This window comes from Micrococcales bacterium, assembly GCA_016703125.1.
GTDB lineage: Bacteria > Actinomycetota > Actinomycetes > S36-B12 > UBA10799 > JADKAV01.
Genome location: JADJCR010000014.1, coordinates 1 through 46,120, shown reverse-complemented (window position 1 = coordinate 46,120; position 46,120 = coordinate 1). Strand labels below are relative to the sequence as shown.

41 protein-coding genes and 4 pseudogenes are annotated in these 46,120 nt (G+C 68.5%); 25 read left to right on the top strand and 20 right to left on the bottom strand.

Annotation, left to right across the window (positions count from 1 at the left end; all coding sequences use genetic code 11):
* Positions 1-43: 43 nt before the first annotated feature.
* The 3 genes and pseudogenes from rplL (at position 44) to IPG68_15105 (ending at position 8,048) form a co-directional block, all read left to right on the top strand.
* Positions 44-443: pseudogene (rplL, locus tag IPG68_15115) on the top strand (50S ribosomal protein L7/L12).
* A 265-nt stretch (positions 444-708) separates the two neighbouring features.
* Positions 709-4,152, top strand: a pseudogene (rpoB, locus tag IPG68_15110) (DNA-directed RNA polymerase subunit beta).
* Positions 4,153-4,220: 68 nt separating this feature from the next.
* A complete protein-coding gene (locus IPG68_15105; GenBank protein MBK6764503.1) occupies positions 4,221-8,048 on the top strand; it encodes a DNA-directed RNA polymerase subunit beta' in 3,828 nt (1,275 codons plus the stop codon).
* Between the two features lie 290 nt (positions 8,049-8,338).
* Here the strand turns inward: IPG68_15105 and IPG68_15100 are convergent, their stop codons facing one another.
* The 6 genes from IPG68_15100 to IPG68_15075 form a co-directional block, all read right to left on the bottom strand.
* On the bottom strand, positions 8,339-8,839 hold the full coding sequence (locus IPG68_15100) for an MMPL family transporter (protein ID MBK6764502.1): 501 nt from the start codon (positions 8,837-8,839) through the stop codon (positions 8,339-8,341).
* Positions 8,836-10,620: an MMPL family transporter gene (locus IPG68_15095; protein ID MBK6764501.1), complete on the bottom strand. Its 1,785-nt coding sequence runs from the start codon at positions 10,618-10,620 to the stop codon at positions 8,836-8,838. The genes IPG68_15100 and IPG68_15095 overlap by 4 nt, the downstream gene beginning before the upstream one ends.
* Before the next feature lie 94 nt (positions 10,621-10,714).
* On the bottom strand, positions 10,715-11,614 hold the full coding sequence (locus IPG68_15090) for an aldose 1-epimerase (protein ID MBK6764500.1): 900 nt from the start codon (positions 11,612-11,614) through the stop codon (positions 10,715-10,717).
* Positions 11,611-12,138 carry a peptidase gene (locus IPG68_15085; protein ID MBK6764499.1) on the bottom strand — a complete coding sequence of 176 codons (528 nt, stop codon included), beginning with the start codon at positions 12,136-12,138 and terminating at the stop codon, positions 11,611-11,613. The genes IPG68_15090 and IPG68_15085 overlap by 4 nt, the downstream gene beginning before the upstream one ends.
* A 202-nt stretch (positions 12,139-12,340) precedes the next feature.
* Positions 12,341-13,120, bottom strand: a complete 780-nt coding sequence (locus IPG68_15080) for an SDR family oxidoreductase (GenBank protein MBK6764498.1) — start codon at positions 13,118-13,120, stop codon at positions 12,341-12,343.
* A 107-nt stretch (positions 13,121-13,227) separates the two neighbouring features.
* Positions 13,228-14,145 (bottom strand): peptidoglycan-binding protein, encoded by a 918-nt coding sequence (locus IPG68_15075; protein ID MBK6764497.1) that lies wholly within the window; start codon positions 14,143-14,145, stop codon positions 13,228-13,230.
* A 340-nt stretch (positions 14,146-14,485) separates the two neighbouring features.
* Between IPG68_15075 and IPG68_15070 the strand changes: the two genes are divergently transcribed.
* The 4 genes from IPG68_15070 (at position 14,486) to IPG68_15055 (ending at position 17,635) form a co-directional block, all read left to right on the top strand.
* Positions 14,486-15,178: a metal-dependent transcriptional regulator gene (locus tag IPG68_15070; GenBank protein ID MBK6764496.1), complete on the top strand. Its 693-nt coding sequence runs from the start codon at positions 14,486-14,488 to the stop codon at positions 15,176-15,178.
* The gene (locus IPG68_15065) at positions 15,178-16,404 is read left to right on the top strand and encodes a deoxyribodipyrimidine photo-lyase (GenBank protein ID MBK6764495.1); all 1,227 of its coding nucleotides are present in this window, start codon (positions 15,178-15,180) and stop codon (positions 16,402-16,404) included. Before IPG68_15070 ends, IPG68_15065 begins: the two co-directional genes overlap by 1 nt.
* Before the next feature lie 122 nt (positions 16,405-16,526).
* On the top strand, positions 16,527-17,333 hold the full coding sequence (locus IPG68_15060; GenBank protein ID MBK6764494.1) for a ParA family protein: 807 nt from the start codon (positions 16,527-16,529) through the stop codon (positions 17,331-17,333).
* Positions 17,330-17,635: a hypothetical protein gene (locus IPG68_15055; protein MBK6764493.1), complete on the top strand. Its 306-nt coding sequence runs from the start codon at positions 17,330-17,332 to the stop codon at positions 17,633-17,635. Before IPG68_15060 ends, IPG68_15055 begins: the two co-directional genes overlap by 4 nt.
* 6 nt (positions 17,636-17,641) lie before the next feature.
* Here the strand turns inward: IPG68_15055 and pdxH are convergent, their stop codons facing one another.
* Positions 17,642-18,292, bottom strand: coding sequence for a pyridoxamine 5'-phosphate oxidase (gene pdxH / locus IPG68_15050; protein ID MBK6764492.1), 651 nt, complete (start codon positions 18,290-18,292; stop codon positions 17,642-17,644).
* Positions 18,293-18,372: 80 nt separating this feature from the next.
* On the opposite strand from pdxH, the gene IPG68_15045 reads away from it, so the two are divergent.
* The 6 genes and pseudogenes from IPG68_15045 (at position 18,373) to IPG68_15020 (ending at position 23,022) form a co-directional block, all read left to right on the top strand.
* Entirely contained in the window at positions 18,373-19,515 is a 1,143-nt protein-coding gene (locus tag IPG68_15045) for a citrate synthase 2 (GenBank protein MBK6764491.1), read from the top strand.
* 60 nt (positions 19,516-19,575) lie between these two features.
* Positions 19,576-20,691: a phosphoserine transaminase gene (locus tag IPG68_15040; protein ID MBK6764490.1), complete on the top strand. Its 1,116-nt coding sequence runs from the start codon at positions 19,576-19,578 to the stop codon at positions 20,689-20,691.
* A 60-nt stretch (positions 20,692-20,751) separates the two neighbouring features.
* Positions 20,752-21,207 carry a hypothetical protein gene (locus IPG68_15035; protein ID MBK6764489.1) on the top strand — a complete coding sequence of 152 codons (456 nt, stop codon included), beginning with the start codon at positions 20,752-20,754 and terminating at the stop codon, positions 21,205-21,207.
* Between the two features lie 134 nt (positions 21,208-21,341).
* A complete protein-coding gene (locus IPG68_15030; protein ID MBK6764488.1) occupies positions 21,342-21,575 on the top strand; it encodes a DUF2530 domain-containing protein in 234 nt (77 codons plus the stop codon).
* Positions 21,568-22,585 (top strand): annotated as a pseudogene (locus tag IPG68_15025) (DUF3027 domain-containing protein). Before IPG68_15030 ends, IPG68_15025 begins: the two are co-directional and overlap by 8 nt.
* Positions 22,582-23,022 carry a hypothetical protein gene (locus IPG68_15020; protein MBK6764487.1) on the top strand — a complete coding sequence of 147 codons (441 nt, stop codon included), beginning with the start codon at positions 22,582-22,584 and terminating at the stop codon, positions 23,020-23,022. The pseudogene IPG68_15025 and the gene IPG68_15020 overlap by 4 nt, the downstream one beginning before the upstream one ends.
* A gap of 2 nt (positions 23,023-23,024) precedes the next feature.
* Here the strand turns inward: IPG68_15020 and IPG68_15015 are convergent, their stop codons facing one another.
* From IPG68_15015 to IPG68_14995, 5 genes are all read right to left on the bottom strand, one after another.
* Complete coding sequence (locus IPG68_15015; GenBank protein ID MBK6764486.1) at positions 23,025-23,402, bottom strand: cold-shock protein; 378 nt, start codon at positions 23,400-23,402, stop codon at positions 23,025-23,027.
* A 73-nt stretch (positions 23,403-23,475) separates the two neighbouring features.
* Positions 23,476-24,180 (bottom strand): deoxyribose-phosphate aldolase, encoded by a 705-nt coding sequence (locus IPG68_15010; GenBank protein ID MBK6764485.1) that lies wholly within the window; start codon positions 24,178-24,180, stop codon positions 23,476-23,478.
* Positions 24,177-25,799 carry a phospho-sugar mutase gene (locus IPG68_15005; GenBank protein MBK6764484.1) on the bottom strand — a complete coding sequence of 541 codons (1,623 nt, stop codon included), beginning with the start codon at positions 25,797-25,799 and terminating at the stop codon, positions 24,177-24,179. The genes IPG68_15010 and IPG68_15005 overlap by 4 nt, the downstream gene beginning before the upstream one ends.
* Positions 25,796-26,587, bottom strand: coding sequence for a purine-nucleoside phosphorylase (locus tag IPG68_15000; protein MBK6764483.1), 792 nt, complete (start codon positions 26,585-26,587; stop codon positions 25,796-25,798). Before IPG68_15000 ends, IPG68_15005 begins: the two co-directional genes overlap by 4 nt.
* Before the next feature lie 69 nt (positions 26,588-26,656).
* Entirely contained in the window at positions 26,657-27,109 is a 453-nt protein-coding gene (locus tag IPG68_14995) for a gamma-glutamylcyclotransferase (GenBank protein MBK6764482.1), read from the bottom strand.
* 78 nt (positions 27,110-27,187) lie between these two features.
* Between IPG68_14995 and IPG68_14990 the strand changes: the two genes are divergently transcribed.
* Positions 27,188-28,138: a pirin family protein gene (locus IPG68_14990; protein ID MBK6764481.1), complete on the top strand. Its 951-nt coding sequence runs from the start codon at positions 27,188-27,190 to the stop codon at positions 28,136-28,138.
* Between the two features lies 1 nt (position 28,139).
* Here IPG68_14990 and ligD read toward each other — a convergent pair whose 3' ends face one another.
* A complete protein-coding gene (gene ligD, locus IPG68_14985; protein MBK6764480.1) occupies positions 28,140-28,970 on the bottom strand; it encodes a non-homologous end-joining DNA ligase in 831 nt (276 codons plus the stop codon).
* A gap of 330 nt (positions 28,971-29,300) precedes the next feature.
* Between ligD and IPG68_14980 the strand changes: the two genes are divergently transcribed.
* Both IPG68_14980 and IPG68_14975 read left to right on the top strand, forming a co-directional pair.
* Positions 29,301-30,266, top strand: a complete 966-nt coding sequence (locus IPG68_14980) for a Ku protein (protein MBK6764479.1) — start codon at positions 29,301-29,303, stop codon at positions 30,264-30,266.
* Positions 30,263-31,646: pseudogene (locus tag IPG68_14975) on the top strand (NAD(P)H-quinone dehydrogenase). The gene IPG68_14980 and the pseudogene IPG68_14975 overlap by 4 nt, the downstream one beginning before the upstream one ends.
* 3 nt (positions 31,647-31,649) lie before the next feature.
* Here IPG68_14975 and IPG68_14970 read toward each other — a convergent pair.
* The 3 genes from IPG68_14970 to IPG68_14960 are packed head-to-tail and all read right to left on the bottom strand — an operon-like array spanning position 31,650 to position 34,715.
* Positions 31,650-32,936 (bottom strand): hypothetical protein, encoded by a 1,287-nt coding sequence (locus IPG68_14970; GenBank protein ID MBK6764478.1) that lies wholly within the window; start codon positions 32,934-32,936, stop codon positions 31,650-31,652.
* Positions 32,937-32,953: 17 nt separating this feature from the next.
* Positions 32,954-34,069, bottom strand: a complete 1,116-nt coding sequence (locus IPG68_14965; GenBank protein MBK6764477.1) for a hypothetical protein — start codon at positions 34,067-34,069, stop codon at positions 32,954-32,956.
* On the bottom strand, positions 34,035-34,715 hold the full coding sequence (locus tag IPG68_14960; GenBank protein MBK6764476.1) for a hypothetical protein: 681 nt from the start codon (positions 34,713-34,715) through the stop codon (positions 34,035-34,037). The genes IPG68_14965 and IPG68_14960 overlap by 35 nt, the downstream gene beginning before the upstream one ends.
* Positions 34,716-34,851: 136 nt before the next feature.
* On the opposite strand from IPG68_14960, the gene maf reads away from it, so the two are divergent.
* Positions 34,852-35,583 (top strand): septum formation inhibitor Maf, encoded by a 732-nt coding sequence (maf, locus tag IPG68_14955; GenBank protein ID MBK6764475.1) that lies wholly within the window; start codon positions 34,852-34,854, stop codon positions 35,581-35,583.
* On the opposite strand, the gene IPG68_14950 is transcribed toward maf, so the two are convergent.
* From IPG68_14950 to IPG68_14940, 3 genes are read right to left on the bottom strand one after another with little or no spacing between them, the layout of a single operon-like run.
* Positions 35,559-36,884, bottom strand: a complete 1,326-nt coding sequence (locus tag IPG68_14950; GenBank protein MBK6764474.1) for a glycosyltransferase family 2 protein — start codon at positions 36,882-36,884, stop codon at positions 35,559-35,561. The genes maf and IPG68_14950 overlap by 25 nt on opposite strands.
* On the bottom strand, positions 36,857-37,060 hold the full coding sequence (locus tag IPG68_14945; GenBank protein MBK6764473.1) for an acyl-CoA carboxylase subunit epsilon: 204 nt from the start codon (positions 37,058-37,060) through the stop codon (positions 36,857-36,859). The genes IPG68_14950 and IPG68_14945 overlap by 28 nt, the downstream gene beginning before the upstream one ends.
* The gene (locus IPG68_14940; protein MBK6764472.1) at positions 37,057-38,649 is read right to left on the bottom strand and encodes an acyl-CoA carboxylase subunit beta; all 1,593 of its coding nucleotides are present in this window, start codon (positions 38,647-38,649) and stop codon (positions 37,057-37,059) included. The genes IPG68_14945 and IPG68_14940 overlap by 4 nt, the downstream gene beginning before the upstream one ends.
* Before the next feature lie 18 nt (positions 38,650-38,667).
* Between IPG68_14940 and IPG68_14935 the strand changes: the two genes are divergently transcribed.
* From IPG68_14935 to IPG68_14920, 4 genes are read left to right on the top strand one after another with little or no spacing between them, the layout of a single operon-like run.
* Complete coding sequence (locus IPG68_14935; protein ID MBK6764471.1) at positions 38,668-39,426, top strand: biotin--[acetyl-CoA-carboxylase] ligase; 759 nt, start codon at positions 38,668-38,670, stop codon at positions 39,424-39,426.
* A gap of 31 nt (positions 39,427-39,457) precedes the next feature.
* A complete protein-coding gene (locus tag IPG68_14930) occupies positions 39,458-40,012 on the top strand; it encodes a PH domain-containing protein (protein MBK6764470.1) in 555 nt (184 codons plus the stop codon).
* Complete coding sequence (locus IPG68_14925; protein MBK6764469.1) at positions 40,009-41,025, top strand: adenylate/guanylate cyclase domain-containing protein; 1,017 nt, start codon at positions 40,009-40,011, stop codon at positions 41,023-41,025. Before IPG68_14930 ends, IPG68_14925 begins: the two co-directional genes overlap by 4 nt.
* Positions 41,026-41,063: 38 nt before the next feature.
* Positions 41,064-42,587: an acyl-CoA carboxylase subunit beta gene (locus tag IPG68_14920; protein ID MBK6764468.1), complete on the top strand. Its 1,524-nt coding sequence runs from the start codon at positions 41,064-41,066 to the stop codon at positions 42,585-42,587.
* Between the two features lie 7 nt (positions 42,588-42,594).
* Here IPG68_14920 and IPG68_14915 read toward each other — a convergent pair whose 3' ends face one another.
* Positions 42,595-43,023 (bottom strand): GtrA family protein, encoded by a 429-nt coding sequence (locus IPG68_14915; GenBank protein MBK6764467.1) that lies wholly within the window; start codon positions 43,021-43,023, stop codon positions 42,595-42,597.
* A gap of 132 nt (positions 43,024-43,155) precedes the next feature.
* On the opposite strand from IPG68_14915, the gene IPG68_14910 reads away from it, so the two are divergent.
* From IPG68_14910 to IPG68_14895, 4 genes are all read left to right on the top strand, one after another.
* Positions 43,156-44,316, top strand: a complete 1,161-nt coding sequence (locus IPG68_14910) for an acyl-CoA dehydrogenase family protein (GenBank protein ID MBK6764466.1) — start codon at positions 43,156-43,158, stop codon at positions 44,314-44,316.
* Positions 44,309-45,460 carry a 5-(carboxyamino)imidazole ribonucleotide synthase gene (locus IPG68_14905; GenBank protein MBK6764465.1) on the top strand — a complete coding sequence of 384 codons (1,152 nt, stop codon included), beginning with the start codon at positions 44,309-44,311 and terminating at the stop codon, positions 45,458-45,460. Before IPG68_14910 ends, IPG68_14905 begins: the two co-directional genes overlap by 8 nt.
* The gene (gene purE, locus IPG68_14900) at positions 45,453-45,953 is read left to right on the top strand and encodes a 5-(carboxyamino)imidazole ribonucleotide mutase (protein ID MBK6764464.1); all 501 of its coding nucleotides are present in this window, start codon (positions 45,453-45,455) and stop codon (positions 45,951-45,953) included. The genes IPG68_14905 and purE overlap by 8 nt, the downstream gene beginning before the upstream one ends.
* A partial coding sequence (locus IPG68_14895) for a hypothetical protein (protein ID MBK6764463.1) occupies positions 45,950-46,120 on the top strand: 171 nt, incomplete at its 3' end. The genes purE and IPG68_14895, both read left to right, overlap by 4 nt.

The following is a 46,120-nucleotide window of genomic DNA, read 5'->3' as shown; positions in this document are numbered from 1 at the left end:
CGATCTTCCGGCCCGAGCGGAGAAGTAGAAAGGAACGCCGACCATGGCGAAGCTGTCCACCGAAGAGATGCTGGACGCATTCAAGGAAAATGACCCACTGCTCGAGCTCAGCGAGTTCGTCAAGGAAGTTCGAGGAGACCTTCGGCGTGACGGCCGCTGCTCCGGTCGCCGTCGAAGCCGCTGCCCCGCTGCCGGCAGTCGCCAGTGCCGAAGCCGCCGCCCAAAATGGAGAAGGACGAGTTCGACGTCGTCTCGAGGCCGCCGGCAGCAAGAAGATCCCAGGTCATCAAGGAGGTCAGAGCGCTGACCAGCCTCGGGACAGAAGGAGGCCAAGGACACTCGTCGAGGTGCCCCGAAGAGCGGTCATCGAGAAGGTCAACAAGAGGCTGCAGACAAGGCCGAGGAAGCCCTCGAGGAGCGCCGGCGCCACCGTCTCGGTCAAATGCGCTGCGTCGCGCAGCCGCTTTGCCGAAGTACCCACGCGAGGCGGCGTACGCGCCGTTCGCTGACGTTTGCGGCTCAGGGTCATCATTGTGTGTTGGCCCGTGTTGTACTCAGGCCACCTCAGTTATTCTGGGTGTTCTGCAAGCATGCCATGGACAGTCCCGCTTCGACCCTGTCCGGAGACCCCATGTCTTCCGGGCCGCTTTCTCAGCATGTCCTGACCTGTGCGACCCACCACACCCGCGAACCTCGGAAGGATCTCACTTGGCTGCCCGCGTGCCTGTCCGTCCCACGCGCATTTCGTTCGGCAAGATCCGCGAACCCATCCCCGTCCCGGCAACATGCTCGACCTGCGGACCGGTCCTTCGACTGGCTGCTGGGCAACGAGGCATGGCAGCAGCGGTCAGGCAACTGTGGACGCCGGCCGCACCGACATCCCCACGACCAGTGGTCTCGGGGAGATCTTCGAGGAGATCAGCCCCATCGAGGACTTCAGCGGTTAAGTGTCGCTGTCGTTCCGCGAGCACCGCTTCGAGCAACCGTACGCGAGGCGCAGTGCCGAGGAGAGGACCCTGACCTACTCTCGGCCGCTGTTCGTCACCGCTGAGGTTCTTCAACTCCGGGACTGGCGAGATCAAGTCGCAGACGGTCTTCATGGGCGACTTCCCGCTCACTGAGACGACAAGGGAACACCGTCGTCGTCAACGGCACCGAGCGCGTCGTGGTCTCTCGCAGTTGGTGCGCTCGCCCGTCTACTTCGGAAGACCTCCGGCAAGGCGCTGGACAAGGACATCTTCTCGGCCAAGATCATCCCGAGCCGCGGGTCGTGGCTCGAGTTCGAAAGATCGACAAGAAGGACATCGTCAACGTCAAGATCGACCGCAAGCGCAAGCAGCCGGTCACGGTGCTGTTGAAGGCACTGGGTCTGACGACCGAGGAGATCGCCGAGCGCTTCGGACAGTACGAGTCGATGCAGTTGACGATGGAGAAGGACGCCATCGGCAGCCAGGACGAGGCCTTCGTCGACATCTACCGCAAACTGCGCCCGGGGGAGCCGGCATCCATCGAGGCTGGCCGCAACCTGCTGGAGAACTTCTACTTCAACCCCAAGCGCTACGACCTGGCCAAGGTCGGACGGTACAAGGTCAACAAGAAACTCGGCACCGGCGAGGAGCCGCGCAAGACGACGCTGTCCACTGAGGACATCGTGCGCACCGTGGAGTACCTGGTGCGCCTGCACAACGGCGAGACAGACGATGCCCGACAGCCCCGCGCGCGTCGAGGTCGATGACATCGACCACTTCGGCAACCGCCGCCTGCGGACGGTGGGGGAACCCATCCAGGGGCCAGATCCGCATGGGTCTGTCGCGCATGGAGCGCGTGGTCCGCGAGCGGATGACCACGCAGGACGTCGAGGCGATCACGCCGCAGACGCTGATCAACATTCGCCCGGTGGTCGCGGCCCTGAAGGAGTTCTTCGGCACCTCCCAGTTGTCGCAGTTCATGGACCAGACCAACCCGCTGGCCGGACTGACGCGCAAGCGGCGACTCTCCGCATTGGGCCCGGGCGGGCTGGAGCCGGAGCGGGCGGGCTTCGAGGTCCGCGACGTGCACGCCTCGCACTACGGCCGGATGTGTCCGATCGAGACCCCGGAAGGTCCCAACATCGGCCTGATCGGGTCGCTCGCGTCCTACGGGCGGATCAACGCCTTCGGGTTCGTCGAGACGCCCTACCGCAAGGTGGTCGACGGGCGGGTCACCGACGAGATCGAGTACCTCACGGCCGACGAGGAAGACCTCTTCGTCATCGCGCAGGCGAACGTGAAGATCGACGAGTCCGGGAACCTGGCGGAGGACCGCGTCCTCGTGCGCGTCGAGCCGGGAGAGGTCGACTACGTGCCGCCCACCGAGGTGGACTACATGGACGTGTCGCCCCGACAGATGGTGTCGGTGGCCACCGCCATGATCCCCTTCCTCGAGCACGACGACGCGAATCGCGCGCTCATGGGGGCTAACATGCAGCGTCAGGCCGTGCCGCTGCTGCGCAGCGAGGCTCCGCTGGTGGGTACGGGCACCGAGTACCGCGCCGCCAAGGACGCTGGGGACGTCGTCGTCGCGCACACCGGCGGCCAGGTCACCGCAGTCAGTGCCGACGCGATCGAGGTCACGCAGGACGATGGGCAGGTCTACACCTACCGGGTCCTGAAGTTCCGCCGTTCCAACCAGGGGACCTCGTACAACCAGGCCCCGATCGTCACTCTGGGACAGCGGGTCGAGGCCGGGCAGGTCATCGCAGACGGACCGTGCACCGACCTCGGTGAAATGGCCCTGGGGCGCAACCTGCTCGTTGCGTTCATGCCGTGGGAGGGCCACAACTACGAGGACGCGATCATCTTGTCGCAGCGCCTCGTGCAGGACGACGTGCTCACTTCGATCCACATCGAGGAGCACGAGGTTGACGCCCGTGACACCAAACTGGGCGCCGAGGAGATCACGCGGGACATCCCGAACGTGCCGGAGGAGGTCCTGGCCGACCTCGACGAGCGCGGGATCGTGCGCATCGGAGCCGAGGTGGGCCCCGGCGACATCCTGGTCGGCAAGGTCACGCCCAAGGGCGAGACCGAGCTCACCCCCGAGGAGCGCCTCCTGCGGGCCATCTTCGGTGAGAAGGCCCGCGAGGTGCGCGACACCTCGATGAAGGTGCCCCACGGCGAGAGCGGCGTGGTCATCGACGTACGGGTCTTCGACCGTGAAGAGGATGACGAACTGCCCGGCGGTGTGAACCAACTGGTCCGCGTGTACGTGGCGCAGAAGCGCAAGATCACCCAGGGCGACAAACTCGCCGGTCGCCACGGAAACAAGGGCGTGATCGCCAAGATCCTGCCCGTGGAGGACATGCCGTTCATGGAGGACGGCACTCCGGTCGACATCGTGCTCAACCCGCTCGGCGTGCCGGGCCGGATGAACGTCGGCCAGGTCATGGAGACCCACCTGGGCTGGGTGGCCAAGCAGGGCTGGGAGGTCGTCGACAACTCCGAGTGGGCCACGAACCTGCCCGCCGACGCCCGCTCGGCCCCGCCGAACACGCGGGTCGCCTCACCGGTCTTCGACGGGGTTCACGAAGATGAGATCAGGGGCCTGCTGGAGTCGACCCGGGTCGACGACGGCGAGCAGCGGCTTGTGAACGGCGAGGCCAAAGCGCGACTGTTCGACGGCCGTAGCGGCGAGCCGTTCCCGGACCCGATCTCGGTCGGATACGTGTACATCCTCAAGTTGCTGCACCTCGTGGATGACAAGATCCACGCCCGGTCCACCGGACCCTACTCGATGATCACCCAGCAGCCGCTGGGCGGCAAGGCGCAGTTCGGCGGCCAGCGCTTCGGCGAGATGGAGGTGTGGGCCCTCGAGGCCTACGGTGCCGCCTACGCGCTGCAGGAGTTGCTGACGATCAAGAGTGACGACGTCCTCGGACGCGTGAAGGTGTACGAGGCCATCGTCAAGGGCGAGAACATCCCGGAACCGGGGATCCCGGAGTCGTTCAAGGTCCTCGTCAAGGAGATGCAGTCGTTGTGCCTGAACGTGGAGGTGCTGGCCGGGGACGGCTCGGCCATCGACATGAAGGACACCGACGACGAGTACTTCCGGGCGGCAGAGGAACTGGGGATCGACCTGTCCCGGCGGGAGCCGAGCAGCGTCGAAGAGGTCTGAGGACCAGCGGCAGGTGACTGCCAGACAAGCCAACTAGTCCACCAAACGAGACAGCAAAGGACCACCACGTGCTGGACGTGAACTTCTTCGACGAACTGCGCATCGGCCTGGCCACCGGTGATGACATCCGCGCCTGGTCGCATGGCGAGGTGAAGAAGCCCGAGACCATCAACTACCGCACGCTCAAGCCCGAGCGCGACGGCCTGTTCTGCGAGAAGATCTTCGGGCCCACCCGCGACTGGGAATGCTACTGCGGGAAGTACAAGCGGGTGCGGTACAAGGGCATCATCTGTGAGCGCTGCGGCGTCGAGGTGACCCGCAGCAAGGTGCGCCGTGAGCGGATGGGCCACATCGAGCTCGCCGCCCCGGTCGCACACATCTGGTACTTCAAGGGTGTGCCCAGCCGGCTGAGCCTGCTGCTGGACATCGCTCCGAAGGACCTCGACAAGGTCGTCTACTTCGCGGCCTACATGGTCACGAGCGTCGACGAGGATGCGCGTCACCGCGACCTGCCGTCGCTGGAGACCAAGATCGGCATGTCGAAGAAGCAGCTCGAGAACCGCCGCGACGACGAGATCAACAAGCGCCAGCAGAAGCTGGAGGAGGATCTCGCGAAGCTCGAGGAGGCCGAGGCGAAGGCCGACGTCAAGAAGAAGACCCGGGATGCCGCCGAGCGGGAGATGACCCAGATCCGCCGGCGGTACGACAAAGAGATCGACCGCCTCGACGCGGTGTTCGACCGCTTCCGCACGCTGAAGGTCCAGGACCTCGAGGGTGACGAGCAGTTGTACCGCGAGATGCGCGACCGCTTCGGCAACTACTTCTCCGGCTACATGGGCGCACAGGCGATCCAGGAGCGGCTGCGGACGTTCGACCTCGAGGCTGAGGCTGAGAAGTTGCGTGAGATCGTGCGCACGGGAAAGAGCGCCAAGAAGGTGCGCGCGGTGAAGCGGCTGAAGGTCGTCAGCGCGTTCCTGAACACCAGCAACTCCCCGCTGGGCATGGTGCTCGACGCGGTGCCGGTCATCCCGCCGGACCTGCGCCCGATGGTGCAGCTCGACGGTGGCCGGTTCGCGACCTCCGACCTCAACGACCTCTACCGCCGGGTCATCAACCGCAACAACCGGTTGAAGCGACTACTGGATCTCGGGGCTCCCGAGATCATCGTGAACAACGAGAAGCGCATGCTGCAGGAGGCTGTGGACGCGCTGTTCGACAACGGCCGCCGTGGCCGCCCGGTCACCGGTCCGGGGAACCGCCCGTTGAAGTCATTGAGCGACATGCTCAAGGGCAAGCAGGGCCGGTTCCGCCAGAACCTGCTCGGCAAGCGCGTGGACTACTCGGGACGTTCGGTCATCGTGGTCGGCCCGCAGTTGCAGTTGCACCAGTGCGGTCTGCCCAAGCCGATGGCACTGGAACTGTTCAAGCCGTTCGTCATGAAGCGGCTGGTGGACCTCAACCACGCGCAGAACATCAAGAGCGCCAAGCGGATGGTGGAGCGCCAGCAACGTCACGAGGTGTGGGACGTCCTCGAAGAGGTCATCACCGAGCACCCCGTGCTGCTCAACCGCGCCCCCACGCTGCACCGGCTGGGCATCCAGGCCTTCGAGCCGCAGTTGATCGAGGGCAAGGCCATCCAGATCCACCCGCTGGTCTGCACCGCGTTCAACGCGGACTTCGACGGCGACCAGATGGCCGTGCACCTGCCGCTGAGCGCGGAGGCGCAGGCAGAGGCCCGGATCCTGATGCTGTCGAGCAACAACATCCTGTCGCCGGCCAACGGCAAGCCGATCACGACGCCGACGCAGGACATGGTGCTGGGCATCTACTTCCTGACCTCCGAGCTCGCGGGCGCCGCTGGCGAGGGCCGGGCCTTCGCGTCCATCGCCGAGGCACTCATGGCCCGCGACCACGGTGAGTTGCACCTGCAGGCACCGATCAAGTTGCGCATCGAAGGTCTCAACGAGGGCCGGGCGGTCGAGACGACGCTGGGCCGCGCGCTGTTCAACGAGGCGCTGCCGGAGGACTACCCCTTCGTCAGCGAGCAGGTGGACAAGGGCCGGCTCAGTGCCCTGGTCAACGATCTGTCGGAGCGCTACAGCAAGGCAGTCGTTGCCCAGACCCTGGACGAACTGAAGGGGATGGGTTTCCACTGGGCCACCCGCTCCGGTGTCACCGTGTCCATCTCCGACTTCCACATGCCGGAATCCAAGGCTGCGCTGCTCGCTGCGGCCGAGGCGAAGGCCGAGAAGGTGGAGACGCAATTCCACCGTGGCCAGCTCGACGACCTCGAGCGGCGCCGCGACCTGGAGAACATCTGGCGGGAGACCAAGGACGAGGTCGCGGTCGCTATGGCTGAGAACTTCCCCGAGCGCAACCCGGTGTGGATGATGGTGAAGTCCGGTGCGCGTGGAAACATGAACCAGATCAGCCAGATCGCCGGTATGCGCGGCCAGGTGGCCGACACCAGGGGTGAGACGATCGTCCGGCCGATCAAGAGCAACTTCCGCGAGGGTCTGAGCGTGCTGGAGTACTTCATCTCCACGCACGGTGCGCGCAAGGGTCTGGCCGACACCGCGCTGCGCACCGCAGACTCCGGGTACCTCACCCGGCGCCTGGTGGATGTGTCGCAGGACGTGATCATCCGTGAGCGCGACTGTGGCACCGAGCGCAGCATCGAGGTCGAGATGGCGCGGGACGGCATCGTCGGGGAGTACGTGGACACCTCGGTGGCCACGCGCACCCTGGCCCAGGACGTCGAGGTGGACGGTAAGGTCGTCGCCGAGGCCGGCCTGGACCTGGCCACTCCGATGATCACGGCGCTCGCCGAGCAGGGGGTCGAGAGGATCCGCGTGCGCAGCGTCATGACCTGCGAGAGCAAGGTCGGCGTGTGTGCGCTCTGCTACGGCCGGTCGCTGGCCACGGGCAAACTCGTGGACGTCGGCGAGGCCGTCGGCATCGTGGCGGCGCAGTCGATCGGTGAGCCGGGAACGCAGTTGACGATGCGTACCTTCCACACAGGTGGTGTGGCCGGTGAGGACATCACTCACGGTTTGCCGCGTGTGACCGAGTTGTTCGAGGCTCGGACCCCGAAGGGTCTGGCTCCGATCAGCGAGGCGACCGGAACCGTGACCATCGAGGAGACTGAGAAGACCCGCAAGATCGTGGTGACGCCCGACGACGGAGCGGACCCGATCGAGCACCCGGTGTCCAAGAAGGTCAAGCTGGAGGTCGAGGACGGCGACCACATCGCGGCGGGCACCAAGCTCACCGCCGGTGTGCAGGACCCGAAGCAGATCCTGCGGATCCTGACCCCGCGGGCCGTGCAGCAGCACCTGGTTGACCAGGTACAGGCGGTTTACCGACCGCAGGGTGTGTCCATCCACGACAAGCACATCGAGGTCATCGTCCGGCAGATGCTCAAGCGCGTCACCATCATCGAGCCGGGGAACTCCCCGTTCGTGACCGGTGACGTCGTGGAGATGTCCTCGTTCCGCGAGGTGAACCGGACGGTCGTCATGGAGGGCGGGACCCCGGCCTCCGGTCGTCCCGAGCTCATGGGTATCACCAAGGCCTCGCTGGCCACCGAATCGTGGCTGTCCGCGGCCTCCTTCCAGGAGACCACCCGCGTGCTCACCGAGGCCGCCATCCAGGCCAAGAGCGACCCGCTGGTCGGCCTGAAGGAGAACGTGATCCTCGGCAAGCTCATCCCGGCCGGGACGGGCCTGTCGGAGTACCGCAACCTCCAGGTCCAGCCGACCCAGGAGGCAAGGGATGCCGTCTTCGCGCAGTACCGGGCGTACGACGACTTCTCCTACGGGCACTTCGACGACGTGACCGGTGCCAGCGTGCCGCTGGACGACACGTATCTGGGGGACAGCGACTACCGCCGCTGACCCCCCTGTCGACCAAGCCCCCGGCCACCAGTGGCCGGGGCTTCGCCGGTCGGGGAAGCCGTTACCGGGGGGGGTCTCTTACCGGGGAGCGATACAACCGTGCCGGTTCTCTCCCGGGTGTCCGGTTCTCTCCCGGGTGCGAGCGCGCCGCGCGGTCAGTTGAGGGCGGGAGAGAAGCCGTTACCGGGGAGCGATGCAACCGTGCCGGATCTCTCCCGGGTGTCCGGTTCTCTCCCGGGTAGCCCCTCCCGAGCCTCCGCGACAGCGTCGCCACCTCGCGCGGGACGCGCCTACTTCGCCCCGACCAACTCGGGGTCGTCGTCAACGATCTCGTCGTCCGCGCCCTCGGCCTCCATGTGCACCTCGGGCAGGAAGCCCAGCCACTTCGGCAACCACCAGGTGGGCGGCCCGATCCAGCTCATCAAGGACGGCACGAGGACCAGGCGGATGATGAAGGCGTCCACCAGAATCGCGGTGGCCAGACCGACGCCGAAGAGTTTGATGGTGTCCTCGGGCGTCGGGATGAACGCGAGGAAGACGCTGGCCATGATTGCGGCCGCGATGGCCACCACCCGGCCGGACCCGGCCAACCCGCGGCGCACGGCCAACTGGTCGTCTTTGGTGTGATCCCACTCCTCGTGCATGCGGCTGACCAGGAACACCTGGTAGTCCATGGACAACCCGAAGAGGATCGCGAACACCATGATGGGCAGGAAGGGCAAGATCGGCCCGGTCGAGGTCAGGCCCAGCAGGTCGGCCCCCCAGCCCCATTGGAAGACCGCGGTGGTCACACCGAGGGCGGCCCCAGGCTCAGCAGGCTGGTCACCGCACCGATCAGCGGGACCAGCACCGACCGGAACAGGATGGTCAATGCGATGAATCCCAGGCCCACGACCACAGCGAGGAACACCGGCAGCGCATTGGACAGCACCGAGGTGAAGTCATTGGTCACGGCCGTCGAACCGCCGACGTATGCGCGCAGGGTTGTGCCCTCTTCGGCCCGCGGGATGGTCTCGGTCCGCAGGCGTTGCAGGAGTTCGTCGGTGGCCGGATCCTGCGGCGCCGATTCCGGGATGACCTGGATGGCGGCGATCGTCTGGTGGGAGGTCACCGACACCGGGACCATGGCCTCGTTGGGGATGGTCCGGGCCACCCCGGGGGTGTCGTTCAGGTCGCGGATCAATGAGCGCAGTGAGTCCTCATCCAGGGCGTACGGCAGCTGGACGGCGAGGAAGAACGGGCCGTTGCTGCCCGGGCCGAAGCCGGCGGCCTGCAGGTCGTACGCAGTACGTGCGGGGCTGCCCACCGGCTGTCCGCCGTCGTCGGGGAAGCCGAGGCGGATGCTGAAGTAGGGGATGGCCAGCACCATGACGAGCACGGCGGCGCTGATCGTGTACAGCCAGGGCCGGCGCTGAAGGACGTGGCCATAGTGGGCCCAGCGGCCGCCCTCGGGGTGCCATTCCTTGTGCTTGCGTGCCCAGGGCATGCGAATCCCCAGTGACTTCGCTCCCAGCAGTGAGAGCAGCCCGGGCAGCAGCCACACTGCCGAGAGCATCACCATGGCCACAGTCAGCGAGGCGGCGATGGCCAGGCCGTTGAAGAAGCCGATGCCCAGCACGAACAAGCCCAGCAGGGCGATGATCACGGTCGTACCGGCGAACTGCACCGCGCGCCCGGCGGTGTTCACGGACTCGTACGCCGCGTCCTTGGGGTCGTGCCCGGCCATGACCGCCTGCCGGAAACGGTTGAGGATGAACAGCGCATAGTCGATACCCACGCCCAGCCCGATCATGGCCGCGAGGGTGGGGGCGAAGGTCGCAACGTTGAAGAAGTTCGCCGTGAAAGTCACCAGACTCAGGCCCGCACCCAGCCCGAAGATGGCGCTGACGATCGGCAGGCCGGCAGCCACGAGCGACCCGAAGGCGACCAGCAGGATGACGATCGCGACCAAGATGCCGATCGCCTCACCGCTGGGGGGTTCCTGGCCGGCGAAGGCGAGGACCTGTCCGCTGGCCCCGATGGTCACCCCGTCGGTGCCATTGGCCGCCTCGACGTCGTCCACGATCGTGGAGGCGGTCTGTGTTGGGATGTCCGAGGCGCTGTCGAAGGCGATCGTGGCGTAGGCGACCTGACGGTTGTCGCTGATCGGCGAGGTGGCTTCGATGGCCGCAGCAGTGGCCTTGTCGATCTTGGCTTGGATCTCGGGTGGCAGCGGGAAGGCGCTGGCCTGCTGCTGCCGCTCGGGGCACGCGTCCCCGTAGGTGTCGCCGTACGGGGACGTCACGCAGGCTACCCCGGGGAGGTCGGCGAACTTCTCCATCAGCGGGGTGACGGTCTGCTTGACGCCGGCCGCCTCGACAGTTCCGGAGTCCACGCCCCAGATCAGTGTCGCGGTGGCACCGGAGGCGGCGCTAGCACCGCTGGTCTCCGCCAGCAGGTTCTGCGCCACCTGCGATTCGGTGCCGGGCAGCTCGAAGGAATCCTTCAGGTCCCCGCCGAAGCGAGACCCCAGCACTCCGATGACCAGGAACACTGCGAACCAGGCGATGATGGCGACAACGGGTTTGCGCACTGCCCACCGTGCAAGGTGTCCCATGGGTCTCCTCAGATCAACTACTGGAACGGTAGCAATCCGCCGCAGTTGGGCAGTCCGCAGGCTGGTGCGGTCAGGTCACGTCGAGGCGCCAGGTGAAGACCCGCGTCCGCCCGGCCGGCAGCACGTGCCATCCGGCATCGATTCCGCGCTGATCCAGGTGCACCGCGTCCGTGGGGCAGGTGTAGGGCTCGACGGCCACCGCGTCGCGCGCCGGGGTGGTGTACAGCACGTAGTCGCGGAAGGCCGGATCGCTGGAGATGGTCACCGATCGGGCTGCGGACGACAGCCATGCACGCCGGGATATCCCATCGGCCGGTGACAGGCCGGTCAGAACGTCGTCGAGGTGATCGGCCCCGATTCCGCGAGCGGTGCGGAAGTCGAGGCGGGGCGGCACGGCCACGACCTCACCGGTCGGGATCATGTCCTGCAGCGGCCACGTCAGGGCGGCGTCGCACTGCAGCTTCCACTGCTCGAAGGGACCCGGGACGCGCAGGTACGGGTGGAAGCCGAGGCCGAACGGAAGGTCGTCGTCCGGGGCGTGCACCTCGCTGCTCACGATCAGTGCCCCTGGCTCCACCGCGTAAGTGACGCGCAACCGGCCGTCCGCGGGCCAATTGGCACCGGGGGCGTCTCTGGACAGCAGGAACTCGCCAGTGACGCGGTCGGCTGCGGCGGTCAGCACCTGCCACCGGTGGTGGCATGCGAAGCCGTGCAGGCTGGCGCCGGTGGCTGCCTCGTTGCGGGGCAGCGCGTAGTCACGGCCTGCCCAGGAGAACGTCGCGTCCGCTATGCGATTGGGCCAGGGGAACAGGATCGGTGTCCCGCTGCGGGTGGGGCTGCCGGCGGGGAACAGGTCGGGTGCCTGGTGCAGAACGTCGAAGCCGTCCACCACCAGGGAGAAACAGTTGAACCCCAGGTCGGGTGCCACCCGGGCGGTGGTCGTCCCCTGCGTGATGGTGAGGATGTTCATGCAGCGACCAGGGTGGCCAGCACGGCGAGGTCGGCGTCCTGCCAGGGGTCGACATCCATGGCGCTGACCAGTCGGGTGACGGTGCCGTCGGCTTCGGCCTCCACCCAGACCGCCCGGTGCTCAAGGCCCAACTCGGGGATTCCCGGCAGCCACAGTGCGCCCGATGCGGCCCCGTCGGCCTCGGGCAGCGACGGGCGGGTCTCCGCCGGGGGATGCAGCACGAACAGGGCAGGCGGCCGAGGTCGGGCCAAGGATCCCGGTCCGGGGGCGTCGTCACCCAGGACGGGGCCGGCGCTGGCCATGACACCCACCGCCGGCGCGTGCCCCACATCCGGGGCATTCTCGCTGGCCCGGAACACCGTGGTAGTGGCGAGCACGCCGGGCACGGCCGCCACCCGGACGGCCAGGGCCAGCACGTGGGACCACTCCAGCGTGGTGTCCGGCCATCGCCGATGCAGCAGGAAGCCCGCCAGGGTGAGGTCCCGGCGGTGGAAAGGGGACACCTCGACTGGATCCTTGTGCATCGTCACCTCCCGTCGTGGGACCTGAGGCTACGCGCCGGGCCGCAGGGGATGCACGGTGTGGGGACGGCCCGGTGGCCGCGGGTTACGAGGGCGTTGGAGGTGCCGCAGGGCGGGAGCGTTCCAACCGCGCAGTTTCGCTCCCGGCTGTCCGTTTCGCTCCCGCCTTGGGCTGGGGCCGTCGAGTGTGCGGGGGGCCAGGCCGTCACCCACCCAGCGTCGGACCGGCGATGTCGAACCCGCCGTCACAGGTGAAGGTGGTCCCGGTGATGTAGTCGCCGGCGGGCGAGAAGAGGAAGGCGACCATGGCGGCGACCTCGTCGGCGGTTTGCAGGCGCCCGGCCGGCAGACCAGAGCCGATGGCTTCCGGCGACATTCCGTAGCGCTCCCAGGCAGCCGTGTGGACGATCCCCGGAGCAACTGCCACGGCCCGGATGCCGAACCGTCCCCACTCCATGGCCCAGTTGCGGGTGAGCGACTCCACACCTGCCCGCGCCGCCGAGGAGTGGGCCATCAGCGGCATCCCGCGGTGGGGGGTCATCGTGATCGACACGATCTTGCCGTAACTGGCGGGGATGAAGTAGCGGTTGGCGACCTGGGTGGTGAGGTACCAGGGGGCGTCGAGGTTCAGGCGGGTGACTGCGCGGAACCCCTTGTAGGTGATGTCCTGGGCCTGCGCGACGAATTGCCCGCCGGCGTTGTTGAGCAGGAAGTCGCACGCCGCCACGGAGGTCAGCATCTCGTCGACCTGCTCGGGTTCGCGCAGGTCCGCGGTGGCTGTGCTGATGAGTTCGGGGTTGTGGGCGGACGTCTCCTGCAGTGCCTCGAGTTTGCGGCCGACCACAGTAACGCGGGCCCCCAGGTCCGCCAGCAGTTGGGCACTCGCCCGGCCGATCCCGGAGCCGCCGCCGGTCACGATGGCGCTGCGGCCAGTGAGGCAACCGGGGGCGAATACGGACAGTGCGGCGGGGGAGGAGGGAGCCATGGGGCGGACTCTACCGACCTACTGGTTGAGCACCCGCCCGTAGTAGACCTTGTCCGAGTACACGCGTTCCAAGGAGACCACCCGGCCCGTGCGCGGCGCGTGCCACATCATGCCGTTGCCCGCGTAGATGCCCACGTGACCGATGAAGTTGTTGGCGTAGTTGTAGAAGAACACCAAGTCGCCGGGCTTTGCCTCCGCGGCGCTGATGTGGCGGCTCTTGTCGTACTGCCAGACCGTGTAAGCCCCGCCGAGGTCGATGCCGACCTGCTTGTAGACCCACTGCGTGTAACTGCTGCAGTTGAAGCCCTGCTCGGGGAGTAGCCGGTGGCCACGTACGGCACGCCGGCCTGGGACGCGGCCACCTTCAACACCTGGGCGGCGGTGGCGTTGGACGGTGCTGGCAGAGCGGCCGTGGAGTCGGTGGGTGGGGCGGGGGCCGGGGCAGGCGGCGTGAAAGTCACCTTGCCGACCTTGCGCCATGTCCTGGGATCGACGATCCCGGTGACCGGCAGTTTGGCGGCGGTCTGCAATGCCTTCACGAACGACGCGGTGATGGGCCCGAAGTAGCCGGTCTGCGGCTGGACCCCGAGTTCCTTCTGCAGGAACAGCACGGCGGCGCCACGGTCGCCGATCTGCAAGGTCGATGCGGTCATGGCGTTGGTGCGCGAGGCCGCCTTCTTCGACTTCTTCTTGGACGCGGCGCGCTTGGCCGCCTTGCGCTGCTGCTTGGCCTTCTTGGCCTTGGTGCGCTGTGCCTTCTTGTCCTTGGTGAGAGAGGCCCAGGTCAGCGGGCCGACGACACCGGTCGTGGGGATGCCGTGCGCCCGCTGGTAGGTTGTCACGGCCTGCAGGGTGATGGGCCCGAAGTATCCGGTCTGGGGGGAGATGCCCAGCAGTTTCTGCACGCGGGCCACCGCTGGGTGTTCCATGCCGGAGGTGAGGATGGGCGCCGGGTCCGCGAACGCCGGGGCCGCCGGCGCCAGGAGCGTGCAGACCGCCACGCCACTGATCACGGTGCGTCTCATGCCCGCCTCCCTAGTCTCCGCATGTGAACTCGGTTGTCTTTCGGTGAAAGTCAAGCGACACGCCCGATGTTTCACGTAACGGTTATGTCACGCTAGCCGATCGCCTCCGGGGGTCGCCACCCAATCCTTCGGCACGACGGGCGGCCTTGTCCCTGATCAGGGCCATGATTCGGACAAGAGGCCAACATCTTGTGCCGATCTGCTGAGACTGCCCCACATGTAGGTAGGAATGCGAAACGGTGAGTGATGTATGTCACCCGAGTGCGCGGCGACCGGGGTGGTGACGCAGCGTGGTCGGCGCGGGGGTTGCACCGGTCGACCACTGCGACACAATGTTCTGGTGAGCGGCGAGTTGATCGATACCACAGAGATGTATCTGCGCACCGTCTTCGAACTCGAGGAGGAGGGGACCGTCGCCTTGCGTGCGCGCATCGCGGAGCGGCTCGGGCAATCCGGGCCCACGGTGTCCCAGACAGTGGCCCGCATGGAACGCGACGGGCTGGTCGTGGTGTCCGGGGACCGCCATCTCGAGCTGACGCCATCCGGTCGCGCATACGCCGTGTCCGTCATGCGCAAACACCGCCTCGCCGAATGCCTGCTCGTCAACGTCATCGGCCTGCCTTGGGAGGACGTGCATCCGGAGGCCTGCCGCTGGGAGCACGTGATGAGTGAGGCCGTGGAGAAGCGGATCTGGGAACTCCTGGACCACCCGACGACCTCTCCGTACGGGAATCCCATCCCGGGGCTGTCCGAACTCGGGGCCGACAGGGAGACCGACCGCCGCCCGGCGCCGTCACTCAGCGAGGTCGCAGCCGGTCTCGACGATGCGCCGGTGCGAGTGCTCGTGCGGCGGATCGACGAGCCCCTGCAGACCGAGCACGAGGTCATGTCGGCACTGCGCCGCGCCGGCGCGACTCCCGGTGCCACGGTGAAGGTGAGCCGGTCGCCGGGTGGCCTGCTCATCGGCAGCGGCGGCGAGTACGCCGAGGTGACGCTGGGAGTGGCCGAGCACATCGTCGTCGAACCCGTCTGATGCCCGCGATCCACTGGTTCCGGCGAGATCTGCGGGCAGGCGACAACCCTGCTCTGGAGGCCGCTGGGCCGGATGCCGTCGGGGTGTTCATACACGATCCGCGACTGGCCGGGACCGGTGAGGTGCGTCGGCACTACCTGGATGAGGCCTTGGCGGAACTGGGTGAGCACCGCCGGTTGCTGGTGCTCCGTGGTGACCCGGCAACGGTCCTTCAGCAAGTTGCGGGTGAGGTCGGCGCGACGCAGGTCTTCTGTACCGACGACACCACCCCGTTCGCCCGCCGCCGCGATGATGCGGTTGCCTCCGCGCTGGCCGGCTACGGCATCACGCTGCGCCGCGTGGACACTCCATACGCTGTACCTCCGGGGGAACTGCGCAACGGGTCCGGCAACCCTTACCGGGTGTTCACGCCGTTCTACAAAGCGTGGATTGCGCGCGGCTGGGCCGCACCGTCGTCCCCGTCACCGGACACCCGGGCGCTGCGGCGGTGGCGGGAGTTCCGGGAGGCGGGTCTGCCCCCCTACAAAGCACGCCGCGACCAGCCTGCGTTGCAGGCGACCAGTCGGCTGTCCGCGGCGCTGCACTTCGGGCAGATCCACCCCCGCACGATGCTGGCCGAGATCCCTGCCGTGGCGACCGACCCGTTCGCCCGGCAACTGGCATGGCGGGAGTTCTACGCCGACGTGTTGTGGCACCAACCGCACGCGGTCTGGTCCAGCCTCGACGCCCGCTTCGACTCCGACATGGCCTACGACCGTGACGACGATCTGTTCACGGCGTGGACGCAGGGCCGCACCGGCTACCCGTTCGTCGACGCGGGCATGCGGCAACTGCTGGCCGAGGGGTGGATGCACAACCGCCTTCGCATGGTGACCGCCAGCTTCCTCATCAAGGACCTGCATCAGCCCTGGCAGAAGGGTGCGGCGTGGTTCATGGCGCACCTCGTCGATGCGGACGTGGCCAACAACCAACTCGGCTGGCAGTGGGTGGCCGGCTGCGGCACCGACGCCGCGCCGTACTTCCGCATCTTCAACCCCACCACGCAGGGCAGGCGTTTCGACCCTGACGGCGTGTACATCCGCCGCTACGTGTCTGAACTCGCCGATGTCGCGGACCCGCACGAGCCGGGGGTGCTCGCAGTCGACTACCCGGCGCCGGTCGTCGACCACGCCCGTGCGCGCGATGAGGCGCTGACACGCTTCCAGGCGCTGCCCAGCCGCTCCTGACCCGCTGCGACCCGGGGCGGTCGGGCAGGGCGTTCCGGCCGCCGGGCCGGCGACGCTGCGCATACCGGGGGTTTCCTGCGTGAATACTGGGGAAACTGCCTGATCAGTGCCATGATGTGCGGATGGATGCCCCCGTCGTCGCTGTGCTCAGCCTCAAGGGCGGCGTCGGCAAGACGACAGTCACGCTGGGCCTGGCCAGTGCTGCCAAACATGAGGGTCGCCGGGTGCTCATCGTCGACCTCGACCCGCAGGCCAACGCCACCGCGGGGCTGAACCTGCCGGAACCCGCCTCTTACTCGACCTCCGACGTGCTCTACGACGGCCGCTCCGGGGTGGCCGTGGATGCCATCACCAGCACCGGTTGGGGGGAGGGGGTGGACGTCATCGCCGCCGAGCGGGCGTTGGAGCACCGCGCAGTGCCATCGGGGGCTGATCCGGTCCGCCGTCTGCAGAGGGCATTGCGCGGCGTCATCTCGCGCTACGACCTTGTGCTCGTGGACTGCCCTCCGTCCCTGGGAGAACTGACCCGCAACGCGCTGTTCGCGGCCACCCAGGCCGTGGTGGTCACGGAGCCCTCCTACTTCGCGGTGCAAGGCGCCCAGCAGGCTGTCGAAGCCGTGCAGGTCGCGGGGCAGGAGGGGAACCCCCGCTTGTCGGTGGTGGCCATCGTCCCCAACCGCACCCGCGCGGTGCTCTCGGAACACCGGTTCCGGCTCGAGGAGCTGCGCGAGACGTTCGGGGCCACGGTGACCGAACCCATCCCGGAGCGGACCGCTATCCAGCAGGCGCAGGGTGCCGGTGTGCCCATCCATGCCTGGAAGTCCGTGGGCGCGCGATCAGCCGCCCGCACCTTCGACGAACTGCTCGGCCGGGTCGCCGACATGAGCAGCCGCGACATCGCCGACGAACTCGCCCGGGAGGGACGATGATCAACCCGCCGCCACGACCCGCGCTGCGCAAGGCTCCCGACGCCGACGTGCACCCCGTGGCCCCTGTACCGCCGAGCGTCCCCGCGCCGCGGCCGGCTCAGTTGCGCCCGGTCGTCGGGATCGGTGGTCGCACCTCGGACACCCTGGTGACGCGCACCCGCAAGAAGAACAAGCGGACCACCCTCGAGGTCAAGGTGCCCAAACAGGTGGCCAAGTCAGCCCGGCAACTAGCCAAGGTGCGCGGCGACGATCTCGACGACGTCGTCGCTGCAGCACTGCAGGCATACGTGGAACGCGCCTAGCGAGCCCTACGGCGCCAGGCGCTGCACCCACCAGTCCAACACCTCATCGAGGCGGCCCTCGCCGCGTGCGGTGAGCAGGAGGCGATCGTGCAGGCGTGAAGGCTGCCCCTGCCAGAACTCGATGGACGTGGGGCGCACCAGGTAGCCGCCCCAGGTGTCAGGGCGCGGGACTTCCGCGGGGAAGCGATGCGTCGCCTCGTCCCACTTGTCGCGCAGGTACTGCCGGTCGGGGATGACCTGCGACTGGGGGGAGGACCAGGCGCCGAGTTGGGCGTCGCGCGGCCGGGAGCCGAAGTAGTCGTCGGACTGCGCTGCGGGCAATCTCACCGCGACCCCCGTCACCCGCACCTGTCGGTGCAGCGGCTGCCAGTGGTAACACAGGCCCACCTGCGGGTTCTCATCGATCTGCTGGCCCTTGGCCGAGGCGTAGTTGGTGAAGAACACGAAGCCCTCCGGCGTGACCTCCTTGCAGAGGATCGTGCGCACGTGCGGCTGGCCGCCGGCATCGACGGTGGCCACGGTCATGGCATTGGGTTCCTCGATGCCGGCAGCATCGGCCTCGTGCAGCCAGCGCGTGAACTGATCCAGCGGGGTCTGGGCCAGTTCGGCTTCCACCAACGGCCCCGACCGGTAGTCGATCCTGCGTATCTCGTTCATATCCGCCTCGTCGCAGCGCGAATGCGCTTCGGCCACTAGGTTATTGATCGAAGCGGTCCATTCAAGCGCTGGAGTAGCAGATGAGCGAATTCGTACCGGGTCTCGAAGGAGTCGTCGCGTTCGAAACGGAGATCGCGGAGCCTGACAAAGAGGGCAGTTCACTGCGGTACCGCGGCGTGGACATCGAGGACCTGGTGGGACGCGTCTCCTTTGGCAACGTCTGGGGCCTGCTGGTGGACAACGAGTTCAATCCCGGCCTCCCCCCCGCAGAGCCCTTCCCCATCCCGGTGCACTCCGGTGACGTACGGGTGGACGTGCAGTCCGCGATCGCGATGCTGGCCCCGGCCTGGGGACTTCGACCGCTGCTGGACATCGACGACGACACGGCCCGCGAGAACCTCTCGCACGTCTCGGTCATGGCGATGAGTTTCGTGGCCCAGTCGGCGCGTGGTCTGGGGCAGCCGATGGTGCCGCAGGCGCAGATCGACAAGGCCCGCACGATCGTCGAGCGATTCATGGTCCGGTGGCGCGGTGAGCCGGATCCGGCGCACGTGCAGGCCGTGGACGCGTACTTCGTGTCTGCCGCGGAGCACGGCATGAACGCCTCCACGTTCACCTCGCGCGTGATCGCCTCCACGGGCGCGGACGTGGCCGCCGCCATCTCGGGCGCGATGGGTGCCATGAGCGGGCCCCTGCACGGAGGTGCGCCGAGTCGCGTGCTCGGGATGATCGAGGAGATCGAGCGCAGCGGGGACGCACGTTCGTACGTCAAAGGTGTGCTGGACCGCGGCGAGCGGCTCATGGGGTTCGGGCACCGCGTCTACCGCGCAGAGGACCCGCGCGCACGCGTCCTGCGGCGCACTGCCCGTGAGCTCGACGCCCCGCGGTACGAGGTTGCCGAAGCGCTCGAGCAGGCCGCACTGACCGAGTTGCGCGAGCGCCGGCCGGACCGGGTGCTGGAGACCAACGTGGAGTTCTGGGCGGCGATCGTGCTCGACTTCGCCGAGGTCCCGGCGCACATGTTCACGTCCATGTTCACCTGCGCCCGGCTCGCCGGGTGGAGCGCGCACATCCTCGAGCAGAAGCGCACCGGCCGCCTGATCCGGCCTTCCGCCCGCTACATCGGTCCCGCGCCGCGGCGCCCGGAAGACGTGCCCGGGTGGGATCCGGTCATGGTGGCCCCCAGCGGATACCACCCGGAGGTCGGCTTCCGCGTGGAGTGACGCCCACTCCTCGCCCAGGCCCGTCACCGCCCACGTGACGTACGACACTAGCCTGGAACCGTGACCGACCTTCAGATTCCCGCCGACCTCAAGCCCGCCGACGGCCGTTTCGGCAGCGGCCCGTCCAAGGTGCGCCCGGAGCAGCTGGACGCGCTGTACGCGATGGCCCCCACCTACCTGGGCACGTCGCACCGCAAGCCGGGCGTCAAGAACCAGGTCAAGCGACTGCGGCAGGGATTGCGGGACCTGTTCTCGCTGCCCGACGGCTACGAGGTCGTGATGGGCAACGGCGGATCCACCGCGTTCTGGGACATCGCCACCTTCGGACTCATCGAGGACCGCGGGCAGTTCCTGTCGTTCGGTGAGTTCGGGTCGAAGTTCGCCAAGGCCGCGCAGACCGCCCCGCATCTGGGGGAGCAGGACGTGCGGACCTTCGAGCCGGGCACAGCAGGGCCGTTCGAACCGGCGGCCGGGCTCGATGTGTACGCGAGTCCGCACAACGAGACGTCGACCGGTGTGGCTATCGCGGCGGTCCGCCCGGCGGGTGCCGGCGACGCCCTGATCATGTTCGACGCAACATCGGCCGCCGGCGGGTTGCCGGTGGCTGCCGACGACTTCGACGTCTACTACTTCGCCCCGCAGAAGTGCTTCGCCTCCGACGGCGGTCTGTGGTTCGCGCTAATGTCCCCGAGGGCGCTGGAGCGAGCGGCGACGATCAAGGCCACCGACCGCTGGATGCCCGCCTTCCTGGACCTCAACATCGCCATCGACAACTCCGTGCAGGAGCAGACGTACAACACCCCGGCGCTGGCCACGATCGCCCTCATGGCCGAACAGGTCGACTGGTTCAACGGCAACGGCGGCCTGGTCTGGACGACGGCCCGGACCGCCGAGAGTTCCGGGATCCTGTACGACTGGGCTGAGCAGACCGAGTACACCACGCCCTATGTGAGCGACCCGGCCCTGCGCTCGCCGGTCGTCGGGACGATCGATTTCGCCGACGGGGTGGACGCCGCTGAGGTGGCCAAGGTCCTGCGGGCCAACGGCATTGTGGACGTGGAGCCGTACCGGAAGCTCGGCCGGAACCAACTGCGGGTGGCGATGTTCCCGGCCGTCGAGCCGGCTGACGTCGAGGCGCTGACTGCCAGCATCGACTGGGTCGTGGGCCGGCTCTGAACAGCGGCGCGCCAACGGGTGCTCCCCCGGGTGAGCCACCCCTCGGCTTAGCCTGAAGGGGTGAGCGACTACCCCACCATGGCCATGCCGCCGGCGCAAGACCCGGAAATGCCGCCCGAGGAGCCGAAATCCTCGCGGTGGCCGATCGTGCTGGCGGTCCTGATCGCCATCGCGCTCGGACTCGGTGGCGGCGCACTGTGGGCCTCGCGGAGCACGCCCGACGAGCCGGAACCGACGCCCAGCCCGACGGCCACGCGATCGGTGACCGCCTCCCCGACCGCCTCCCCGACCTTCACCACGGCGGCGCCCACGACGCAGGCACCCACCACGCCGGCACCTTCGCCCACTCCCACCGCCACGTCGGCCAGTCCGAGCGTGTCGGTGAGTGCCACGCCCAAGGGCAAGCCCACCAAGACCACCTCCCCGCCGCCGATCGAGGAGGAGATCGAACCCACGGAGGTGCCGCCGTCGGCGGTGTCCGGGGAGGGTGACTTCGAGACCAACGGAGCGCCCTGACCGTGGATCCCCGCACCCGCCGGACGGTGACTCTGGCCGTGCTGCTCGGTCTGGTGGTCCTGCTGATCGTCCTCGCGGCCCTTCGCTGATGCCGCGACCCCCCGCGCGGGCAGGGAGGTAATACAGTCGGACCTGTGGAGGTACAACCCCTTGACGAGGACGGCGTCCAAGCCGTCACCTTTGGCACGTTCGCGTGGCTGGTCGCGTTCGGGGTGCTTTACCTGTTCTTCCGCGATGAGTTGCAGGCACACGGCACGAACTGGTGGCTGACGGTCTGCCTGGTGGGGGCAGGATTGGGCCTGGCCGGCCGCTGGTACACCGTCCGGCGCCGTGAGGCATACCGACAGGTACGGGAAACGCATGGATGACGACCAGACCGATGACGGCGTTCTGACGGTCGTCATCGGTGACGAGCACAGCGATGACTCCCCGCGCGCTGTGCCGGGGGGCGCTCGTGACTGGGATCTCGACGACGTCTGCGCCGCAGCCGTGGAGGCGGCACGGGCAGCGCTGCTGGAGGAGGCGGACGAGGCCGTGATCGGGGAGCACCTCGGGGTGCTGGCCGAGGGCCCACTGGTCGTCACGCACTACTTCGCAGGCATGGTCCCCGGCTACACCGGTTGGCGCTGGGCGGTCACAGTGACCCGCGCGCCGGACAGCGACACCATCACCGTCGATGAGACGGCTCTGCTGCCCGACGGTGACGCACTGCTGGCCCCGGTGTGGCTGCCCTGGAAGCAGCGCATCCAGCCCGGCGACCTCGGTACGGGGGACGTGCTGGTCACCGAGTCCGACGATCCCCGGCTGTTGCCCGGCATGGGCACCAACGACGCCCGACGATGACGACGACCAGATGCGGCCCCTGCAGTGGGAACTCGGACTGGGGCGGGTGCGCGTACTCAGCCCGGAGGGGCGCAGAGAAGCCGCCCAAAGGTGGTACCGCGAAGTTGGTCCTCGTTCGCCGAGCGCCCGCAACAGTGAACTCGAATGCGCGTCCTGCGGCTTCCTGGTGCTGATCGGCGGGCCGATGGGACAGGCTTTCGGGGTGTGCGCCAACGGCTATTCGCCGGTCGACGGCCGGGTCGTCGCGATGACGTCCGGATGCGGGGCGCACAGTGAGACGATCCAGATTCCCCCGGTGGCGGTGGCAGAGATCGTGATCGACGAAGCCGGCTACGACGACATGGGGGCGATGCCCGACGAACCGGAGGACGCCGGGCCCGCCGACGACGAAGCGCCTTCTGACCAGACGCAGCCGGACGAGACGCAGCCGCCGACCGACCCGCCGGCCATCCCTGAGGCCGTGGACTCCCCACAGGACCTCGAGGGCGACGGTCGTGCGACGATGCAGGAGCCGAACGGGCAGGAGGACGCATGAAGAAGGTGGCAGGGATCGTGCTGGCGGTGGCCGGCGTGACGGCGTTGGCCTCCTGTGAGAAGCCGCCGCCGGGGGTGACGGTCTTCACCGGCACGAACTCCGAGCGGCTCAGCCCCACCTGCTTCAGCTGGGACGGCCAGATCGACGCCCAGCAGTGCATCACCGATGCCGCCCAGCGTGCCGCGAGCGGGCAAACGGCGTCGTTGTCCGTGGTACCGGAGAACGTCGTCGGCATCAGTGTCGACCCGGCGATCGCCGACCAGGGCTGGTACCCCACGATCGCCGGTCAGCGCCTCACTCAGGAGAGCATCACGGAGACCTACTTCCGGTTCACGTTCCCGAGGGTGCCCGCCAGCCCCGAGGGGTATCCGTTGGCCGTGATCTCCGAAGGGGAGCAGAAGGGTGTCTGGGCGCTGCGGATGAACGTCCGGAGCTGACGCTAGACGTCGAGCTGGTCGGCCACGGCCCGCAGCAACAACGCGGTCTTGGCGGCCTTGGCGTCGTCCGGGTAGCGTCCGGCTCGCAGCTGGCCGCCCACGGAGTCCAGGAGTTTGATGAGGTCCTCCACGACGGGGCTCATCTCTTCGGCCGGCCGCCGGCGGGCCTTCGTCACGCTCACGGCGTCAAGGACGGTCACCGACAGGGCCTGCTTGCCCTTGCGGCCGTCGATCACGCCGAACTCCACGCGGGAGCCGGGTCGCAGCGTGACACCTGGCTCCAGTGCGCTGGCGTGGACGAACACCTCGTCACCGTCCTCGGCGGCGAGGAAACCGAAACCCTTCTCGGTGTCGAACCACTTCACTGTGCCCGATGGCATCCTTCAACTCCTGTTCGTGCGGACAAAGGACCAGTCTACAAACCACCGCCGGACCTGCGGTCCCACCGGTTCGTCAGTAGTCGCCGCTGGCCTCGCCGCCGGCGAGGACCGCAGCGGTGCCCGATAGGCCCAACCGACTGGCGCCGGCCTCGACCATGGCCACGGCCGCGTCCCAGGACCGGATGCCGCCGCTGGCCTTGACCCCGAGCCCGTCACCGACGGTCCTGCGCATGATGTCGACCGCGTGCGCGGTGGCGCCACCGGCGGGATGGAAGCCGGTGGAGGTCTTGACGAAGTCGGCGCCCGTGTCCGCGCAGATTCGGCAGACCTCGATGATCTGCTGATCGGTCAGCGCCGCGGACTCGATGATGACCTTGAGCAAGGTGGCCGGGATCGCGTCCCGGACAGCTTTCACATCGGCGTGCACCGCGGCCCAGTCGCCGGCGATCGCGTAGCCGATGTCGATGACCATGTCGACCTCGTCGGCGCCGTCAGTGACCGAGCGGGCCGCCTCCGTGGCCTTGATGCCGTCCTTGTGCTTGCCGCTGGGGAAGCCGCACACCGTGGCCACCTTGGGGCCGTGCAGCCAGTCGGCAGGTACCGGCAGGAACGACGGTGAGATGCAGACGCTGAACACGCCGAGTTCGTCGGCCTCCTGGCACAACGCCTGCACGTCGGCGGTCGTCGCCTCCGGCTTGAGCAGTGTGTGGTCGACCATGCCTGCTAGGCGGGCGGGGGTGATCATGGTGTCCTCCGGTCGGTGGGTCGGCTGGGTCATACGGCGGCGAGGAAAGCCTCGAGTCCGGCGCGCAGGACAGCCATCCGCTGTGCTGCACGGTCCCGGTCCGCGGCGAGGTCCCCGGACTTCTCCACGACTTCGAGGTACACCTTCAACTTCGGTTCGGTGCCGCTGGGGCGGGCGATCACCCGGCCGCCGCCGCCGAGGGTGAGCCGCAGCCCTTCGGTGGGGGGCAGTCCGGTGGCCGCGGTGTCGGTGAGGTCGGTGACCCCGGCCAGGTCCGCGATGGCCTCGCCCGGGCGGTCCTGCAGGGCGGCCAGCGCACGGTCGCGGTCTGCGAGTTCCTGGACCCGGATGCTGATCTGGTCGGTCAAGTAGACACCGTGCTCGGCGGCGAGGGCATCCAACTGGGCGCCGACGGTGCTGCCCTGTCGCTGCAGGTGCGCGGCGAGTTCCAGCATCCGCACCGAGGCGCTCACGCCGTCCTTGTCTCGCACAGCGGCCGGATCCACGCAGTAGCCCAGCGCCTCCTCGTAGCCGAAGACGATGTCGTCGGGGCGAGTGATCCACTTGAATCCGGTCAGCGTTTGGCGGAAGCCCAGCCCGGCGGACGCGGCGATGGCACCGAGCATGGAACTGGACACGATGGTGGTCACCAGGCTCCCCTGTGCAGGACCCCGGGTGGCGGTCCACCAACCGAGCAGGACCCCGACCTCGTCGCCGCGCAGCATCCGGAAGCCCTCAGCCGTGGGGATGCCGACGGCGCAACGGTCCGCATCGGGGTCGTTGGCGATGATCACGTCGGCGTTCTCGCGGGCCGCGGCGGCCAGGGCCAGATCCATGGCACCGGGTTCCTCGGGGTTGGGGAAGGCCACCGTCGGGAACGCCGGGTCCGGCTCGAACTGCTCGGCCACGCTGAACAGATCCACGAAACCCAGTCGCTCGCACACGGTCTGGAACAGTTGCCCGCCGACTCCGTGCATGGCTGTGTAGACCACGCGCAGGTGGGCACCTGCGGTCGTGGCCGGATCGGCCAGGGAGACGACTCGGTCCAGGTAGGCCTCCACGATGGCCTCGTCAAGGGTGGCCCAGTCCGCCGATTGCGGGATCTGCCCGAAGTCCGGCTGCGCTGCGATCCGCGCGGAGATCTCCGCGTCCGCCGGCGACACGATCTGCATCCCATCACCGAGGTAGACCTTGTAGCCGTTGTCCTCCGGCGGATTGTGGCTGGCGGTGACCACCACGCCGGCGTCGGCGCCGCGCGCACGTATCGCGTAGGCGAGCACCGGGGTGGGCAGGTTGCGGGGGAGGACCTCTGCGGTCAGCCCGGCCCCGGCCGCGATCGCCGCGGTGAGTTCGGCGAAGGCTTTGGAGTTGTGGCGGGCGTCGTAGCCGACGACGATCTTGGAACCACCGGTGTCCGTGACGTACTGGCACAGCCCGGCGGCAGCCTTGGCCACGACGATGTGGTTCATCGCCGCCGGCCCGGGGCCCAGCGGGCCCCGCAGCCCGGCCGTGCCGAAACTCAGGGGACCGGCGAACGCCGTCGCCAGTCGCTGCGCGTCGCCGTCGTCCAGCCACTTCTGCAGCGTGGCGCGCGTCTGGGGGTCGGGGTCCTCGGCAAGCCAGGCGTGGGCCTGGGAAACTACGTCGTTCACACGCGCTCCAGGATCGTACTCAGCAGGTTCGTCAAACGGGTTGCCGCGTCCTTGCCGGCTTGCAGCACCTCCGCGTGGTGCAGGGCTTCGCCGGTCATGCCGGCGGCCGCGTTCGTCACCAGCGACAGACCCAGGAGCTCCAGTCCCGCAGCCCGGGCCGCGATGGCTTCCAGCACGGTGGACATGCCGACGAGGTCGGCGCCCAGGATCCCGGCCATGCGCACTTCCGCCGGGGTCTCGTACTGCGGACCGGGGAACTGCGCGTAGACCCCTTCGGGCAGGTCGGGGTCCACCGACTTGGCGACGTCGCGCAGGCGCCGGGAGTAGGCGTCGGTCATGTCCACGAAGTCGGCGCCGACCAGAGGTGTGGTCGCGGTGAGGTTGAGGTGGTCGCGGATGATGACCGGCTGCCCGGGCGCCCACTGCGGGTTCAACCCGCCGCAGCCGTTGGTGAGCACCAGCACCGAGCAGCCTGCCGCCGCAGCGGTGCGCACCCCGTGGACCACGGCGGCCACGCCGCGCCCCTCGTAGTAGTGCGTGCGACCGGAGAAGAACAGGACCTGCTTGTCCCCCACCGTGCAACTGCGCAAGGAACCGCTGTGCCCCACGACGGCCGAGGCGCTGAACCCAGGGAGGTCGGTGTAGGGGATGTCCGCGGTCACGGTGAAGGAGTCGGCCGCCCCGCCCCATCCGCTGCCGAGGACCACTGCGACGTCGTGCCGGGGCATGCCGGTACGCTCGGCGATTGCGGTGGCGGCCGCTGCGGCCAGTTCGTCAGGAGTCGTCACGACCCCCAGACTAAGCGCTCGGACGCTTGTGTGGCGGGTTGTGCGATTGCTCGGCCGGCGGCCTCGGATTCAGGGTCCGATCGACGAGCAGGGGCGGTTGCGCAACTCGCGCACGTAGTCCTCTGGTGCGCCGGCCACCTCGGCGGCGTCGGCGATCCTGCCCAGGTAGCGGGCAGAGGGCAGGCCGCCCTCGTAGTCGTTGAGCACGTAGAGCCACGCCACCACGTCACCATCGAGGGTCACCACACGCACCCGGATCTTGGAGTAGATGCCCAGTTCGGTGCCTTCCCACTGGTCCATGAGGTGCTCGTCCTGGGCGTTCACGTCGTAGAGGATCACGAAGACCTGATGGCCCGGGTCCTCGACGACCGTGGCCAGCGCACCCTCCCAGCTCATGTCCGCCCCGCCGAACGTCAGCCGCCATCCGTCCAACCACCCGACGCCGGCGGCCGGCGAGTGCGGGGCCATCTCCACCATGCGCTCAGGGTCCATGCTCGAGCCGTAGGCCGCATACAGAGTCACGCTGAGAAGGGTAGCGCCCGCCGTGCGGGGCGACGCGGGTCGCTGGCCTTCCTGGCGAATAGGTGCTGCAATCGCGCCATGAGCAACCTCGAACAGCGTCCGCAGGAACAGCCATGTGCGGGGCACCCTCACGGTCAGCCGTCGCCGGAACCCAGGCTGTTGGAACCGCGCGAGGTCCCGCTGGGCGGTCCGCGCGCGATGACTGTGCGCCGGACCGTGCCGCACAAGGAGATCCGCACCGTGGGGGCCTGGTGTTTCGTGGACCACTACGGGCCCGAGCGGATCCGGATGGCGGTGCCCCCGCACCCCCACGTCGGGCTGCAGACGGTGTCGTGGCTGTTGTCCGGCTATGTGGAGCACCGGGACAGCCTCGGATCCCTGCAACGGGTCCGTCCCGGCGAACTGAACCTCATGACGGCCGGCCACGGGATCGCGCATTCGGAGTACTCCGTGGGCGAAGGGGTGCTGCACGGCGTGCAGTTGTGGGTCGCCCTGACCGATGAGCACCGCGCGGGCACGCCTGCCTTCGAACACCACGGTGATCTACCCGTGGTGCACGAGCCGGGGATGCGGGCCACCGTGGTCGTCGGCGAGTTCGCCGGTGCAGCGTCCCCGGCGACGGTGCACTCGCCGCTGGTGGCCGCGGAACTCGTGGTGTCGGCAGCCGTGACTGTTCCTCTGCGCCCGGATTTCGAGTACGCGGTGCTCGCACTGGACACCGACATCAGTGCTGACGGCGCCCGGGTGCCCCATGGCGCTCTGCAGTACCTCGGCTGGGGCGCCACAGAGCTGCGCCTAGCGGCCCCGGCGGCCACCCGGGTCTTGGTCCTGGGTGGGGAACCGCTGGCCGAGGACCTGCTCATGTGGTGGAACTTCGTGGGGCGCACGCACGCCGAGATCGTCGCTGCCCGGGAGCAGTGGCAAGCGGGGGATCCACGGTTCGGCGAGGTGCCCGGGGACCCCAACCCGCGCCTGCCGGCGCCGGCACTGCCGACCGTTGCCCTCAAGCCGCGCCCCTCGCGGCGGTGAGTCACGCCTGCATCAGGTCGCCGTACTCCTGCAGGCGCGCAATCGTCTCGGTGAACAGGAATTGCTCGGACAGGCCTCTTTCCACCTCATCCCAGGTGACCGGGGTGGCGGCGAAGGGGAGGTCCTTGCCGCGCAGGGAGTACGGCGTGATGGTCGTCTTCGCGGGGTTGTTCTGGCTCCAGTCGATGAACACGCGCTTCTCGCGCCGGGATCGCGTCATCGTGGCCACGATCTTCTCGGGCTCCTGGGCCGCGAGATCCCCGGCCATGGAGCGGGCGTAGTTGAGGACGGCTTCGCCGTCCATCGGTTCCGGGAAGGGCACGTACAGTTGCATGCCCTTGGACCCGCTGGTCACCGGGACAGACTCGAGGCCGTCAGCGCGCAGGTATTCGGCGACCAGCAGCGCCACCTCGCAGCACTCCGGGAGCCCTGCCCCCGGTCCTGGATCGAGGTCGACCACCAGGCGGTCGCACAAACCCGGTTCGCGCCACTGCGGTGTGTGGAGTTCCAGTGCGTTGTTCTGCGCCGACCACACCACGGCAGCGACCTCATCGAAAACGGGGTAGTGGATGGAATTGACCACCTTCTCGGGGATCCAGTCCGGCATTCCCTCAGGAGCGTTCTTCTCGAAGAATGACTGCCCGCCGACCCCGTGCGGGAAGCGGATCCGGGTCGCGGGCCGTCCCGTGGTCTGCGCGATGATGGCGTGACCGACTGTGGCGTAGTAGTCGATGACCTGGCTCTTGGTGATCCCCAGTCGCGGGTACATCACCTTCGTGAGGCTGGTCAGCCGGACGCGGCGGCCCTCCACTTGCGTGACGATGGCTGACATACGCCGACTCTAGTCAGCGGACCCTCGAAACACCTGATCAGCCGGGTGAAGATCGTGTGAAGAAGGTGACTGCCGGGGGTTGCGGGTGTGCCCGATCGCTCCCGGGGGCTGAAGGCGGGAGAGGTGCCGCAACCGGGGAGATTCGTTCCAACCGTGCACGATCGCTCCCGGCTGGAGGTATCGCTCCCGGGTTGAGGAACTGCGCACGTTCGGAGGCCGGGAGCTGAGGCGGGAGAGGTGCCGCAACCCCGGAGACGTCCGGACACGTCAGGAAGCTCTCATCGCCCCGGCACTGGCATATATCCACTCGGACAGAGCATGCTAGGGGACGTGCGTGCGATCTGGAAGGGTTCGATCTCCTTCGGCCTGGTGTCCGTCCCGGTGAAGGCCTACGCGGCCACCGAGGATCATGATGTGCGCTTCCATCAGGTGCACGCTGTCGACGGCGGTCGGGTGAAGTACAACCGCGTGTGCCGGGAGTGCGAGAAGGTGCTGGAACTGGCCGAGATATCCAAGGCCTACCAGGTGCCCAACGGCCCCACCGTGGTCCTGACCGAAGAGGACTTCGCGAGCCTACCGGTCACCTCGTCCAAGGAGATCGACGTCGTTGAGTTCGTGCCGACCGACCAGGTGGATCCGGTGTGGTTCGACAAGAGCTACCTGTTGGAGCCTGACGAGCGCTCGTTGAAACCGTACGTGCTGCTGCGCCGGACGCTGGGCGAGACCGAGTTGACGGCCATCGTGAAGGTGAGCCTGCGGCAGAAGCAGCAACTCGGGGTGCTGAGGGTGCGTGAGGACGTGCTCATGCTACAGACGATGCTCTGGCCCGACGAGGTCCGTCCGGCGCGCTTCGACATCCTCGAACAGGACGTGGACGTGCGTCCGCAGGAGTTGGCGATGGCCTCGTCGCTGGTCGAATCCCTGGCCGGCGAATTCGACCCCGACCAGTACCACGACGGCTACCGCGAGCAGTTGCTGGCGCTGATCGACGCCAAGGTCAACGGCGGCGAGGGCATCGTCGCCAGCGAGGCACCGACCGCAGACGGCGGTGAGGTAGTCGACCTGCTCACGGCGCTGCGGCAGTCACTCGAGCGGGCAGGGGGCGAGCCGGCGAAGAAGGCCCCCGCCAAGAAGACCGCGGGCAGGACAGCCGCCAAGAAGGCGCCGGCGAAGAAGGCAGCGGCGAAGACTCCGGCCAAGAAGGCGCCTGCGAAGAAGCCCGCCGCCAGGAAGGCGGCCCCCTCCAAGACCGCGGCGAAGAAGGCGCCGGCGAAGCGCACCCGGAAGACCGCATGAGCGGAGTGCCGGGATCTGTCGTCGTCATCGGCGGTGGCCCAGGGGGTTACGAGGCCGCACTGGTCGCCGCGCAGTTCGGGGCAAACGTCACGGTGATCGAGGCCGGGGGCATCGGCGGTGCCGCGGTGTTGACCGACTGCGTCCCGAGCAAGACGCTGATCGCCACCGCCGAACGGGTGGGACGTGCGAACGTGTCGGGTCAACTGGGCGTGCGGGTGGCCGGGGAGGTCCCCGGCCCCGGGACGGTGAGTGTGGACTTCGCGCTGCTCAACAAGCGGGTCCTCGACCTCGCCGCGGCGCAGAGCGAGGACATCGCCCGACGGCTGCGCGATGTCGGCGTGCAGATCGTCCATGGGCACGGCCGCCTCCTTGATGCCCACACGGTGGCCGTGGATGCCGCGCAGTACCGCGCCGACGTCATCCTGCTGGCCACAGGTGCCCGTCCCCGGAGTTGCCCAGCGCGGTCTCCGACGGACAGCGGATCCTGACCTGGCAGCAGTTGTACGACCTCACGGACCTGCCCGAACGCCTGATCGTGGTGGGCTCCGGGGTGACGGGAGCCGAGTTCGCGGGCGCCTACACAGCACTGGGGTGCGAGGTGGTGCTCGTCTCCTCGCGGGAGCGGGTGCTGCCCACGCAGGACCCGGATGCCGCCGAGGTGCTCGAGGTGGTGCTGCAGCACCGCGGCATGGAACTCGCGTCGGAGACCCGGGCCGAGGCCGTCGAGCGGACCGAGGACGGTGTCCTGGTCACGTTGCAGGACGGCTCGCAGTTGGCCGGTAGCCATTGCCTGATGGCCGTAGGAGCCGTGCCCAACACCGCTGACCTCGGCTGCGAACACGTGGGGTGGCACTCGACGTCCACGGCTACGTCGCCGTGGACAAGGTGTCACGCACCAGCGTCCCGGGCATCTATGCCGCCGGCGACTGCACCGGCGTGATGCCACTGGCCAACGTGGCTGCGATGCAGGGTCGCATCGCCATGTGGCACGCACTGGGCGAGGCGGTGTCGCCACTGGATCTCAAGGTGGTCAGCAGCAACGTCTTCACCGACCCGGAGATCGCCAGCGTCGGGGTCACCCAGGCCGATGTCGACTCCGGGATCGTGCGCGCCCACGGGATCCGGTTGCCGCTGGCCACCAATGCGCGGGCGAAGATGCAGGGCCGCGATGACGGCTTCGTCAAGATCTTCTGCCGTGGTTCGGGCATCGTCGTAGGCGCCGTCGTGGTGGCCCCGAGCGCCAGCGAGCTGATCTACCCGCTGGCCCTGGCGGTGGAACTCGGGCTGAACGTCGATGACCTCGCCACGACGTTCACGGTCTATCCGTCGCTGAGCGGGTCCATCGCCGAGGCGGCGCGTCGACTGCACCGCATGGATTGAGGCTCACCAGCCCCCGAAGTCGCCGCCTCCACCGAAGTCCCCACCGCCGAAGTCTCCGCCCCCGCCGAAGTCGCCTCCGCCGAAGTCGCTGCCGCCACCACTGAAGTCACCGCCGGACCACCCGGAGTCGTAACCGCCGGTGTGCATGCCGCCGGTCATCATGTTGCCCAGCATGGTGCCCACCAGGATCGTGGAGAACAGGTCCATGCCGCTGTTGCCGTAGTAGCCGCTGGCGTAGCCGCCGTACTGTGGCCCCGCCTGCCAGTAGGGCTGGCGGGCACCATTGGCGGCTGGCACCATGCGTACCTGCGGGTCGAGGCCGTCGTCGAGCGCGGCTGAACAGGCCGCACACGCGGGCACGTCCCGGGACTGGGCAGCGCCGGCGGGTGTGTAGAGGACGTCCTTGATGCTGACGCCGTGCCGTGGGTCGAAGAAGCAGGGCGGCCTGCGTTCGGGGATGACGTCGCCGGCCATTCGTGCCTGCACGCAGGCGACGCGGTACCGGCCTTCGTCGAGGGCCTCGGTGACAGTGCGTGCCTCGTTCGGCGTACGCATCGCATCCGAAGCCTTCTTAGCCTGTTCGTACTGGTCGAGGGCGGCCATCCAGTCCGCACGGTTCTCCTCGGTGGTGATGGCCTGCGAATCCACGCCGTCGAGGGATTCCCCGAAGTCGGTGATGTCCTCGTCGAGTGCCTGCTTCACCGATGCCAGGGCCGCGGCCTCGGCGCGCTTCTTGCGCCGTGAGCCCATGAAGACCAGACCGCCGGCGCCTGCTGCCAGACCCCCCAGGACCAGCAGCGGGACGAGCGCGCTGCCGCCGGAGGAGGATCCGGCCGGTTCCGGCTGGGTGACCGTTCCCCCGTTGTCGATGGACTCCACGTTGGTGACGAACTGGCTGAGCACGGCGTACACACCGTTGCCCTGCTGCTGCTGGAAGGCCGCGGTGGCCGCCTCGGAGGAGGTCGACCGGAACTGGCTACCCACGACAGCGGCGTAGGTGCCCGGTTCCCCGACGTTCTGCTGCAGGTAGCGCACAACATCCTCGGTCGTGCGCGAACCGCGCGCCGCCGCCGGCAGGATGGCGACGTAGACCGAGGAGCCACTACTGACGATCTGGTCGCTGAGGTCGGCGGCCTGGGCATCCGTGAGCGCGTTCTCCGCCTTGGGATCGTTGTAGACCGGGTCGGAGCGCAGGGCCGAAACGACGTCGTCGATGGTGGTCGCACTCGCGGGAGCCGCGATCCAGCCGACGAGCAGCAGGGTGATGAGTGTCCAGAGTGCCCGTCGCACGGCCGGCCTCCCGGTGGCTAGTCCTTGATTTCGCAGAGAACAGTCCCTGTAGGTACCGTAGCCCCGATTTCGGCACTCAGCCCAGCGATGGTGCCCGCCTTGTGGGCGTTGAGCGGCTGCTCCATCTTCATGGCCTCGAGCACCACGACCAATTCACCGGCCTCGACGGTCTGACCCTCCTCGACCGCGACCTTGACGATCGTGCCCTGCATAGGCGCGGTCAGCGCGTCGCCGGAGGCACCGCCGCCAGAACTCTTCTTGGCGCGTTTCGCCGGGCGCTTGCCGCCGGCGGCGGGTGCAGCCGTGCCGACCGAGAGCGCCGCGGGCAAGGTGACCTCGATGCGCTTGCCGCCGACCTCGACGGTGACGGCCTGCCGCTCACCCTCGCCCTCTTCAGCGGACACGCCGCCGTCGTAGGCAGGGATCTGGTTGTCGAAGGCGGTCTCGATCCAGCGGGTGTGGACGGTGAAGGTCTGCTTGGGGTCCAGCGGCGCGAAGGCCGGGTCCTCGACGACCACACGGTGGAAGGTCAGCGCAGTGGCGATGCCCTCGACCTCGAAGTCCGCCAGGGCCCGGCGGGCGCGCTGCAGGGCCTCCTGGCGGTCGGCACCGGTGATGATCAGCTTGGCGAGCAGGGAGTCGAAGTTGCCCCCGATCACGTCCCCGGTGGTGAAACCCCCGTCCAGGCGCACGCCCGGTCCCGACGGCGGCTTCCACACGGTCAGCACGCCGGGTGCCGGGAGGAAGTTGCGCCCGGGGTCCTCGCCGTTGATGCGGAACTCGATGGAGTGACCGCGCAGTTCGGGGTCGTCGTACCCGAGTTCCTCACCGTCGGCGATGCGGAACTGCTCGCGGACCAGGTCGATTCCGGCGACCTCCTCGGAGACCGGGTGCTCCACCTGCAGACGGGTGTTGACCTCGAGGAACGAGATGGTGCCGTCCTGGCCGACGAGGAACTCGCACGTGCCGGCGCCGGTGTACCCGGCTTCCTTGACGATGGCTTTGCTCGCGCGGTAGAGCTCGGCGATCTGCTTGTCCGACAGGAAGGGCGCGGGGGCTTCCTCCACGAGTTTCTGGTGGCGGCGTTGCAGGGAGCAGTCACGCGTGGAGACCACGACGACGTTGCCGTGCATGTCGGCGGAGGACCTGGGTCTCGACGTGCCGGGGGTTGTCCAGGTAGCGCTCCACGAAGCACTCACCGCGACCGAAGGCGGCGACCGCCTCGCGGACCGCGGAGTCGTACAGTTCCGGCACCTCGTCGAGGGTGCGGGCGACCTTGAGGCCGCGCCCCCCACCGCCGAAGGCGGCCTTGATGGCGATCGGCAGCCCGTTCTCCTTGGCGAACTCCACGACCTCGTCGGCCCCGGAGACCGGGTCCGGGGTACCCGCCACCAGCGGCGCGCCGGCGCGCTGGGCGATGTGCCGTGCGGAGACCTTGTCGCCCAGGGAGCGGATCGCCGCCGGTGGTGGCCCGATCCAGATCAGCCCGGCGTCGATGACCGCCTGGGCGAAGTCGGCGTTCTCGGACAAGAAGCCGTACCCGGGGTGGACGGCGTCGGCTCCCGAGCGCTTGGCCACGTCGAGCAGTTTCTCGATGACCAGGTAGGTCTCGGCGGCGGTCTCGCCGTCCAGCGAGTAGGCCTCGTCGGCGGCCTTGACATGCAAGGCGTCGCTGTCGGAGTTGGCGTAGACGGCGACACTGGCCAGGCCGGCGTCCCGGCAGGCCCGCGCGACACGGATGGCAATTTCCCCACGGTTGGCGATCAGCACTTTGCGCACACTCCGAGTCTAGGTGGCGGACCTCCGGGCGGGCGGGCTGGGCCGACGGCTTGGCGGGCAGCGTCCACCACAAGTGGGCGGAACACCGAAAGCCAATTCTGCAATCCGCCCACTTGTGGCTGTCGACGCGCCGGATATGGGTGATTTGCGAGGTTTCGGGACGCCACAAGTGGGCGCGCAGGGGGTGCCGCCGCCCACTTGTGGCGGCGACCGTCGGGTGAGTCGCTGCTGCGGCTGGCGCGTACCATCGCTGCGCGTGCGCCTGATCCTCGCCTCGGCATCCCCGTCCCGCCTGCGTTTGCTGCGGGCCGCCGGGATCGAACCTGAGGTCGTGGTCAGCGGTGTTGACGAGGACGCCCTCATCGCCGGTCTGCCCGCGGCCGGGCCCGAACAGGTGGCGGTGCACCTCGCGCTGGCCAAGGCGCGGTGGGTCGCCCGGGACAACCCCGGCCGACTGGTGCTCGGGGCCGATTCCGTGCTCGATGTCGACGGCCGAAGCCTGGGCAAGCCGTTGACGGCGGACGTGGCCGTGCGCAGATGGCACGAATTGCGTGGACGCTCCGCGGAACTGATCACCGGCCAGTGCCTGATCCACGCCGCCGGCGAGGTCGTCGCGGCTGCCCGCACCACCGTGCACTTCGCCGACCCCGACGACGAGGAGATCGCCGCGTACGTGGCGACCGGGGAGCCGCTGCAGGTGGCCGGCGGCTTCACGCTGGACGGCTACGGCTCGGCGTTCGTGACCGGTGTGGAGGGGGACCCGGCCAATGTCATCGGGCTCGGGATACCGCTGCTGCGCGACATGGTGCGGCAGGCAGGACTGCGCTGGATGGACCTGTGGGATCAGGCCGGCGCGACGACGAGCTGACCGGCGGCGGAACTGAAGTGCAGTCCGTCGGTGGTCACCGGTTCCCCGTCGTAGGCCACCGCCACGGACAGGTCGTCCCAGCAGGCCAGCGCGCGGGCCGGGCCCGGCAGGGGCTGGCGGGGACGCAGGGTCTCATCGACGCCGATCACCGCGCCGTCGACCGACAGTTCCAGCCGGGGGCTGGTCACCCGCACCCACTCCGGCCGGCTCACCACCCGGATCCCCTTGCTGGGATCCTTGCGTGCCCGGGGGCGCACCACGACGATGTCGTCGGCGGGCACCGGACCGATGAACCAGTGGCCGTTGGCGCGCTCGGCGGGCACAAGTTCGTCGGCGCGTGCCTGCGCCAGAGCCACGCTGACCCCCGGGTCCCCGAGCCGGGCCGCGCGTGAGGCCAGCCGCGGCCACGGGGTCAGCGTCGACTCCAGGTGAGCGGGGATGAACTCTGCTGCCACGTCCGAGGTGGCCTGGACGTAGGCCGCTTGGCGGTCCGGGGGCATCCCCGGCAAGTACCGCGGCCCGAGGTAGCGCAGGAGTTTGCGGCGGTAGATGTCGACGATGATCTCGTCGGCGTGAACGGGGACCCGCCGCGCGGAGCCCATGATGTCGGCCACGCTGCGTCCGTGCGCGCGGGGGTCGCGCGGCGCGTAGGAGATGTTCGTGCCCTCGCGGCCCATGTAGTGGTAACCGAGCCGGTCGCCGAAGCGGCTGATCCGACCGCCCCCGACGTAGGCGCGGGCCACCAATTGCCCGTCCTCGAGCGGTACCCGGTCCTCGGTGAAGCGCAGGCCGAGCGCCTCGAAGTAGGCGCGCCGGAACAGTTTGTGTGGGGTGAGACTGAGGAAGGCCTCGCGCGGGTCGAGGTCCACGGCACTGCTGAAGACGGGTTCGCGGGTCGTGTAAGAGTGCCCCTCGGCCAGCACTGCCGGCAGCACGACGTCACTGTCGTGCTCGTCGGCGAATGTGACCAGGTCGGCCAGCAGGGTCGGTTCGCACCAGTCGTCGGCGTCGGCGTAGAACAGGTAGCGGCTCTCACTGACATCGACCCCCACGTTGCGTGGCCGGCCCGGCCAGCCCGAGTTCGGCTGGTGGATGACGTGGAAGCGCTCGTCCGCGGTGGCGATGTCGTCGCACATCCGCTCCGAGCCGTCGGTGGACCCGTCGTCGACCAGCCACACGTCGAACGACCCGCTGGTCTGGTTCTGCAGGCTGTCCAGCAACTCGCGCAGGTACGGGGCCTTGTTGAAGACCGGGACGATGACGCTGACGTCGATCACGGCCGCGGCAATCCCGACCGCCACCAGGCACCCGGACCTGCGGGCAGCGTCACCCGCATCCCCGGCCGCGCCCAGTTGGACATCTGCTCATCGCCCTGCGGAGCCGGCGCACCGGCCGCGGCCGCGGACAGCAAGGAGATCACCACCGCGAGTTCCTCGTCGCCGGGGTTGCCGTGCACCACCTCGAAGCGCGCGCTCACAAGGGGATGTTCCCATGCTTCTTCGGCGGCAGCACCTCTCGCTTGCTGCGCAGTGCCCGCAGCGCCTGCACGACCTGACCGCGGGTCTCGTGCGGCATGATCACGCGGTCGACGTAACCGCGGTCGGCCGCGAGGTAGGGGTTGGCCAGCGCGTTGTCGTACTCCGCGACCAGGCGCGCACGTTCGGCGTCCGGATCCTTCGCGGCGGCCACCTCCTTGCGGTACAGGATGTTGACCGCACCCTGGGCGCCCATGACTGCGATCTGCCCGGTCGGCCAGGACAACTCGATGTCCGCCCCGAGGTGCTTGGAGCCCATGACGACGTATGCGCCGCCGTAGGCCTTGCGGGTGATGATGGTGACCTTGGGGACGGTGGCCTCGCCGTAGGCGTAGATGAGTTTGGCGCCGCGCCGGATGATGCCGTTCCACTCCTGGTCGGTGCCGGGCAGGAAGCCGGGCACGTCGACGAAGGTGATGACCGGGATGTTGAAGGCGTCGCAGGTGCGCACGAAGCGGGAGGCCTTCTCGCTGGCGTCGATGTCCAGGGTCCCGGCGAACTGCATCGGTTGGTTGGCGACCACGCCGACCGAATGCCCCTCGACACGACCGAAGCCGATCACCATGTTGGGCGCCCACAAGGGCTGCACCTCGAGGAACTCGCCGTCGTCGAGCACGTGCTCGATCACGGTCTTGATGTCGTAGGGCTGGTTGGGGGAGTCGGGGATGATCGTGTCGAGTTCCCGGTCCTCGTCGGTGATCTCCAAGGTGGCCGGGTTGTCGTAGGCCGGCGCCGGGTCCATGTTGTTGCTGGGCAGGTAGCTCAGCAGGCTCTTGACGATGTCGAGGGCGTCGTGTTCGTCGGCGCCCATCATGTGGGCCACACCGGACTTGCTGTTGTGGGTGCGGGCACCACCGAGTTCCTCGAACTCGACATCTTCGCCGGTCACGGTCTTGATGACGTCCGGGCCGGTGATGAACATGTGGGAGGTCTTGTCGACCATCACGGTGAAGTCGGTGATCGCCGGGGAGTAGACCGCCCCACCGGCGCACGGGCCCATGATCAGCGAGATCTGCGGGACGACGCCGGAGGCGTGCACGTTGCGCTGGAAGATCTCTCCGTACAGGCCCAGCGACACCACGCCCTCCTGGATGCGGGCACCGCCGGAGTCGTTGATCCCGACGACGGGGACGCCGGTGTTCATCGCCATGTCCATGACCTTGACGATCTTCTCCCCGAACACCTCGCCGAGGCTGCCGCCGAACACCGTGAAGTCCTGGGCGAAGACGCACACCGGCCGGCCGTCGATCGTCCCGTACCCGGTGACCACGCCGTCGCCGTAGGGCCGGGTCTTCTCCAGGCCGAAGTTGTTGGATCGGTGCCGGGCCAGTTCGTCGAGCTCGACGAAGGAACCGTCGTCGAGCAGCCACTCGATGCGCTCGCGGGCGGTCATCTTGCCCTTTGAGTGCTGCTTGTCGATCCCGCGCTGCCCGCCGGCCATGGCCGCGACCTCGCGGCGAGCGGTGAGGTCGGCCAGCTTCCCAGCGGTCGTGGTGAGGTCCGGGGTCGAATCTGCCGATTGGGCGCTCATATTTCGTACGGTAGCAACGTGAGAGCTGATGAGTACCATGCGGTGACCGACGTTTGTGCGCGCATCGGGTGGCCGGCCCCACAGGTCGTGGCGAGCACCGGCTCCACGAACGACGACCTGGTGGGAGTCGCCGGTCACGGCCTGGTGCGCATCGCCCAGGAGCAGACCGCCGGCCGCGGCCGCCTCGACCGGACCTGGATCAGCCACCCGGGCGATGGGCTGACCTTGTCCATCCGCTTGGACGTCCCCACCACCGTGCGGGCGTGGGGGTGGATCCCTTTGCTGGCCGGGCTGGCCGTGGCTGATGCGGCCCGCGACGCCGGTGCCGCCGGGGTGGGGGTGAAGTGGCCCAACGACGTGGTGTCCGGGGACGGCAAGCTCGCCGGGATCCTGTCGGTGCGCGACGCGAACAGCGCCATCGTGGGGATCGGGGTCAATCTGGCGTTTGCGGACGACCGCCCCGACCCGCAGGCGCTCAGCGTGGCTGAGATCGGCGGGGACCCGGATGCAGATGCGTTGGCCGCCCATGTTGTGGGCGGGCTGCACACCTGGTACTCCCGCTTCGTGGCATCCGGCGGGGACGCCCGGCGCTGCGGGGCTCACGAGGCGTATTCCGCACAGTGCGTGACGCTCGGCCGCGACGTGGAGGTGTTCGCCCCCGATGGGGTGTGGCAGGGGCACGCCACGGATATTGACGCCGAGGGCCGCCTGCTGGTGCGGGATCGCCACGCGCTGGTGCGCGCGGTGTCAGCGGCCGATGTGAGCCTGAAGGGGTGATCCCGCGGCCCGAACGTGGCACGATTCGGCTATGGGCTACCCGACGAAACTCCTCGGCGACGACGAGCAGGTGCAGTTCGAACTGCGCCCGGCGTGGAAGACGCTGATCTGGCCGATCATCTGGTTGCTGGTCATCATCGGGGTGACCGCCTTCCTGCTCGCCAAGGTGAACTCCTGGTTCGAGGGCTCCACCGGCACCATCATGACCTGGGTGCTGGCCATCGCCGCACTCATCGCGCTGTTCATCATGGTCATCAGGCCGTTCTTGTTCTGGTGGACCACGCAGTACGTGTTCACGAACCGCCGGATCATCATCCGCACCGGGATCGTCGCCCGCCGTGGCCGGGACATGCCGTTGTCGAAGGTCAACGACGTCTCCTTCGACCACTCGGTCTGGGAGCGCGTCCTCAACTGCGGGACGCTGATGATCGAGAGTGCCGCGGAGAACGGGCAGTTGGTCATCGAGAACATCCCGAACGTCGAGCAGGTGCAGCGCGAGGTGTACCGCCTGCATGACGAGGACGACTCGTTCCGGCGCTCGCGCAACCACGGGATCGACCCGAGCCCGCCGACCGTCGAATCGTGAGCAGAGGCAAAGGATCTGACGTGCCGGACCTCTCCGCCATCCAGGAGCGGTTGCTGGGCGGGCCGTTCAAGTTCACCCGCGACGAGGTGGCCGCGGATGCCGGGGTGCCCCTGGAGTCCGCCCGTGTCCTTTGGCGCTCCATGGGGTACGCCGACGTGGGGGAGGCGGTCGCGTTCACCGACGCCGATGTCGCGGCGCTGCACCGCATGCTGCACTTCATCGAGGTCGGCAACATCGATCCGGACACCGCCAATGATCTGGTCCGCGGGCTCGGCCAGACCACCGCCCGCCTGGCCGACTGGCAGGTCAACACGCTGGCCGGACTTCTGGAGCGTGCCGGCACCATCGACGTGGCGGACGGTCTGGCGCTGAGCACCTTGGGCGAGTTCACCGACGAACTCGACCGGCTCATGCCGGACCTGGAAGCGCTGCTGGTCTATGTCTGGCGGCGTGCCCTGGCGACCGCGGTGAGTCGAGCCGCCGCCACTGGTCGGGAGTCGGCGGACGACTCTGGGGTCATGAGTGTCGGGTTCGCCGACATGGTCGGCTACACGCGGCTGTCGCGGCGGTTGCCCGAGCATGAACTCGCTGGGCTCGTGCAACGATTCGAGGCTGTCAGTGCGGACATCGTGGCGGCCTCCGGCGGCCGGCTGGTGAAGACGGTAGGCGACGAGATCCTGTTCACCGCACTGTCGGCGAGCCACGCCGCCGACATCGCGCTGCACCTGCACGAGACCCACGCCGCAGACGACAGCGTGCCGGAGGTGCGCGTGGGTCTGGCCACCGGACAGGTGGTTTCCCGGATGGGTGACGTCTTCGGGAGCACGGTGAACCTCGCCAGCCGATTGACCGCGATGGCCAAGCCCGGCGGCACCCTCGTGGATGCCGAGACGAGGGCGCAGCTCGAGGAGGATCCCCGCTACGTGTTGCGCGGCCAGCGTGGGCGGCCGGTACGCGGATTCGGCGTGCTGCGGGCGTTCGTACTCGCCCGGGGCACCGGCTACCGGGACTGACGCGGCGCAGCCCGCGGGGGCGCCCCTACGCTACGCATGTGAACACCCATGATCTGAAGTCGTTGTCCGAGCAGGTCAAGGCCGGGGGCGCGAAGAAGTACCACGAGGCCAACGCCCGGCGCGGGAAGTTCTTCGCCCGCGACCGTATCGACCGGTTGGTGGATACGGGCTCCTTCGTGGAGGACGGGATGTACGCCAACGTCAAGGCCGACGGGCTGCCGGCCGACGGCGTGGTCACCGGCACTGCGACGATCGACGGCCGGACCGTGTGCCTGATGGCCAACGACTCCACAGTCAAGGCCGGCTCCTGGGGGGCCCGCACCGTGGAGAAGATCATCCGCATCATCGAGGTCGCCCTGCAGACCGGTGTCCCCATGGTCTACCTCGTCGACTCGGCCGGGGCCCGGATCACCGACCAGGTGGACCTGTTCCCGGGGCGGCGCGGGGCCGGCAAGATCTTCCACACCCAGGTCAAGGCCAGCGGCGCGATCCCCCAGGTGTGCGCGCTGTTCGGGCCGTCGGCGGCGGGCGGGGCGTACATCCCGGCGTTCTGCGACATCGTGATCATGGTCGAGGGCAACGCGAGCATGTACTTGGCCAGCGACCGCATGGTGCAGATGGTGACCGGGGAGAAGACCACCCTGGAGGAGATGGGTGGCGCCCGGGTCCACTGCGTGGACAGCGGCGTCGGCCACATGCTGGTCAGCAGTGAGTCGGACGCACTGCTCGGGGTCAAGCGGTACCTCAGTTACCTCCCCGAGAACTGGGAGCTGGATCCGCCGGACGCGCAGCCGGTCGCCCCTGTGAACGTGGACCTGCGGGCCCTCGTCCCGGAGTCCGAGCGGCAGGCGTTCGACATGTACCGGTACGTCCGGGGCCTCGTCGACGCCGACACCTTCTTCGAGATCCACGCCCTCTGGGCCACGGAGCTGATTGTGGGTTTCGCCCGTATGGATGGCGATGTGGTCGGCATCGTGGCGAACAACTCCAGTTCCAAGGGCGGGGCACTGTTCGTCGACTCCGCGGACAAGGCAGCGCGCTTCGTGCAGCTGTGCGACGCGTTCAACGTCCCGCTGGTGTTCCTGTCGGATGTGCCCGGGTTCATGGTCGGGACGATCGTGGAGAAGCAGGGCATCATCCGCCACGGAGCGAAGATGATCACGGCGATCAGCGAGGCGACGGTGCCGAAGATCTGCGTGGTGGTGCGCAAGGCGTACGGCGCCGGCCTCTACGCGATGGCCGGCCCGGGGTTCGAGCCCGACGCCACGATCGCGCTGCCCACCGCCAAGATCGCAGTGATGGGCGCGGAGGCGGCGGTGAACGCTGTCTACGCCAACAAGATCGCAGCCCTGGAGACCGACAACGAGCGCACGAAGTTCATCCTGGCCATGCGCGAGGAGTACGAGCAGGACATCGACGTGATGCGCCTGGCGTCCGAGCTGGTCGTGGACGCGGTCATCGAGCCCGAGGATTTGCGCGACGAAATCATCACCCGGATCGCGCGGGCACGGACCAAGGACCGGTTCTTCTCGCACCGCCGGCACGGGGTCACGCCGGTCTGAGGCGGTCCTAGACCATCGCCTCGTCGGCCACGATCCGCTCGGGAACCTCCGGGAAGACCCACTTGCGGTAGGACCAGAAGCGGAACAGCGTGCCGAGGCCGAGGCCGATGACGTTGGCGCTGATGTTGTCTGCCAGTGGCCCGGTGAGCCCCAGCGCGTAGTGGCTGAACCACAGACACCCGAGGGTGATCAGCAGAGCTGCGCCGTTGAGTGCGAAGAAGAGGGAGTACTCCCGCAGGTAACTGGTGCGGCCCCGGTCGGAGAACGTCCAGATGCGGTTGCCGATGTACGCCACGGTTGTGGCCACGATCACGGATACAACTTTCGCGGTCAGCGGCTTGTCGTACAGAGGTCCCTCCCCGCCGGCGAACCGCAGGAGGTTGAACAACCCCACGTCCACGACGAGCGCCACCAGGCCCACGACGCCGAACTTCATGACCTGTGCGACCAGATCCTCGGCGCGCAGCCACAGCGACCTCACGGCGATGGGGATTCTCACCTCCTCAGGGTACCCAGGGGATCGGGAAACTAGTCTGGAAGCCGGCAGTGATTTCGCCTACCGGAGGGGATTGTTATGGATCTGCGACTGACCGAGGAGCACGAGGCGCTGCGCAAGACCGTCGAGTCCTTCGCCCAGGACGTCGTCGCGCCCGTGATCGGGGACTACTACGCGCGTGGTGAGTTCCCCTATCCGCTGGTCGCGCAGATGGCGCAGATGGGCTTGTTCGGGCTGCCCTTCCCCGAGGAGTACGGCGGGATGGGCGGCGACTACACCGCGCTGTGCGTGGCCATTGAGGAACTTGCGCGGGTCGACTCCTCCATCGCGATCACGCTGGAGGCGGGCGTCAGCCTCGGGGCGATGCCGATCTTCCGGTTCGGTTCCGAGGAACTGAAGGCGCGCTGGCTGCCCGAACTCACCTCCGGGCGGATGCTGGGCGCCTTCGGTCTCACCGAGCCCGGGGCAGGCTCCGACGCTGGTGGTACCCGCACGACCGCGCGGCTGGAGGGCGACGAGTGGGTGATCAACGGCACGAAGGCCTTCATCACCAACTCCGGCACCGACATCACCGGCCTCATCACCGTGACCGCGGTGACGGGCGAGCATGCGGGGCGCAAGGAGATCTCGAGCATCCTCGTGCCGGTCGGCACGCCGGGCTTGAGCGTCTCCGAGCCGTACAAGAAGGTCGGCTGGGACGCCAGCGACACCCGCGAGGTCTCCCTGGCCGACGTCCGGGTGCCGGCTGACAACCTCGTCGGGCAGCGCGGACGCGGCTATGCGCAGTTCCTGTCCATCCTCGACGAGGGCCGCATCGCGATCGCCGCGCTGGCCGCCGGGCTGGCGCAGGGATGCGTAGATGTCAGCGTCCGGTACGCCCACGAGCGGGAGGCGTTCGGCCGGCCGATCGGCAGCAACCAGGCGGTGCAGTTCATGATCGCCGACATGCACATGCGGGCGCACATGTCGCGGCTGGCGTGGCGCGAGGCCGCCGGGCGCATGGAGCGCGGCGAGCCCTTCAAGCAGCAGGCCGCGATCGCCAAGCTGTTCACCTCCGAGGCGGCCATGGACAATGCCCGTGCGGCCACCCAGGTGCACGGGGGGTACGGGTTCATGCTGGAGTACGCCGCGGGCCGGTTCTACCGCGATGCGAAGATCCTCGAGATCGGAGAGGGCACCAGTGAGGTGCAGCGCATGCTGATCGCCCGTGACCTCGGACTGCCCGGTGCCTGATCTTCCCCCGGGCACACCCCGGGTCGGCATCATCGGCGGCGGGCAGTTGGCCCGCATGAGCCAGCAGCCGGCGATCGCGCTGGGCATCCAGTTGCACGTGCTGGCCGACTCGGGACACGACAGCGCCTCCCAGGTGATTCCGGCGATGTCCGTGGGCGGTCCCGCCGATGCCCACGCCATCCGTCAACTGGCGCAGTCGGTGGACGTCGTCACGTTCGACCACGAGCACGTGCCGCAGGAGATCATCCGCGCGTTGGAGGCCGACGGCGTCGCCGTGTACCCGGGCTCCGAGGCCCTGCTCTACGCACAGGACAAGGCCGACATGCGCCGCCGGCTGCAGGGCGCGGGCTTCCCGGTGCCGGCCTGGCAGGTCGTGGGTTCAGCGCAGGAGGTCGACGCGTTCAGCACGGTATGGCCGAAGGTCCTCAAGGCCTCCAAGGGCGGCTACGACGGCAAGGGCGTCTGGGTCGTCGACGACCTCGCTGCCGCACGCGAGGTGATGTCCCACGATCTCGGGCCGGGTGCTGTGTGGATCGTCGAGGAGTTGGTGGGCTTCACGCAGGAGATCGCCGTCCAGGTGGCCCGGTCGCCGCACGGACAGGCTGTGGCGTACCCGCCGGTGCGCACCGTGCAGACCGACGGCATCTGTGTGGAGGTGGTGGCGCCCGCCGTACCGCACGGGGCGTCGGCGGAGGCGGCCGAGGCGCTGGCGCTCGGGGTGGCCAAGGAACTCGGGGTCGTGGGCATGCTCGCCGTGGAGATGTTCGACACCCCCGGCGGCCTGGTGATCAACGAGTTGGCCATGCGCCCGCACAACTCCGGTCACTGGAGCATCGAGGGGGCGCGCACCTCGCAGTTCGAGAACCACCTGCGCGCGGTCCTCGACATGCCACTGGGCGACCCCCGGCCCCGCCAGCCGATCGCTGTGATGGTCAACATCCTCGGCGGCGACCTGCCGGACCTGCACATCGCTTTCCGGCATGTCATGGCCCGCGATCCGGGGTTGAAGATCCATCTGTACGGCAAGGACGTGCGGCCCGGGCGCAAGGTCGGCCATGTGACCGCACTGGGCGACGACGAACAGGCATTGCGCGACCGTGCGTGGCATGCCGCCGACTACTTCCGAGGAGTCATCGATGAGTGAGCCGCAGGTCGCCGTGGTCATGGGCAGCGACTCGGACTGGCCGGTCATGTCCGAGGCCGTCAAGGCGTGCGCGGAGTTCGGCATCGCCTGTCACAAGGACGTCGTGTCCGCTCACCGCATGCCCGACGAGATGCTCGAGTTCGGACGGACGGCCGCCGATCGAGGGTTCCGGGTGATCATCGCGGGGGCTGGCGGCGCTGCCCACCTGCCCGGGATGCTCGCCGCGGTGACGCCGTTGCCGGTCATCGGCGTGCCGGTGCCCTTGGCCCGCCTGGACGGACTGGACTCCCTGTTGTCCATCGTGCAGATGCCCGCCGGCGTGCCGGTGGCCACCGTGGCCATCGGGAACGCGCGCAACGCCGGGTTGCTGGCGGTGCGGATCCTGGCCGCGTCGGACGCGGATCTGCGGCAGCGCATGCGTGACTTCCAGGCAGACCTGCGCGAAACGGCAGCGGCGAAGGGCGAGATCGTGCGGCGTGCGGAGGGGACGTGAGCGAGGACGGTGAGGTGTGCCACTTGCCTGGCCCGGCGGGGGCCCGCGACCTGGACCTGTACGGCACCGATGACCTGGTGGCACGCCTCCTGGCAGAGGCCCAGACTTGGTTCCTTGTCGGGTTGAGCACCAACCGGGCGCGCGCCGCCTACGGGGTGGCGCAATTC

Bases quoted from the DNA above. Each gene is read 5' to 3' on its own strand.
- IPG68_15085 (MBK6764499.1), bottom strand. From the start codon at position 12,138: ATGCACAAGGATCCAGTCGAGGTGTCCCCTTTCCACCGCCGGGACCTC.
- IPG68_15020 (MBK6764487.1), top strand. From the start codon at position 22,582: ATGAAGAAGGTGGCAGGGATCGTGCTGGCGGTGGCCGGCGTGACGGCG.
- IPG68_14990 (MBK6764481.1), top strand. From the start codon at position 27,188: ATGAGCAACCTCGAACAGCGTCCGCAGGAACAGCCATGTGCGGGGCAC.
- ligD (MBK6764480.1), bottom strand. From the start codon at position 28,970: ATGTCAGCCATCGTCACGCAAGTGGAGGGCCGCCGCGTCCGGCTGACC.
- IPG68_14915 (MBK6764467.1), bottom strand. From the start codon at position 43,023: ATGAAGTTCGGCGTCGTGGGCCTGGTGGCGCTCGTCGTGGACGTGGGG.
- IPG68_15045 (MBK6764491.1), top strand. From the start codon at position 18,373: ATGAGCGAATTCGTACCGGGTCTCGAAGGAGTCGTCGCGTTCGAAACG.
- IPG68_15075 (MBK6764497.1), bottom strand. From the start codon at position 14,145: ATGAGACGCACCGTGATCAGTGGCGTGGCGGTCTGCACGCTCCTGGCG.
- pdxH (MBK6764492.1), bottom strand. From the start codon at position 18,292: ATGAACGAGATACGCAGGATCGACTACCGGTCGGGGCCGTTGGTGGAA.
- IPG68_14940 (MBK6764472.1), bottom strand. From the start codon at position 38,649: ATGAGCGCCCAATCGGCAGATTCGACCCCGGACCTCACCACGACCGCT.
- IPG68_15090 (MBK6764500.1), bottom strand. From the start codon at position 11,614: ATGAACATCCTCACCATCACGCAGGGGACGACCACCGCCCGGGTGGCA.
- IPG68_15060 (MBK6764494.1), top strand. From the start codon at position 16,527: ATGGATGCCCCCGTCGTCGCTGTGCTCAGCCTCAAGGGCGGCGTCGGC.
- IPG68_15015 (MBK6764486.1), bottom strand. From the start codon at position 23,402: ATGCCATCGGGCACAGTGAAGTGGTTCGACACCGAGAAGGGTTTCGGT.
- IPG68_15065 (MBK6764495.1), top strand. From the start codon at position 15,178: ATGCCCGCGATCCACTGGTTCCGGCGAGATCTGCGGGCAGGCGACAAC.
- IPG68_15080 (MBK6764498.1), bottom strand. From the start codon at position 13,120: ATGGCTCCCTCCTCCCCCGCCGCACTGTCCGTATTCGCCCCCGGTTGC.
- purE (MBK6764464.1), top strand. From the start codon at position 45,453: ATGAGTGAGCCGCAGGTCGCCGTGGTCATGGGCAGCGACTCGGACTGG.
- IPG68_14965 (MBK6764477.1), bottom strand. From the start codon at position 34,069: ATGCACGGCAACGTCGTCGTGGTCTCCACGCGTGACTGCTCCCTGCAA.
- IPG68_14930 (MBK6764470.1), top strand. From the start codon at position 39,458: ATGGGCTACCCGACGAAACTCCTCGGCGACGACGAGCAGGTGCAGTTC.
- IPG68_15055 (MBK6764493.1), top strand. From the start codon at position 17,330: ATGATCAACCCGCCGCCACGACCCGCGCTGCGCAAGGCTCCCGACGCC.
- IPG68_15010 (MBK6764485.1), bottom strand. From the start codon at position 24,180: ATGACCCAGCCGACCCACCGACCGGAGGACACCATGATCACCCCCGCC.
- maf (MBK6764475.1), top strand. From the start codon at position 34,852: ATGGGTGATTTGCGAGGTTTCGGGACGCCACAAGTGGGCGCGCAGGGG.